The organism is Ruegeria sp. YKSD163, from assembly GCF_059612905.1.
Genome location: NZ_JBXWRM010000011.1, coordinates 110,415 through 166,906 on the forward strand (window position 1 = coordinate 110,415; position 56,492 = coordinate 166,906).

Here is a 56,492-nt window from a genome sequence, read left to right on the forward strand (position 1 = left end):
CACAGGCGGGGGTCTTGTTCGGCTCGGCGTCGCTGATCGGGGGGCACGGCACCGCCATCGCCTGGGCGCCCGAGGTCGCACGGGCGACGGGCTTGTCTGCGGCGACCGAGCTGGGGGTCGCGGTGGCGACGCTGGGTCTGGTGATTGCGGCGCTGATCGGCGGGCCGATCGCCACTTATCTGGTGGACAGTCGCAACCTGACCCCGAACCGTCCGGACGAGGAACTGACCGTTGGTCTGCCCAACGAGATGGACGAGGAACCGCCCCGGATCGACCACAAGTCGCTGATGCGGGTGCTGCTGACGCTGAACGTGGCGATCCTGTTGGGCTTTGCACTGCATGAAACCATCGACCAGATGGGGTTGAAACTGCCGCTTTTCGTGCCCTGCCTGCTGACCGCCATCGTGGTGGGCAACCTGCGCACGGCCTTGTTTCCGCGCGCCCCGCGCGTGTCACGCACGCCGACGCTGGCGTTGATCTCGGAATTTGCGCTGGGCGCGTTCCTGGCGATGTCCCTGATGAGCCTGCAACTCTGGACCATTGCCGAGACCGGCCTGGCGCTGGCGGTGATCATCGCGCTTCAGACGCTGTTTGCCTTGGTGTTCATCCTGCTGGTCCTGTTCCGCGCCATGGGCGGCGGGTACCGCGCGGCGGTGCTGGCGGCGGGGTTCGGTGGCTTTGCCCTGGGCGCGACGCCCACTGCGATTGCAAATATGACCGCCGTGACCAAGCGCTATGGCCCGTCACCTCTTGCCTTTATCGTGCTCCCCCTTGTATCCGCCTTCTTTGTGGATATCGCCAATGCGGTCGTCATCCAGATGATCGTCAATTTCTAAGGACCGACCATGCCCGACCTGCTGATCGAACTGTTTTCCGAGGAAATCCCCGCCCGCATGCAGGCGCGTGCCGGCGAGGACCTGAAAAAGCGGATCACCGACGGTCTGGTCGCGGCGGGCCTGACCTATGCCCATGCGGCTGCGCTGACGACGCCGCGACGTCTGACGCTGGCCGTTGAGGGGTTGCTGGACGCCAGCCCCACCATCCGCGAAGAGCGCAAGGGCCCCAAGGTCGGCGCCCCGGAACAGGCGGTCGAGGGATTTCTGCGCGGGGCCGGGATCACTAGTGAGCAGCTGGAAGAGCGGGAAACGCCCAAGGGTCCGATCTGGTTTGCCACCATCGAGAAGCCGGGCCGCTCGGCGTCGGCGATCGTGGCCGAGGTGCTGGAAGACACCATTCGCAATTTCCCCTGGCCCAAGTCGATGCGCTGGGGTGCGGGCTCCTTGCGCTGGGTGCGGCCGTTGCAATCGATCCTGTGCATCCTGACCACCGAGGCCGGGGCCGAGGTGGTGCCGCTCGACATCGACGGGATCAAGGCGGGTGACAGCACCGCAGGCCACCGTTTCATGGCACCGGCGCGGTTTTCCGTCACCTCTTTCGAGAACTATCAGGCCAAGCTGAAGCGCGCTTTTGTGGTACTGGACCCCACAGAGCGGGCGGACCACATATGGAACGACGCCCAGAACCTTGCATTTGCCGCAGGACTGGAACTGGTCCAGGACAAGGGGCTTTTGGCCGAGGTCGCGGGCCTGGTCGAATGGCCTGTGGTGCTGATGGGAGAGATCGGCGCCGAGTTCCTCGACCTGCCGGCGGAGGTACTGCAAACCTCCATGCGCGAACATCAGAAGTTCTTCTCGGTCCGCAATCCCAAGACCGGCCGGATCGAACGGTTTGTCACCGTCGCCAACCGCGAGACCGCCGACAATGGCGCCACTATCCTGGCGGGCAACCAAAAGGTGCTATCGGCGCGACTGGCCGATGCCAAGTTCTTCTGGGACAATGATTTGCGCGTGGCGCATGCGGGCATGACCGACTGGACGGACGCGCTGGAAAACGTGACCTTCCACAACAAGCTCGGGTCGCAGGGCGACCGCATCCGCCGCATCGCCGCGCTGGCGGGCGAACTGGCCCCGGTGGTGGGCGCGGATGCGGGGCAGGCAGCACAGGCGGCAACTCTGGCCAAGGCTGATCTGAGTTCCGAGATGGTCTTCGAATTCCCGGAACTTCAGGGGCTTATGGGGCGCTATTACGTTGCCGCTTCAGGTCAGGACGCTGCCATCGCCGCCGTGGCGCAGGACCATTACTCGCCGCTTGGTCCCTCCGATGACGTGCCGACCGCGCCGCTTTCTGTCACCGTGGCACTGGCCGACAAGCTGGATACGCTGACCGGCTTTTGGGCCATCGACGAAAAGCCCACCGGCTCGAAAGACCCCTTCGCCCTACGCCGCGCGGCGCTGGGGGTGATCCGGCTGGTGCTGGCCAACGACCTGCGCCTGCCGCTTGATCGGTCCATCGACGCGCAATTGCTGCGCCACAAGTACCACGCCAGCAACGGCGAGGCCGCCCTGCGCGACCTGATCGAAGAAATCGCCGATCACGGCGTCTTCGGCGCTGCCTTTGAAACGATCAAGGAGAAGCTGGGTGATGCGGACGCGCTCGAGGCGCTGGCCGGCGATGTGCCCGATCTTTCCGCCGACCTGCTCGCCTTCATCCACGACCGCCTCAAGGTCTTCCTGCGCGACGAGGGCATCCGCCACGACGTGATCGACGCCTGTATCGCGATGGCGGGCAACGATGACCTCAACCTGCTGGTCAAGCGTGCCCGCGCGCTCAACGCGGTGATCGCCACCGAGGATGGCGAGAACCTGGTGCAGGGCTTCAAGCGCGCCAACAACATCCTGACCCAGGCCGAGGAAAAGGACGGGGTCGAATACTCCTTTGGCGCCGATATCAAATTCGCAGAGGCCGACAGCGAAAAGGCGCTGTTTGCCGCGCTGGAGCAGGCTCAGGCAACCATCGACGCCGCGCTCAAGATCGAGGATTTCGCCGCCGCCATGACGGCCATGGCCGCCCTGCGTGCGCCGGTCGATGCCTTCTTCGAAGAGGTGCAGGTCAATTCCGACAATCAGGTGGTGCGCCGCAACCGTCTGAACCTGCTCAGCCATATCCGCAAGGTCTGTTCCAGCGTCGCCGATCTGACGCGGATCGACGGTTGAGGCACCCGACGCGCGCCATCCCTCTTTGGCGCGCATAGGGCTTCGCCAGGCGCTCGGTCTGCCGGGGTCCGACCCTGCTGCTTCTTTCTGGTCACAAATACTCATAGCCCCGGGAACCATGGGCGCTGCCTGTGCGCACATGGCGCTTGCGCCGCCTTCAAACGCCCTTATTCTGCACGCAAACGAGGGGTGCCGCAGTGCAGAATAATCCGAACACCACGCTGATCACCGCCACCGCACCGGTGGCAACAGGCACCCATGGCGGTCGCGCCAAATGCCTGCAACGTCTGGTTCGCCTCGACCTGCCGGTGCCGCGGACGGTGGCGCTTTCCTTTTCGGCGGTGCATGACATCGCGCAAGGCCAGTTGCCCGATATCGCGGCCATTGTCGGCCAGTTCGAACCCACCGCTTTGCTCTGTGTGCGGCCCAGTTCCGAGGACCCTGATTGGGGCGGGCCCGGCGCGGTGCTGAACATTGGCATGAACGATGCCCGTTTCGTCGAACTGAGCGACAGGATGGGGGCCGAGGCGGCGGCGGCGCTCTACCTGCGCTTCGTGCAGACCTTCGCAATTCACGTGGCCCGTCTGGACCCGGACGTGTTCGACGAGATCGAGGCCGACGGGCGCGAGGGGCTGCGCCAGTCGCTGCGCGCCTATGAAGACGAGACCGACGAGAACTTTCCGCAGGATCCGGGCGAACAGCTGGCGGCTGTGTTGCGCTCGATGGCGCGCGCGTGGGAGGGCACCTCGGCCCGGCTGTTGCGTCAGGCCAAGGGTGCGCCCGCCGATGCTGGGCTGGGCCTTGTGGTGCAGGAAATGATCCCCGGCCTTGGCCAGGGTGAATGCGGCTCGGGCGTGCTGCAACTGGTGGAACCGGCCACCGGCTTGCCGCAGATCACCGGCCGCTACCTGAGCCAGAGCCAGGGCCGCGACGCGCTGGGGGCGGGGGCCGAGGCGCTTTATCTCGAGAAGGATCCGCGCGGCGTCTCGCTTGAGGATGTGGCGCCCGAGGCCTTTGCCGCGCTCAAGCAACACGCGGCGCTGATGCGCGAGAAGTTGCGCGAGGAGATGCAGGTCGAATTCGTGATCGAGGCGGGACGCGTGCACATCCTCGACGGCGTCCGGGTGCCACGTAGCGCCCGTGCGGCGCTGCGCATCGCGGTGCGGCTGGCCGAGGATGGCATCATCCCGCAGCAAGAGGCGGTCATGCGGATCGACCCGCATTCAGTGAACGAATTGTTGCACCGGCAGGTGCACCCGCAGGCCCGGCGCGACGTGCTGACCACCGGTATCGCCGCCAGTCCGGGGGCGGCCACCGGCAAGATCGTGTTCACCGCCGCCGAGGCGCAGGCCAGCGCGGCGCGGGGCGAGCCTTGCGTGCTGGTGCGCCGCGAGACCTCGCCCGAGGATGTACGCGGCATGCATGCCGCCGTTGCGGTGCTGACCGAACGGGGTGGCATGACGAGCCATGCGGCGGTGATCGGGCGCGGCCTTGGCCTGCCCTGTATCGTGGGCGCGTCCGAGATGGAGTTCCAGACCAAGGCCCGCATGATCAAGGCGCCCGATGGGCGGGTGTTCCGCACCGGTGACATTCTTACCATCGACGGAAGTTCCGGACAGGTGCTGGCGGGTGAACCCGAGATGATCGACGCGGCGCTGGATGACAGTTTCCAGACCCTGATGGCCTGGGCTGATGCCGAACGCGATATCGGCATCCGCGCCAATGCCGACACACCCGCCGATGCCCAGGCGGCGCGCAATTTCGACGCGCAGGGGATCGGGCTCTGCCGGACCGAGCACATGTTTTTTGAACCCGGCCGCCTGACGGTGATGCGCGAGATGATCTTTGCCGCCACCCCGTCGGGGCGCAAGGCGGTTCTGGAACGGCTACTGCCGATGCAGCGCGAGGATTTCGTGCAACTCTTCCGCATCATGGAGGGCAAGCCGGTCTGCATCCGCCTATTTGACCCGCCACTGCATGAATTCCTGCCCACCACCCGCAGCGGCCAGCGTGAACTGGCCGAGGCGCTGGACCTGCCGGTCAGCGACGTGACCCGCCGGGTCGAGGCTATGAGCGAATACAACCCCATGTTGGGCCTGCGAGGTGTGCGGCTGGGCGTCACCGTGCCTGAAATCTATGACATGCAGGCCCGCGCCATCTTTGAGGCAACGCTGGAGGCCAGCCGCAAGGGCGAACCTGTCGTGCCCGAGGTGATGATCCCGCTTGTCTCTGCCAAGCGCGAGGTGGAGCTGGTCAAGGCCCGCATCGACGCGGTTGCCGCCGCCGTCGCCTCGGAGCGCGGGCAGGAGTTCGACTATCGCCTGGGCGTCATGGTGGAAACCCCGCGCGCGTGTTTGCGCGCCGACGAGATCGCCGCCTGCGCCTCGTTCCTCAGCTTCGGCACCAATGACCTGACCCAGATGACCTATGGCCTGTCGCGCGACGATGCCGGACGGTTCATGTCTGCCTATGTCCGCCAGGGCGTGTTCTCGGAGGATCCGTTCCACGTGCTCGATCGCGACGGGGTGGGGGAATTGCTGAAACTGGGTGTCGAGCGTGGTCGCAGGGCGCAGCCCGGAGTCACCGTTTCGGTCTGCGGCGAACATGGCGGAAACCCCGAATCAATCGCCTTTTGCCGGGCCGCCGGTTTCGACTATGTGTCCTGTTCGCCCTTCCGGGTGCCAGTGGCGCGACTGGCCGCCGCGCAACTGGCAATTTCGGATAAACTTGGTGTTTCAAACGACTTGAACGTCAAAATATAGCGGTTTTGGGGGCGCTCTCGTGGCTTGCGTTTTTGCGAAGCGACCCCAGAAATCCCTTGCAAATTTGCAAAAACTGGATCTTTGCGCCCGACTGGAGTATGGGCTTTCTGCGCCGAGTGGGGAGGAACCGGCGCGCGACGCTTGATGTGGGGTAGAAGATGAATAGATTTGTTCTGACAGTTTTACTGTCGGCCGCCGTGACGCTGCCGGATTTTGCCCTCGCGGATCGCGGGCCAGAGGCCGTCGGAGCCGTGCAGCAGACCGAAGCACCCCACAAGGGAAAAAGCTTTCGCGACTATCTCAAGACGCTGATGCCCAAGCCAGAGGAAGACACCCCGGTGACCGAGGTGACCTTCTCGCGCTCGTGGATCGACCAGCAACCGCGCGCCAAGGGTGGCGAGCAATGGCAGTGCCTGGCAGAGGCCCTGTATTTCGAGGCCCGCGGCGAAACCGTGAAGGGCCAGTTCGCGGTGGCCGAAGTGATCCTGAACCGTGTCGAAAGCGAGCGCTTTCCAAACACGCCCTGCGGTGTGATCCGGCAGGGAACCGGACGCAAGTATCAGTGCCAGTTCACCTATACCTGCGACGGGCGCAAGGAAGTCATCGCCGAGAAACAGGCCTATGAGCGGGTCGCCAAGGTTGCGCGCCTGGCCATGGACGGGGCCGCCGAAAGCCTGACGGATGGGGCCACCTATTACCACACCACCGCCGTGCGCCCCAGCTGGGCCCGCCGGTTCACCCAGACGGCCAAGATCGGGGTGCACCTGTTTTATCGGCATGGTCAGCGCACAGCGAGCAACTGATTGACGCACCCGCGCTGGAACCCTGCTGGAAGGGGCTTGGCGCAAGGCTATATTGCGGGCGATGAAGGAGGCCCGCAATGCTGTTGACTCGCCGACATGTTCTGAAAACCGTGGCAGCCAGCGCGCTGCTGCCGCGTATCGCCGTTGCCGGGCCGGTCACGCTGACAGCGCGAGAGGCTCGCCAGCAGATCGCGCCAGAGGGCTATCCCGATACCGCGATCTGGGGCTATGAGGGCGGCGCCCCCGGGCCTGAAATCCGGGTCGCACAGGGTGCGCGTCTCAGCCGCCGCCTGATGAATGAGTTGCCGCAACCGACCGCCGTGCATTGGCATGGCATCCGCATCGACAATGCGATGGACGGCGTGCCCGGCCTGACGCAACAGGCGGTGCCACAGGGTGGCAGTTTCGATTATGACTTCACCCTGCCTGACGCGGGCACCTATTGGTACCATTCGCACAACCGGTCGATGGAGCAGGTGGCGCGCGGTCTGCATGGCCCCCTGATCGTCGATGAACCCAACGCGCCCGATATCGACGGCGAATGGGTGCTGGTTCTGGACGACTGGCGGCTTGACCCCGAAACCGGCGCGCTGGCGGGCGATTTCGACAATGGCCATGACCTCAGCCATGCCGGTCGACTGGGCAACCTGCTGACGGTGAACGGCGGTTTCGACCCGGCCTATCCGGCAAGGCAGGGCGCGCGGCTGCGGCTGCGCCTGATCAACGCGGCCAATGCACGGGTATTCGAGCTGGGACTCGACGGCATGCAGGGCTGGATCGTGGCGCTGGACGGGATGCCGCTGGAGGAACCGCTGCCGGTCAGCGGTGCCTTTCCGCTGGCGCCGGCGCAGCGGGCCGACCTGATCGTGGACATCACCGCCGAAAGCGGCACCGCCGCCAGCCTTCTCAGTATCGAGCGCGACGGTGGTTTTGGCCTATGCCGGTTCGACGTCGCGGGGCAGGGCGCGCGTGCGACCCGCGAGGCGCCTGTGCCGTTGCCACCCAACCCGCTGCCGGTGATCGAGGGGCTGGCCGACAGCCCGCTGCACCAGATGCGGTTGCAGGGGGGCGCGATGCGCTGGCTCGACAGCGCGCGGCTGGGCGAGACCGAGTTAAGCGGGCGCGAACTGGCGCAGCTGGGCCGGTTCTGGGCGCTGAACGGTCAGGCCGACCGGCCCGAAACCCCGTTTCTGGACGCTGCGCGCGGCAGCCTGCACCGGATCGCATTCGTGAACGAAACCGCCTTTGACCACGGCATGCACCTGCACGGACATCATTTCCGGGTGATTGCCCCGAACGGAGAGCTTGGCCCCTGGCGCGACACGGTGCTGGTGGCGCCGGGCGAGACCCGGCAGATCGCGCTGGTCGCCGACAATCCGGGCGACTGGCTGTTGCATTGCCACATGCTGGGCCATGCGGCTGCGGGCATGACAAGCTGGTTTCGCGTCACCTGATGACGCATTCGATAACTGGTGCGGCGCATGTCGTCCTGCTATAGGCTGGATCTGCGCCTATTGAGGGCAGACTGACACGACCCCGGAAAGGCCCGCCAGATGAGTTCCGAAATCCGCCTCGCCTTTGCCCATCCCTCGGAGCGTTCCGAAGCGACGGCATCGCGCGGTCCGCTGGACCGAATCTCGCTGCGTGACCATGTGGTCGAGGTCGAGATCGGCGCATTCCAGGCCGAACGTGGCACCACGCAGCGGATCTGTTTCAACGTCGTGGTCGAGGTGATGCCGCTCACCGGCCCCATCGACGACGACGTCGACCGTATCCTGTCCTATGACCGGGTGACCGAGGCAATTGCCCGCGCGCTGGCTGAAGAGCGGCTGAACCTGCTTGAAACGCTGGCCGAACGCGTGGCCGAGCTCATCCTGCACGAGCCGCAGGCAGTGCGCGCCTTTGTCCGCATCGAGAAGCTGGATCGCGGCCCCGGTGCGCTGGGGGTCGAGATCGTGCGCGGTCGCGACAAGCTCCATGCGGACCAGACCGAGGATCTGCGGCCGCATCCGCGCCTTGTCTACCTGTCCAACGCGGCGATTGCGTCGGATAACCTCAAAGGCTGGATCGACCAGCTGGAACAACGCGACCGTCCTCTGATCATCTGTGTCGGGGCGTCGGACCTTGCTGTTCCACAGACCGGTCATGCGATGACCCAGCGCCGGATCGACCTGTTGGCGATCGAGCAGAACGCCTGGCAGCTGGCGGCGCGCGATCTGCGCTGCAAGGTGGTCTCGACCCGGACCGAACTGGACTGGGCGATGAAGAACGGCCAGATCTGCGTCTGGGCACCCTCCAAGATCGTGCTCGACGCGGTTGACGGCCCCTCGGCCAAACCGTCGAACGCCGTGGCGCTGGCCGCGTGGTTTGCCGCTACTTTCGAGGCGGGCGAGATGCTGGTGATCGGCGCGTCGCTGCCCGAGGGGGCCGATGTGCCGTTGCGTGCGGTACCGGTGGAGCAGCCTGACCTGTGACCGACTATTACCGCCCCCTGGTACAACAGGGCGCAGCCCGCCCGCAGGGCGCGATGCCGCTGGCCGGCAGCGACCTGTGGTTCACCCATGCCGAGCATCTGCACCGGGGGCAGTCGGGAAGGATAGTCCCCGCGACCGAAATCCCGGCCCCGTATCTGGAGCGTCTGACGGGCCCCCGCGCGGCGTTGGCGGGACTGGACATGGGACGCCCACACCTGATGGGTATCCTGAATGTCACGCCTGACAGTTTCTCGGACGGAGGGCGCCATTACGGGGTCGAGGCGGCCCGGCGCGCGGCGCTGGCGATGGTGGCGCAAGGCGTGAGCCTGCTGGATGTTGGCGGAGAATCCACCCGACCCGGCGCGGTCGAGGTCCCCGCCGAGGACGAGATACAGCGCACCGCGCCGGTGATCGAGGCGATCCGCGCCGAAACCGGGGCCGCGATTTCCATCGATACCCGCAAGGCGGCGGTGGCCGAGGCTGCGCTGGCTGCCGGTGCGAGCGTCGTGAACGACGTCTCGGGCTTTACCTTCGATGACGAACTGGCCCCGCTCTGCGCCGAGACCAGAACCCCGGTTTGCATCATGCATGCCCAGGGTGACCCGGCAACCATGCAGCAGGATCCGCAATACGATGATGTGCTGCTGGATGTGTATGACTTTCTGGCCGCGCAGGTGGCGCGGCTGGTCGCGGCCGGGCTGGACCGGGGGCAGATCATGATCGACCCGGGCATCGGGTTCGGCAAGACGCAAGAGCACAACCTGACCCTGCTACGTAACCTGTCGCTGTTCCACGGCATCGGCTGCCCGATCCTGCTGGGCGTTTCGCGCAAGCGTTTCATCGGAACGATCGGCAAGGAGCCGCGCGCCGAGGCGCGGGGGCCGGGCTCGATTGCCGTTGGTCTGGCCGGATTCGCGCAGGGTGCCCAGATTTTGCGGGTACACGACGTGGCTGAGACCGCGCAGGCCTTGCGCCTGTGGGCAGCGGTCCGGTAAAGCTTGCTCCGCTCGTGGTAAAAAGAAAGTGAGGCGGCATGCGTAAGCTGTTCGGAACCGACGGGGTGCGGGGCACTGCCAACACTCATCCGATGACCGCCGAAATGGCGCTCAGAATCGGGGCGGCCGTCGGGCGTTATTTCCGTCGCGAGGCAGGGGGGGTGCACCGTGTTGTCATCGGCAAGGACACCCGCCTGTCGGGCTACATGTTCGAAAACGCACTGACCGCCGGCCTCACCTCGACCGGTATGAACGTGCTGCTGCTGGGGCCGGTCCCCACCCCTGCCGTGGGCCTGATGACTCGTTCGATGCGGGCCGATCTGGGCGTGATGATCTCGGCCAGCCACAATTCGGCCGAGGACAATGGCATCAAGTTCTTTGGTCCCGACGGGTTCAAGCTTTCGGATCAGGCCGAGTTGGAGATCGAGGAGATGGTCGCAACGGGTGTGCGGCTGGCACAGGCGCACAATATCGGTCGTGCGCGCCGGGTGGACGATGCACGGTTCCGCTATGGTGAACGGGTCAAATCCTCGCTCACGCGCGGGCTGCGGCTTGACGGGCTCAAGGTGGTCGTGGACTGCGCCAATGGTGCAGCCCACCGTACCGCGCCCGAGATCCTGTGGGAACTCGGCGCCGATGTGGTGCCGATCGGCACTTCGCCTGACGGGCTCAACATCAATCGCGGCTGCGGCTCGACCTGCCCGCGTACCGCCGCCGAGGCGGTGGTGGCCCATGGTGCGGATGTGGGCATCTGCCTTGATGGCGACGCGGACCGGGTCATCGTGCTCGACGAGCATGGTACCGTCGCCGACGGGGACCAGATCATGGCCTTGCTGGCGGCGCGCTGGGCCGCCGAGGGCCAGTTGCAGGGCGGCGCCCTGGTGGCGACCGTGATGTCGAACCTGGGGCTGGAACGCTTTCTGAGCGATCGTGGCATCGGACTGGAGCGCACCGCAGTTGGCGACCGCTATGTGGTCGAGCGTATGCGCGAAGGCGGCTTCAACCTGGGCGGCGAGCAATCTGGGCATATCGTGATGAGCGATTTTTCGACCACCGGCGACGGGTTGATGGCGGGATTGCATTTCCTGGGCGAGATGATGCGCTCGGGCCAGCCCTCTTCGGAACTGGTGCGGCAATTCGTGCCGGTGCCGCAACTGCTCAAGAATGTGCGGTTTGCCAAGGGGCAGACCCCGCTTGATACAGCCTCGGTCCAGTCGGCCATTGCCGAGGCCGAGGGGGTGCTGAATGGCACGGGCCGTCTGCTGATCCGTAAGTCAGGAACCGAACCGCTGATCCGGGTGATGGCGGAATGCGAGGACGAGGCGCTGCTGGAGCGGACCGTCGACAGCGTGGTCGAGGCGGTGGCCGACGCGGTTCAAGCTTGAAACCGGAAAAGGCCTCGCGCATCCTCTCTACATTAGTCAGGGAGATTTCCGGATGCTTCGTTCCTTTTTGACCTGTACCTTTCTGCTTTCTGCCGGAATGGCCCATGCCGGAATGACGGTTGATCTGCTGCCGCCATGGGACGGCAAGAAGATCCCCCAGGGCCAGCATTGCCAGTTGCAGGGCGGCAAGGGCGCGACGCCGCCGATGCAGGTGGCGGGGATTCCCGCGGGCACGGTGATGCTGGTCGTTCAATACAACGACAAAAGCTACAAGCCGCTCTCCAGCAAGGGGGGTCATGGCACCATCGGCTATCCGGTCAAGGGCGCCAGCGCCAAGCTGCCGGCGGTGCCGGGCATGACCGCGAAACTGCCGGGCGGGGTTCGGGTTGTGGCCCCGGCGCGCAGCACCGGCGAATACGCCTCCAAGGGCTATCTGCCGCCCTGTTCGGGCGGACGTGGCAACACTTACGAGGCGGTGGTGCAGGCGGTGGGCGCCGACGGCAAGGTGCTGGACCGGGTGAAACTGAAGATCGGCCGTTACTGACGCGAGAACAGGCGCCTGAGCGCGCCATACTGGCTGAGCCCGACCCCTGTCAGGATCAGCAGCAGCGACCACAGCAAGACCGGCGGCAGCGGCTCTCCCAGCAGGGCCGCGCCCAGCAGAACCGACCAGACCGGCACCTGATAGTTGGTCAGGCTCATGAATACCGGCCCGGCGCTGCGGATCAGGGTGACGCGCAGCAGATTGGCCGCCGCCGTGGGCACCATGCCCAGAAACACGATCAGGCCCAGCGTGCGCAGATCGGTGGAGGGCGGCGGGCCTTCGGCGATCCAGGCCATCGGCAGCACCGCGACCACCCCGATCAGCAACAGCACGGTCGACAGGCCGACAGGATCGACCGCGGGCAGCCGCCGCAGCAGGATCGAGGCCACCGCGTAACAGGCGGTGGCCGCCAGACAGGCCAGCCGCCCGGGCAGTTCCAGCGCCGCGCCGCTGCTCTCGAACGCCTGCGCCCCCATCAGCAGCGCAACCCCGGCGAAGCCGATGGCAAACCCCAGCGCGCGGCGCCAGGTCATCCGCTCGCCGTGCACAAAGAAATGCGCCAGCGGCAGCACCATCAGCGCGACTGAGGCCATCGAAACACCGGTAAACCCGGCCGTCACATATTGCTGACCCCAGGCGATCAGCGAGAAGGGCACCGCCGAACTGAGCAGCGCGATGATCACGAGCGAATTGCGCTCTGACCGGCTGAGTGGTGCCGAGAACAACCGCCCGCCCATCGCGCGCCAGACCAGCGTGCTGAGCAGCGCCCCGAAACAGACCCGCCCGGCTGCCAGCCAGAACGGCGTGATCCCCTCAAGCGCGAGTTCATTGACCAGGAATGTCCCGCCCCAGACAAAGCCCAGCGTCGCCACCATGGCCCAGCTTTTCGCCGTTATGTCAGGGGATTGGGTCACGAATGGCCTTTCGCTGGGGTGCGCTCACTTGACCCCGCTCCGATACCGGGGTCAATCCGGAACGCTTCGTCCGGGAACGAAAACGGGCGCCGCAGGGGCGCCCGTCTCGATGGGTCTGAACCCGGATCAGTTCTTCGACTTGTCGACCATCTTGCCGGCCGAGATCCAGGGCATCATGTCGCGCAGCTTCTGGCCGACCTGTTCGATCTGGTGCTCGTCATTGGCACGGCGCGAGGCTTTGATGGTCGGCTGGCCAACCGCGTTTTCCAGCATGAAGTCGCGCACGAACTTGCCCTGCTGGATGTCGGTCAGAACCGCCTTCATCGACGCCTTGGTCTGCTCATAGGGCAGGATGCGCGGGCCGGTGACATACTGGCCGTATTCGGCGGTGTTCGAGATCGAGTAATCCATGTTGGCGATGCCGCCTTCATAGATCAGGTCGACGATCAGCTTCACCTCGTGCAGACATTCGAAATAGGCCATCTCGGGGGCATAGCCCGCCTCGACAAGGGTCTCGAACCCGCAGCGGATCAGTTCGACCAGACCACCGCACAGCACGGCCTGCTCGCCGAACAGGTCGGTTTCGCATTCTTCGCGGAAGTTGGTCTCGATGATGCCCGAGCGGCCGCCGCCGATGGCCGAGCAATAGGACAGGCCGGTTTCCAGCGCCTTGCCGGTGGCGTCGGTGTGAACGGCCACCAGGCAGGGCACGCCGCCGCCCTTGGTGTATTCGCCGCGCACGGTGTGGCCGGGGCCCTTGGGCGCCATCATGATGACGTCGACGCCTTCTTTCGGCTCGATCAGGCCGAAATGCACGTTCAGGCCGTGGGCAAAGGCAATTGCCGCGCCCGGACGGATGTTGTCATGCACGTATTTCTTGTAGGTCTCGGCCTGCAACTCATCGGGCATGGTGAACATGATCACGTCGCACCAGGCCGCCGCTTCGGCGATGCCCATGACGGTCAGGCCTTCGCCTTCGGCTTTCTTGGCCGAGGCCGAGCCTTCGCGCAGGGCGACGACCAGGTTCTTGGCGCCGCTGTCACGCAGGTTCAGCGCGTGGGCGTGGCCCTGGGAGCCGTAGCCCAGGATGGCCACTTTCTTGTCCTTGATCAGGTTGATGTCGCAGTCACGATCGTAATAGACGCGCATGATGCCGGTCCTTTCTGTTTCGATTGCCGCGTTTCTATCTGTTGAAACGCCGAGGTGCGAGAGGATTGAGGTTGAGATTCCGTCAACTTGATGAAAGATAATTCGTCAAATATCAAAAGTTCGGAAAAATCATGCTCGACGATATCGACCGCCGCATCCTGCGCCATTACCAGACTGACCCAAGTCTGAGCGCCGCCGAATTGGCCGAGCGCTGCCGGATCAGTTCGGGTGTGTGCTGGCGGCGGATCGAAAAGATGCAGGCCGCCGGCATAATCCAGGGGCAAGAGGCGGTGATCGACTGGGCGGCGTTGGGCTTTGCGGTCGAGGTCAGCCTGCGCGTCACGCTCGACAAGACCCAGCCGCGCGCCTTTGACGATTTCATCGAGGCCGCGCGCAAGGTGCCCGAGGTGATCGAGATCCAGACCTTTCTGGGCCGGGTCGATGTGCGCCTGTCGGTGATTGCGCGGGACATGGCCCATTACCAGCAGCTTTATCGCGACCGCATCCTGACCCTGCCGCATATCGCTGATATCGAGGCGCTGATGCACATCGCGCGGCTCAAGCGCAACGAGGTGCTGCCGGTATGACCGAACTGGACGAGATCGACCGCAAGCTGCTGCGCGCGCTGGCGCAGGACGCAACACAAAGCGCGGGCGCGCTGGGGCGCCGGTTCGGCCTGTCGCAACCCGCCACCTGGCGGCGCATCCGCAGGCTGGAAGACGCGGGCGTGATCAAGGGCCGCCGCCTGCGCCTGAACGCCGAGGCGCTGGGATTTGGCGTCACGGTGTTTCTGGGGGTCAAGCTGGCGCGCAAGGGGCGCGTCAGCCTCGAGGATTTCGAACGCGCCGTCAGCGCCATCCCCGAGGTGCAGACGGTCGAACATGTGCTTGGCCTTTACGACTATCGCCTGCGCGTGGTGGCGCGCGACCTCAGCGATTTCGAACGCGTCCTGCGCCGCCGCATCATGACCCTGCCCGGCGCGGGCGAGGTCGAGGCCAATGTGCTGCTCAGCGAAGAACGCCTGGCTGGCCCGATCGGTTAATATTCGGTCCGGATGCGAAAGCCGGGATGATGGGTCAGACGTGCAAAGGTCACGGGTTCGCCCTTGAGCCAGGTGGTGCGCTCCATCTGCATCACCGGCATGCCGATCGAGGTCGACAGGAACTCGGCCAGCCGCCCGTCGGCGCCGATGGCGCCAAAGGCGATCTCGGCATCGGTAAAGGGGATCGCGGTCAGCAACCACTCGGTCGGGCCGATCCGGCTCAGATCGGCCTGTTCAATCGCCGGGACGGCGGACAGGCTGACCCAGCGCTCTTCAAGCTGAAAGGGCTGGTTGTTGGCATAATGCATGCACAGCAGGTGCAGGACCTGCGTGCCGGCGTGCATCCCCAGTTGCGAGGCCAGCCAGGCGGGCGCGGTGATCACCGCCCGCTCGACCAGCGCATAGCGGTACTGGGCATTCTGTTCTTCGACCACGCGGCGGGCCAGCGAGATTTCGAAACGGGCCTGCCGGACCGGCGCTGTCTTGACCCGGGTGCCGCTCTTGCGTTTGCGCTCGACAAATCCCTGCTCGGCCAGCTCGCGCAAGGCCCTGTTGACCGTGGCGCGTGCACAGCCGAACTCGTCTGCGAGTTCCGATTCGGTTGGAAGCAATGTCCCTTGCGGCCAAATCCGGCTTTCGATCCGGCGTTTCACCTCGTCGCGGACGGCATGAAAGCTGGTTCGCTTCTTTTGTTTCAAGGGTAACTGGTCCTTTCCCTGTATTCCGTGCGTGTTTGTGCCCGCATTTTTCGGAAAGAGTAAAGGGGAGTTGACCCTAAGTAGCGTCATATCTCCGTCAACATCACGCATATGCGATGCAGGGAAAGAACAGCGTCTGTATTAAGGTTAACGTGTTGAGGTTAACGAGGCAAAGATGCCCGGCGCAGGCACGCCCCCAGCTTCACAACGAAGGGTTGATCTCTTTGCAGCCGCGCTACCCGGTCGTTCGAACGCCCTCAATGCGTCCGTCCTGCGCGCCATTCCCTGCCCGCAGCGATTCGCTTGGGAGGTCACGGCGCCGTGCTTGCCCGCAAGCATCCGAGCATGGCGGCCCCGGGCACAGTCAGCGCATCATCCGTTTTCTTCTGTTCAAAAATACCTTGGGGTCCGGGGCAAAGCCCCGGTTCCACCCGCGTGGTCAAGACGCCCGACCGCGCGCGCCCCCTTTACCCGGCGTCGTAGAGCGGCCATGAAAGAGCCCGGAACAAGGAGAGGAGCCCACCATGGCCGCACTACTGGATACTGTCGATCCCGATGGGCTCGAGGAATTCTCGGTCGTTTTCACCGACCGTTCGCTCAACCATATGTCCACGGCCTTTCAACAGGTGATGCGGGACATTTCCGACATGCTGGCTGCGGTCTACAATGCCGATGCCGTGGCCGTCATCCCCGGCGGTGGCACCTATGCGATGGAGGCGGTCGCACGCCAGTTCGCGCGTGGTGCGCGTGTGCTGGTGGTGCGCAACGGCTGGTTCTCGTATCGTTGGAGCCAGATCATCGAGACCGGCAGTCTGACTGCCGAGACAACGGTGATGAAGGCCCGCCGCAGCGGCAATGAAAGCACCGCACCCTTTGCCCCGGCCCCGATCGAAGATGTGGTGGCGGCCATCCGAGAGCAGAAACCCGATGTGGTCTTTGCCCCGCATGTGGAAACCGCCGCCGGGGTGATCCTGCCCGATGACTATATCACCGCCATGGCGGCCGCCGCGCACGAGGTGGGCGCGCTGATGGTGCTCGATTGTATCGCCTCGGGCTGCGTCTGGGTCGATATGAAGGCAACCGGCGTGGATGTGCTGATCTCGGCGCCGCAAAAGGGCTGGAGCGCGTCACCCTGCGCCGGTCTGGTGATGCTGTCCGAACGCGGAGAGGCACGGTTGGCCGAGACGCAGTCGGACAGTTTCGCCATCGACCTGAAGAAATGGCGCGACATCATGAAGGCCTATGAGGGCGGCGGCCATGCCTATCACGCCACCATGCCCACCGACGCGCTGCGCGCCTTCCGCGATACCATGGCCGAAACCCGCGACTACGGCTTCGACAAACTGCGCGAGGCGCAATGGGCGCTGGGCAACGGCGTGCGCGCGCTGCTCAAGCGCAAGGGCATCGTCTCTGTCGCCGCCGAAGGGTTCGGTGCTCCGGGTGTGGTGGTGAGCTATACCAGCGATCCCGAGATCCAGAACGGCAAGAAATTCGCCGCCCTGGGCATGCAGATCGCTGCTGGCGTGCCGCTGCAATGCGATGAACCGGCCGATTTCCGCACCTTCCGGCTGGGCCTCTTCGGTCTCGACAAGCTCTATGATGTCGAGGGCACCATCGATCGCTTGAAGCGGGTGCTCGACCAGGTGCTCTGACACCTGCTTCTTTCTGGTCCAAAATACTCCGGGGTCCGGGGCAGCGCCCCGGGGCTCACCGCACGCCCAGACCCATCTGCATCAGCGTGCGTCGGACCGGGGCAAGTGAATAAAGCGCGTTGAGCCCCATCGCGCGCGCGTCCCGCAAGGGGCGAGCCTCGACCATCGAGGCGCGATTGAGCAGGTCTATCCCTTTCACGCGCAGCTCGATCTCGGCATGACGCGCTTTGTGATAGGCGGCCAACATCTGCGCATCGCCCAAGTCCTCGGGCCGGGCCTGCGCCAGTTCCAGCAATGTGCGCAAGTCGCCCAGCGACATGTTCAGCCCCTGCGCGCCGATGGGCGGCACCACATGCGCGGCCTCGGCCATCAACGCGATCCGCTCGCCGGTCAGCCGCTCTGCCGATTGGCTGATGATCGGCCAGATCGTACGTCGCGAAGCCAGTTTCAACGGCCCGAAGAGGCCGCAGGAGCGTTCGGTCATGGCCGCCTCAAATGCCTCGGGCGCCATCTCCAGTAACTCCAGCGCCTTTGGCCCGCGCTCCATCCACACCACCGCCGACGATGGTTGCCCCTGCCAGTCGGGCAAGGGCACCAGCGTGAACGGCCCGCCGGACCGGTGGATCTCGGTCGAGACATTCTGATGCGCAATCGGGTGGGTGACGGCAAAGGCCAGCGCCTTTTGCCCATAGCGGGTGGTCTTGACCCCGATCCCCGCCGCCTCGCGCATGGGTGAGCTGCGCCCGTCGGCGGCCAGCACTAGCTTGCAGGTCAAGCGGCTGCCGTCGCTCAGCCCCACGCGGGCCTCGGCTGTGCGGGTGAACAGGCTGGTGGTGGCGGTGCCGGGGCGGAAATCCACATTGGGCAGTTCGGCCAGCCGCGCCACCATCTCGCGCCGAAGCAGCCAGTTGGGCAGGTTCCAGCCAAAGGGCTTGTCGCTCAGATCGGCGGCATTGAAATCGCGCACCACGCGCGGTTCGGGCACCGCGCCGCCCGCATCGACGATGCGCATGATCTGCAAGGGGGCTGCATGATCGGCCAGCCGGGCCCAGAGGCCGCAGTTTTCCAGAAGCACTTGCGCCGGTTGCAGAAATGCGGTGGTGCGCATGTCCGATCCGTCCACGTCGCGTTCGGTCACCGGCGGGGCCGGGTCGACGCAGATGACAGAGAATCCAGCGCTGCCAAAGGCGGCCGCCGCGGTCAGCCCGGCGATGCCACCGCCGGAAATCAGGATGTCACAGCTCTCGTGCATGGGCAGGCTCCGTCTGTTGCGCGGCACCCTATGCCGGAACGCGCCGGGGTGCCAAGCGACATCCTGTCCGGCGCACTCAGCCGCGGGTAATCAGGATCAGCACCGCCCAGATCACCGGGACCAGCGCCAGCGCCGGAATGTAGAGGCCCGGAATGCCGAACAACAGGATGGCGATGCCCCACAGGCTGAGCCCGGCGACAATGGCGTAATAGATATTGTCGCTGTCGCCATAGGACACTTCCTTCGCGATGCGGCCCAGCAGAGGCACGGAAAACAGCAGGCGCTGGCCCAAGGGCAGGTTGCGGGGCAGGTCGATGGCGCTCATGTCAGGTCCTTTCAACTATCTGTCAGGGGGCAGATAGGTTTTGGAACCTGAGTCTAAAGGTCACCTTTTGCCGCAGTGCAGCGCGATGCCGCATCCCCTGCGGCGCGGTGCCGCTGATCGCGCCGAGCGGAGCAGAGATGCGCGGCGACTCTGCTTTTGTGCTATCATCCGGGAATTGTATTGAGGGCGGAGATTTCCCATGACGCTGAAATATGCGCGCGGTCCGGTCAGCTACCTTTACCGTGACGTTGAAAAGAACGGCAAAACCAGCCGCCGCAAGGTCAAACAGGTGCTTTGGGGCGACTGGATCGACGTGCGCGATCCCGTCGACGCCACCTGGACCCATGTCCGCTATGGCAAGAAACCCTATCTGATGAAACGCGCCGAGTTGCAGGACGAGCGCGTGCTGGAGCTGATCTTTCTCGACATCGGGCAGGGCGATGCCTGTATCCTGACCGAGCCGGGCCACCATCACCCGCCCCGGGTGATGGTGATCGACGCCGGGATCGGGCGCAACACCAACGGGTTTCTGAACTGGCGGTTCCGCGATTTCGACAATTCGGGCCAGATCCATGCCGCCATCATCACCCATCCGGATGCCGACCACTATCGCGGTTTTCAGCCGATCTTCGAGAACCGCCGCCTGCGGATCGAGCATGTCTATCACAGCGGGTTGGTCGAACGGATGGGCGACGATCTGCTGGGGCCGGAACAGGGCGGATTCCTGACCGAGGTGGTGGCCAGCGACGCACAGCTGCGCGCGCTGCTAGCCAATCCTGCACGGCGCGGGCGCAAGCTTTATCCCAAGCTGATGCAGACCGCGCTGGAGGCGAACCGGATCGGCCCGGTCACCGCGCTGACCACCGCCCATGCGGTGCAGGAAGACGGGCGCGCCTGGCTGCCGGGCTTTGCTCCCGCTGACGGCGGGCTGATCACCATCGAGGTTCTGGGGCCGGTCGTCGAACCCGATGCCACTGGCCAGCCGCGTCTGCGCGCCTTTGGTGACAAACCCACCTCGCGGTCAATGGATGACGGCAAGACCAAGAACGGCCATTCGGTCCTTTTGCGGCTGGATTTCAACGGGTTCCGGGTGTTGTTCGGTGGCGATCTCAACACCTCGGCCGAGTGCTTTCTGATGCAGCACTATGGCGGGGTGCCGGTCTCGACGCCGTTGGCAGCGACCGAGGCCGAGCTTGAGGCCATCGCCCGACCCGAGATCATCGCCGCTGCCGCTGAGCGTTTCGGCGTCGATCTGATGAAAACCTGCCATCACGGGTCCTCGGACGTGACCGAGGAGTTTTTGCAAGCCGCCCATCCGGCCGCCTATGTGGTGTCCTCGGGCGATGAAGAGGGGCACGTTCATCCGCGCCCCGACCTGTTGGGCCTGTTGGGCAAGACGGGCGCCGGGGCGCGGCCGTTGATCCTGTCCACCGAACTCCTCCGCTCCACCCGAGAGCGCGAGCGGGACGACCTGCGCCCGGCGCTCGACCGGCTGAACGGGCGGATCGAGGAGGAACTGGCCAAGGGCGCGGCAGCGGATGCGGCGGCGCTGACCGAGATGCGGGCGGCCAAACGCAAGTTGCTGGACGAGGTGTTCCGCCGCAATGTGGGCGTGTACGGCGCCATCAACCTGCGCACCGACGGGCGCGATGCGGTGATCGCCTTTCGCAAGGAAAAGGCGCCCGCGCACAGGCGCTGGTTCTATTACGAGATGCGGCGCGATCCCGACAGCGGCGGCTTTCTGCCCGTGCTGGGCGATGGGCACTGAGCACCCTCAGGTCAGCCGGGACAGAAACGCGGTCAGATCGTCGGTATGGTGGTGGATATGCTCCGCCGGGTGCGGATCGGGGGCCACATGTACCGTGCGCATCCCCATCTCGTGCGGGGCGGTCAGGTTGCGGGGGTCGTCCTCGAACATGGCGGCGCGTTCGGGGATCACCCCGTCGCGGGTGAACACCTCTTCAAACGCGGCGCGCTCGGGCTTGGGCCGGTAGCCCGCGTGTTCCACACCATAGATGGCATCGAATAACCCGCTCAACCCGCGCGCGGCCAGCACCCTCTCGGCATAAGGCGCCGAGCCGTTGGTATAGACGATGCGGCGCCCGGGCAGGGCGCGGATATGGCTGGCCAGCGCGGCGTCGGGGGTCATGTGGCTCATGTCCACCTCATGCACCGCCACCAGATAGGGATCGGGGTCGAGCCCGTGTTCGCGCATCAGCCCGGCCAGGGTGGTGCCGTATTGCCGCCAATAGTGCGCGCGCAGGCGGTCGGCCTCGGCCCGGGTGACGCCGAGCGTCTCCATCACATAAGCTGTCATCCGCACTTCGATCTGGTCGAAGAGCCGCATTGCGGGCGGATAAAGGGTGTTGTCCAGATCGAACACCCAGGTCGTCACATGAGAGAAGGCTTCGCGCACCATGGACCGGATTTAGGGCAGATGGGGCGCGTGCGCAATGGCAGGGTTGATCCGGGCGGGTCCCGGCGGATACACAAGTCCGAACAGGGAGAAGAGAACAGCAATGACCCAGGGCCGCCCGGCGCAGAAAGACGCCTATCACCTGATCCTCGAAGCCATTGACAGCGGCATCTACAAGCCTGGCGACCGGCTGGTGGAAAGCGAACTGGCCGAACGGTTCGGGGTGTCGCGCACACCGATCCGCGAGGCGCTGCAGCGACTTGAGACCCAGTCGCTGCTGGAACGCGACGGGCGCTCGATGATCGTGGCCTCGCTGGATCACAACCAGATGGCAGAGCTTTATCAGGTCCGGCGCGAGCTGGAGGGGCTGGCGGCGCGGCTGGCCGCGCGCCATGCCACAGCCGAAGAGATCGCGGTGCTGCGCGAGATGGTGGTGGCCGATGACAAGCTGGTGGGCAATCCCAAGGCGTTGAGTCGGGCCAACCGGCGGTTTCACGAACAGATCCACCTGGCCTCGCACAACCGTTACCTGGTGCAGCAGCTTGACCTGGTGCACCGTACCATGGCGTTGATGGCGACCACCTCGCTGGCCGCCGAAGGGCGCGGCGAGATCGCGCAGAGCGAGCACAAGGGGATCGTCGAGGCCATCGCCGCGCGCAACGAGGATGGGGCCGAAAAGGCGCTCAAGGACCATATCTCGATCGCGTTCATGACCCGATTGAAGCTGGACGCCGACAGCCGCGAACGGCGCTGAGAACGAGGCCACGGCAGGATTTCGAAGAAATCCTGTGAACAGGGTTTTAATGAAAACCCTGTTCCCGCACCTGTTCATCGGTCGCGACGGGTAGCTGGGCCGGTTTTTCCTCGCTGGCCTGACCGTGCTCGGTCTTGTCCCAGAAATAGGGATTCACCACCAATTCATAAAGCGCCTTGTAGGCGGCCAGCACGCCCAGAGGAAAATAAACTGGCATGGTCAGCGTCCAGGGGATCAGGAATCGGCGCTCTGCCGCCGAGACCGCGACCAATCCGATCGCCAGTCCCAGAAGCTCGGTCGCCCCGAAGATGGCGGTACACAGGATCAGGACCGGGGCCGACAGAACATCGTCCAGCGGATGGGGCAGGCCGAACAGGATCAGCCAGAAGGACCACAGCACGGGCGCCAGCAGGAACTGGCCCAATGTCCCTAGAAAGAAGGCCTGTACGCCCAGAAAGCGCCGCGTGCCCAGCTCGGCCCACAACCGCAGCGGTGCCCGCATATGCACCAGATATGTAACCATGAAGCCCTTGAGCCAGCGCGAGCGCTGCTTGACCCAGGGCCAGGAGCGGTAATTCGCCTCTTCATAGGTCACCGTGTCGATCAGCTCGGTCCGGTACCCGGCCCGGCAGAGGCGCACACCCAGATCGGCATCCTCGGTCACGTTATGCGCGTCCCACCCGCCCAGTTCCTCCAGCACGCGTCGGCGAAAGAACAGCGTCGTGCCACCCAGCGGCACCACCAGGCCCAGGCGGGCGATACCCGGCAGCACGATGCGGAACCAGCTGGCATATTCGATGGTGAAACATCGTGCCCGCCAGCTGCTGCGCGGGTTGTAGTAATCCAGGATGCCTTGAAGGCAGACCACCTCTTCGGGCGCCTGGGCGAACCGGGCCGCGACCTGTTCGAGTTGGTCAGCGACCGGCGCATCTTCGGCATCCCAGACGCCGATGATCTCGCCCCGGCAGAAATCGAGCGCATAGTTCATCGCGCGGGGCTTGGTTGTCAGCCCCTTGTGGCCGGGCACCTCGATCACCCGCATCCAGGCGGGCAGGGTGCATTGGGCCAGGGTCTGACGGGTGACGTCGTCTTTCTCCTCCAACACCAGGATGACGTCCAGCAGCGCTTTTGGGTAGGTCAGGCGGCCGAGGCGGGCCACCAGTGCGGTGGCAATCTCGCGCTCTTTGTAGAGCGGTACCAGCATCGAGATCTTGGGCAGGCGCACCCCCTTTATATCGGTGCCGGGCGAGGGCGGATGCGGTGCGGTCAGATGCGACTGGCTCATGAGATGGGCCACCAGGGCAACCGCCTTGAGCCCCGCAAACAGCGCTAGGGTCAGAACGGCGGTCAGGAACAGCAGCGTCAATCCCTGTACCGGCGCCAGTACAAGCAATCCCAGCAGAACCAGCAGCGCCAGGCTGCCCGGTATCCGGCTGCGCCAGTTCCAGGTCCGGCAGCTATAGCGCGGCGCGACCCGGGTTTCGGCCAGCTGCGCAAGGGTGACGGCATAGCGTCGCGCCAATGCCGCGTCGATCTGATCGCGGCTGGCAAGCGCCGGCATCAGCAGGATACCCGTTTGCGCCATCTCGGCGCGCAGCCGGTCGAACAGGTCGGGGCGTGCGGTGGCGACGATGACCATGGGCCCCAGGCGCATCCAGGGAATTGCACCATGACGCAGCCAGAAATCATGTGGCATCAGCCCGCATAACTCGTCCCTAGGCGGATCAGCGGCCAGATCGACCCATTGCACCCCGTTCTGAAGCGCCAGCGCGCGCAGGATGTCATTGGGTTCGGCCCAGCCCTCGGCGATCAGGATCTCACCGATCGGCGCATCAAGCCAGAGTTGCATTTGCAGGGCCTGCACCAGCTGGGCCTGGCTGATCACCCCGCTGCGCACCAGGTATCGGCCAAGAGGCAGGTGCGGTTCCGGCGCCGGATGCGCAAGGCTGGCAGAGCTTAGCCTGAGATGTAGGTCGCTCATGATGCGCAGCCCCGACAACCGTTCCGGGAGTCAGGGTTGCGCAGTTCAGGTTAATAGAGCGTTAATGGCAGACAAAACCGGCTGAGATTGCAGGTTTTTTGTCAGGCATCGGCCTTTTGTGCGTCCATCGCTTCGGCAAAGCGTTCGAACAGATAGAAACTGTCCTGCGGGCCGGGGCTGGCCTCGGGGTGGTATTGCACCGAGAAGACGGGTCGTTCGGTCATGCGGATGCCGCAGTTGGAGCCATCGAACAGCGAGCGATGGGTTTCCACCACGCCCTCGGGCAGGCTCTGCGCATCGACGGCAAAGCCGTGGTTCATCGAGGTGATCTCGACCTTGCCGGTTTCCAGATCCTTGACCGGGTGGTTGGCTCCGTGATGGCCGTGGTTCATCTTGACGGTGCGGCCGCCAAGCGCCAGCGCCAGCATCTGGTGGCCGAGGCAGATGCCAAAGACGGGCAGGGCGGTGGTATCGAGGATCTCGCGGATCATCGGCACCGCATATTCACCTGTCGCCGCCGGGTCGCCGGGTCCGTTCGACAGGAACACGCCGTCGGGCGCATGTGCCAGCACCTCGGCCGCGGTGGCGGTGGCGGGCAGCACGGTCACGTCACAACCTGCCGAGGCGAGGCAGCGCAGGATGTTGCGCTTGGCGCCATAGTCGATGGCGACGACCTTGTGCTTGGGCGCCTCCTGCCGGGCATAACCCTCGGGCCAGGCCCAGCGCATCTCGTCCCAGCGATAGGATTGGGCACAGGTCACGTCCTTGGCCAGGTCCATGCCTTCGAGCCCGGCAAAGCCGCGCGCCGCAGCGACCAGCGCGGCAAGGTCGAATTTTCCATCGGGGTCATGGGCCAAGGCCACATGCGGCGCGCCCTGCTGGCGAATGGCGCGGGTCAGGCGGCGGGTATCGACACCGCCAATAGCGATCCTGCCGCGCCGGGCCAGCCAGCCCTTGAGCTCTTCGGCAGCGCGCCAGTTGGACGGTTGCGTCGGGTCCCATTTCACCACCATCCCGGCGGCCACCGGGTTGGCCGTCTCGTCATCCTCGGGGGTGACGCCCACATTGCCGATATGGGGGAAGGTGAAGGTCACGATCTGGCCGGCATAGGACGGGTCGGTCATGATTTCCTGATAACCGGTCATCGCGGTGTTGAAACACAACTCGGCCACGGTCTGGCCGGTGGCGCCGAAGCCGGTGCCGTAAAACACTGTTCCATCGGCCAGAACCAGGCATGCGGTGGGCTTGGACAGGGGGTTCTGGGCCATGGCGCGACTCTCTATCTCTGGGTAAATCGGCGCATACCTAAGGGTCTTGTGGCCCTGGGTCAACCCTGATCAATTTTTACGCTTTTATTGTTTTTCAATGACTTAACGATATATCACCCCGGTTGTGTCGTGCTTTTTCTTTCGCTATGTTCGGGAACTTGAACAATGTCAGGGGATGGGCAGTTCTGATGGATATGCGGGCACGTGTGAATACCGCGCTGAAACAGGCGATGAAGGACAAGGCCGCCGAACGGCTGTCGACCCTGCGTCTGATCAATGCGGCGATCAAGGATCGCGATATCGCGGTGCGTGGCAGCGGCGATGAAGAGGCCGCCTGTTGCGGCGATGCCGAGGTTCTGGCCATTCTGGGCAAGATGACCAAGCAGCGCCAGGAAAGCGCGCGCGCCTATGAAGAGGGCGGGCGGCTGGACCTGGCCGAGCGTGAGCGTCAGGAAATCGCGGTGATCGAGGAGTTCCTGCCCAAGCAGCTGGACGAGGACGAGGTCGAGAACGCCGTGCGCGCGGCGATCACGGCCACCGGTGCCGGGTCGATCCGCGATATGGGCAAGGTGATGGGCGAGTTGAAGGCGCGCTATACCGGCCAGATGGATTTCGGCAAGGTCGGCCCGATGGTCAAGGATCAGCTCTGCGCCGCCGGAAATTGCTGATCCGACCTTGTGAGGACCAATCGAAAGGCCCGCCCGCGCGGGCCTTTTCTATTGTCGCCGCGCATAGCTGCGGTCCAGTCCCGCGATAAGGCTCAGGAACTCTTCACGCACGCGCGGGGCAAAGGGATTGGCGCTTTCGATGGCGGTCAAGACGCCGGGCGGGTCGTGGCGTACCATCTCGACCGCCTGTTTCAGCAAATCGAAGCTGGCGGTGGTCATGCGGTCGGGCAACGGCCCCATCCGGTTCAACGCCTGGGCGATCAGATGGGTCAGCCCCTGTACCGTGGCGGCCTCGCGGTCATGTGCCTCGGGCGTGGTCAGGATCACCCGCAGCCCCAGCCGCGCCCGCAGAAAGGCAGCCACCGGCAGATGCGCCTGCCCCCGCAAGGGGCAAAGCGCGATCTTGTGACCGGCGATGCCGTGCCGCGCGCTTTGCGGACCGAACAGGGGATGGGTGCCGATCAGCGCCACATGGCCGGGCAGGTTCGCCTGCATGATCGCAGCCGGGGTCATCTTGACCGAGCCGACATCGGCCACCACCGCACCGGGGCGCAGATGCGGGGCGATGGTGCGGCAGGCCTCGGCCATGCCCGCGACGGGCATCGCCAGGATCACCAGGTCGCAGCCCGCCGCCTCGATCAGCGGGACAGCCCGTGCGCCGGCGGGGAGGTTGATGCCATCGGGCAGGGCGGGGTCATGGATCAGGCAGGGCAGATGCGGCGTCAGATGCGTCGCGATCAAGCGGCCAAAAGCGCCAAAACCTAAGAGGCCGACCGAGGTAAAGGTAAGGTGACAGGACATGACAGGCTCCGAAGGGGCCGCGATGCCGGGTCATGTGGTCAAGTGAGAAACTGTTCGGACCGCCGGATCGCGGCGGGTGAACAGGAAATGCAGCCGCCGTTATGTGAACGGCGGATAATAGACGGTGCTGACAAAGGCGCGTGTCCGTTGCATGTCGTTTGCCTAGCTTGCTGCGGCGGACCTGTCAATCACCGCGCCAGCATGTCCCGCAGATCGTCGTAGAGCGCGATGCGTTCATCCTCGGACAGAAACGCCCCGATCTCGACCTCGCGCCCGCCACCCTGCAGGGTCACGTAATGGGGCACCGGCCCGCCATGGGCATGCATGGTGGCGCGCGCCCAATAGCGGTTGCAGTCCCATTCCTGCACCGCCCCGCGCGGGTTGTGGCGCACCAAATGCGCGCGTTCGGGGTCGAGCGTCAGTATTTCGAGGATGCGGCGCTGGCGATAGTTCATCTCGATGGCCAGCCACAGCCCGGCGACCGCCAGCAAAAGAAACGGCAACAACCCCCACAACAGTGGCGACCCCAGAACCGCGATCAGCGGGAGTGCCCCAAGCGCAAAGATCGACAGCACCAAGGCGGCCGCTCCGCGCGGCGGCAACGAGTTGTGCGGCCACAGATGCAGCTCTTGCAGGGTATCGGTGCGTTTCCAGTCATAGGGCATGGCGTTTAGGTATCACGACCGCGGCCGCCGTCCATAGCCCGCGTTGCCGCAGCAACGGTTCAATCGAGGAGTTCGACCTGATGATATTGCAGCAGGTCCAATGCCTCCATACGCGCACGCAGGTCCTCGGACAGCACGCTGACCCGGTCGTAGAAGCCCGATAGCAGTTCCAGAAGGTCCTGTTCGCTGGGGTTCTCCAGTTTTGCCTCGGGGGCTACCTGGCGCAGGATTTCGTAGTTTCCGGTGCGCAGGTTATAGGTGCCGTCGCTCATTTTCCTCAGCGTCCGGTTCACCCACAGATCGCGGTTTTCGCAATGCATATGCGCGATCCAGGCATTGTCCATCTTGAAGACCGCATTCTTGGTCTCACGCGACGGGGGGCGTGGAAAGTGAATGCCGTGGCCCCACCCCTCAAGCCCCGCGCGCAGGATTGACTTCCCTTGGTAATGCCCAAACAGCCCGTTGCGAAAGATCTGAAGGTCATCGCCATAGACACGCCGCCGGGCGCGGAATTTCAGATGCCGGACAGAGCGGCGAAAGGGAGTTGGCCCCTCATGTTCCTCGGGCGGGATCATCGGCTCCAGCGTGCCCAGATGGGCGGTCTGGTAGCTTTCGGGGACAGTGGCCAGTTGCGCGCCAAGGGGCGCCCCATCGGTCACCATCAGCTCGTCGGCATCGAAATGGGCCTGCCAGTCGGTCAGACAGCGATCATAGGCGACACGGCCGTTGAGCAGCTGGCGTCGTTCGACAAAGGGGGGACGCCGTCGGTTCATGCTCTGCCAGTAATCGTCACCACAGCGTTGGGCGATCACCCCGGGCTGGTTTGCGAAAGTGTCAATGGCTGGATCGTCGGGGTCGTCGAAAAAGAGGTGCACATAGCTGGCACCGGCGCCCAGGTTGTGATCAACAAACCGGCGCAGGATGTGAACGGGCTCCCTGACCATGGAAAAGATGCTCCAGGTCGCTTTCATGAACTGCCTCGAAACTTGTTCTATTTTTTGACAAATTCTCCACAAATCCTGGGGTATGTACAGCCTGCGGTTTTGGACCGGCGTCGGTGCCGTGCCCGGCGTTGAGATTTTGCAACGCCTGCCGGTAAGGGCGATGGTAGGGCGAGAGAAAAGGAAAAGGCCCCCGCGCGGATGCGCCGGGGGCCTTTCTGGATTTTCTGGCTCAGGCGCTTAGTGCGCGTGGCCTTTGTCCCAGTCTTCCTGCTTGGGCAGGGTCTCGAACGTATGTTCCGGCGGCGGGGTGGGCAGGGTCCACTCCAGCGTATCGGCATATTCGTTCCAGTAGTTGTTGCGGCTTTCGCGGGCGCCGCGGAACAGCGCATAGAACACGATGCCGAAGAACAGCAGGAACGAGGCGAACGAGATGAACGCGCCATAGGACGAGATCTTGTTCCAATAGGCGAAGGCTTCCGGATAGTCGATGTAGCGACGCGGCATGCCTTGACGGCCCAGGAAGTGCTGGGGGAAGAAGGTCAGGTTGGCGCCGATGAAGAACATCCAGAAGTGGATTTTGCCCCAGAACTCGGAATACTGGCGGCCCGTCATCTTGGCAAAGTAGAAATACATGCCGGCAAAGATGGCGAACACGGCACCCAGGCTCATCACATAGTGGAAGTGGGCAACCACGTAATAGGTGTCATGATAGGCCCGGTCGACCGAGGCCTGGCTGAGCACCACGCCGGTCACACCGCCGACGGTGAACAGGAACAGGAAGCCGAAGGCGAACAGCATCGGCGTCTTGAACTCGATCGAGCCGCCCCACATGGTGGCGATCCAGCTGAACACCTTCACCCCGGTCGGCACCGCGATGACCATGGTGGCCAGCATGAAATAGGCCTGCTGGTTGAGGCTCATGCCTACGGTGTACATGTGGTGCGCCCAGACGACAAAGCCCAGAACACCGATCGCGATGATCGCCCAGACCATCGGCAGATAGCCGAAGACGGGCTTGCGCGCGAAGGTGGCGATCACGTGGCTGATGATGCCGAAACCGGGCAGGATCACGATGTACACTTCCGGGTGGCCGAAGAACCACAGGATGTGCTGATACAGGATCGGGTCGCCGCCACCGGCCGGGTCAAAGAAGGTGAAGCCGAAGTTACGGTCCATCAGCAGCATGGTGATGGCGCCGGCCAGAACCGGCAGCGACAGCAGGATCAGCCACGAGGTCACGAAGATCGACCACGAGAACAGCGGCACCTTGAACAGGGTCATGCCGGGGGCACGCATGTTCAGGAAGGTGGTGATCATGTTGATCGCACCCAGGATCGAGGAGGCGCCCGACAGGTGCACGGCGAAAATCGCCAGGTCCATCGACATACCGCCTTCGGTGGTCGACAGCGGCGGGTACAGAACCCAGCCCACGCCCGAACCCAGCTGGTCGTTGCCACCCGGCGTCAGCATCGAGGCCACACCCAGCGAGGTACCGGCGACATAGAGCCAGAAGCTGAGGTTGTTCATGCGCGGGAACGCCATGTCCGGCGCACCGATCTGAAGCGGCATGAAGAAGTTGCCGAAACCGCCGAACAGGGCCGGAATGACGACAAAGAACATCATCAGGACGCCGTGATAGGTAATCATCACGTTCCACAGATGGCCGTTCGGCGTGCAGGGATCGGCCATGAAGCCTTCCAGACACATGTACTGAACACCCGGCTCCATCAGTTCGAGCCGCATGTAGACGGTCATCAGCACCGAGATCAGACCGGCCAGCGCCGAAAAGATCAGGTACAGGATCCCGATATCCTTGTGGTTGGTCGACATGAACCAGCGGGTGAAGAAGCCGCGATTGTCCTCATGCCCGTGACCATGAATGGCTGCGTCTGCCATTTAGGTGCCTCCTTGCAGATTTCTACGCACAGCCGAAACGCTCCGGGCCGCGCGGATTCCTTGCGGTTTTAGAATGTGAGGCAGGGCGCATCAATGGCGGAGTTTGATCTGGATCAAGATAAATGGCCGCACCCCTCTTGAATGACGACCGCTCTTGCCGCCTTGGGCCGCCTTTCGGGCGCGAAACGGACCGGCACGACAACATGCGACCGAGAGGTGCCGCCATTGGCAGACAGGATCAGCGGTTTTTGTCGAGATGGCGGCGGATACTGCTCAGATCCTCGCGGATGCGCAGCATCGCCTCGACATGTTCGGGCTTGAACAGATGCCCAAAGCGCGCGGTGACGCGCTGGATAGACTCCTCGCGAAAGCGCCGCCCCTCGGGCGTCAGAAACACCAGCTTGCCACGCGCGTCACCGGGGTTGGGAACCACGGTGACAAGGCCATGGTCCACCAGTACCCTGAGCGAATGGGTCATGGTGTTCTTCGAGACCTGCATCGCGGATGCGATGCTGATCGGTGTCTTGCCGTCTCCCAGCCGGTACAGGTGGTTGACGATCCCAAAATGCGACGGGTGGACCCCCTGCGGCAGTGTCCGCGCCAGCAATGTCGAGGACAGCTGGTTGATGATCCCGATCTCGTTGAAAAAGGCGAAGATATCGCTTGCCGAAACTTCGCCGCTTTTGTCGTTCTTGCTCAATCCGTTACCATCTTTGCCTCGATCGGCCAGCGGGGGCTGACCGGAATATCCGGACCATAGCCAATGCGCGCGAGCATTTGAACCGTGCCGCCATCCGGCGCCAGCCGGTTGTGAACCCGGTGATACAGCTCCGCCATCTCCGGGTATTCCTGTAAGGCCTGGCTGAGCGGTTGCACGCCCAGACCGGCCCGGGTCACGGCCAGGTTGGCCCGCAACCAGTCACGACCGGCGGCGATCTGATCCATACGGGTGTTGGCGGCGGTGGTCATCCAGATATGTCCCATGGCACTGAGGCAATTGTCCATGACAGCCTCGATCCCCTGCGAATAGGCCACCGAGCCGGTGTCCAGCGCGACGTTGCGGTCGAAAAGACCCGCCAGCCGGAGGGATTCGAACATCGGGCCGGAAAAGTCGATCCCGTCCGGGTTCTCGTTGATTTCCGCCTTGCCGATGCGGAACAACTCGACGCTTTCCTTGTAGGTCCGCGGGGTTTCGATTTCGATCCGCAGGGCCTGCGCCGACAACTCGCGCCAAAAGCCGATCTCGTCCGGGGCGACCGACCCGCCGAGGCGGGTGCCATGTTTCGTGCTGGCAAGGAGCGCGTCGAGGTCGGTCGCGGACACCGCGCGCTCGGTGTCGAAGGGTTCCTTGTTCGAGCGCCGCGCCAGCACATAAGGCCAGAGCGGGTCAGGTGCCAGCGACGAATCCTCCCTGAACCGGGCCCGGGCCACGATCCGGTCGTCAAGGCCGGTTTCGGAACTGCCATCGGGGAACAGGTCGAGCGTGACGGCATACCCGTTTGCCTGTGCCGCCATCACCATCAGTTCGAGGAAGCAGCCCAGGCCGATCGTCAATTGCCGGTCAAACGGGTCCGTATGGGGCAGCTGACTTTCGGTATCAAAGCGCAGAACAGCGGTCTTCTCGCCCTCCAGCGAGACCAGCCAGGGCTGCCGGTTATGCGGGTTTGGGGCGAGAATAGCATAAGACAACGCGTTCATCCGCGGGTCGGCATAGGCGGCTCCACCTGCAATCGCCCAAGGTGCGAGCGCCTTGCCCGGGCTGCGGGTTGCCGCGAACAACGCCGCTCCGCCTGCCGCGAGTATGACGCCGCCACCTGCAAGTTTCAGAAAACCTCTACGTTTCATGGGAAAGCTCCTTAGGTTCGATGTGGAACTATATATAGTTCGATATCGAACCTAATCAAGAGCGGACCCGCTCATGCCCTCTGCCTTCCTTTCGGTTCCCCTGAGATGCCGCACGACCCGGGGTCCGTTGGGGCGGCAAAAACCCATGGCGGCGGCTTGACCCGATCGGATGCCTCGCCCACTACTCGGGCGACGTACAGAACAGGACGGATGACCATGGCCTATGATCCCGACAATATCTTTGCCAAGATCCTCAGGGGCGAGATCCCCTCGACCCGGGTCTATGAGGATGGCGACACGCTTGCCTTCATGGATATCATGCCGCGGGCCGACGGGCATCTTCTGGTGATCCCCAAGACGCCCTGCCGCAACCTGCTGGATGCCAGCCCCGCGCAGCTGGCCGCCGTGATGGCGACGGTGCAAAAGCTGAGCCATGCGGTGATGGCCGCCTTCGGTGCCGAGGGCGTGACCATCCAGCAGTTCAACGAAGCGGCGGGCGGGCAAGAGGTGTTCCACCTACATTTCCATGTCCTGCCACGCCACGAAGGCGAGCGCCTGCGCCCGCCGGGGCAGATGGGTGACATGGCGGTGATTGCCGAACAGGCTGAAAAGATTCGCGCCGCCCTGGGGTAAAAAGTCAGATCGCCTCTTGAACCTACAGCCCCTGTAGCAATTAGGTGAGAAAGCGAACCGGAATCAGGAACGCTTTCTCATGCCACATGACCATGAGGCCGCATCGGCCCATACTCATACCCACGGGCACCACCACCATCACATCGACCCATCAGCAGGCGATGCGCGCATTGCTTGGGCCATCGCGGTCAACATGGTGCTCACCCTTGCCCAGGTGGTGGGTGGGCTCTTGTCGGGCTCGCTGGCGCTGATCGCCGATGCGCTGCACAACTTCTCGGACGCGGTGGCGCTGATCATCGCCTTTGGCGCCCGGCGCATCGCCCGGCGCCCCGCAGATTCGCGGATGAGCTATGGCTATGGTCGTGCCGAGGTGATCGCGGCACTGATCAACTATACCACCCTGATCGTGCTGGCGCTCTACCTTGTTTACGAGGGGATCATGCGCTTTCTCGATCCGCAGCCCATCGACGGCTGGCTGGTGGTCTGGATCGCCGCGCTGGCGCTCGTCATCGATCTGGTGACGGCGGCGCTGACCTGGTCGATGGCCAAGACCTCGATGAATATCCGGGCCGCCTTTTTGCACAATCTGGCCGATGCGCTGGGCTCGGTTGCGGTGATCGTGGCAGGCAGCGCGGTGATCTGGTTTGGCTGGACCTGGGTCGATCCGCTGGTGACGCTGATGATTGCGGCCTATATCCTGTGGCATGTCAGGGTCGAGATCGGCGCCGCGATCGCGGTGCTGATGCTGGGCACGCCGCCGGGCTACGACCCCGAGGGCGTGGCGCAGGAAATCGAAGCTGTTGAGGGCGTGCAATCGTTGCATCACCTGCATCTGTGGAGCCTGCAAGAGAATACCGCCGCGCTCAGCGCGCATCTGGTGATTGCACCCGGCGCCTGGGATCAGGCCGATGCAATCAAGACGCGGGTCAAGGCCTTGCTGGAGGAACGGCACGACATCGCCCATGTCACGCTCGAGATGGAATGCGCCGCTCATGCCTGTTCGTGCCCGCAGCGGATCGGCAGCGCCTGACGCAGCCTGCAAAAGAAATTGCCGTCCCGCTTGGGGCGGGACGGCAGAACCGGAAGAATGAGCGCAGATACCGTCATGGGGACAGGCGACCGCGCCGGACTTGATCAAAACACCACTCACTCACTGAACGGTAAGACCTGTCTGCCACGAAGATTTTTTCGTCACATGACCCATTTGGGTCATTTTTCGCGGTTGCAGAAGAATTTCGTTTTTTCTCCCTGACCCGTTCGGGTGATTGTCAGCTGTCAAGGTTGAACTAGCTGTATAGTAGGCCAAGGGAGAAGCGCGATCCGGGACGAGTCCATATACCACACGCCGCCAAGCCGCGAGCAGGTCATTACGGCGATTTACGAGACGGTGTTGCGGCCCGATCTCTACGAAGACGTCATGGAGATCTGGGAATCGCATATCGGCATGATGACCCGCGATGCCGAGCTGGCCGCCGATAGTTTCACAGCGGCGACGGCAGGGGTCGCGGTAGATTCCGAGCTGCAACAGCATTTCCAGCGCGCGCATGTCATTCTGGAGCAACTGGGCCGAAAGGCGCCGCAATCCGAGATGGAGCGTCGGGTCGAGGGGGCGCCGGGACATGTGATTCTGGCCGGCCCCGATCGCAAGATACGCGCGGCCAGCGCTCAGGCGCGCGAGTTGCTGGGCGGGGCTTCGGACCTGACGCAGCTCGCCGCGCATCTTGCCTCGAGTGGCGAACAGATGCTGGATCGTATGGTCGGGGCCGCGCGGTCGGGCGACATCAGGATCCCGCAGGTTGTGCTGACCACCGATCTGCGTCCGCGCCACCTGATCGCGCGGGTGATCAGCAGCCCCGAGGGGAACGGCCAGGTGATGATCGAGGGGCTCGATTACCAATGGACGCCGGCCGCCGAACGGGTGCTGGTGGGTTCGTTCGGACTTTCACCTGCCGAGATCGAGATCGTGCGCAACCTGATGGAAGGGCGCAGCCTTCGCGAGATTGCACAGATATCCGGTCGATCGGAACATACGGTCCGCAACCAGGCGAAATCGGTTCTGGCCAAGACGGGCGCGCCGGGACAGGTGGATCTGATCCGGCTGGTCGCCTTCCTGATTGATCGCGGTAACCAGTCACGGCTGGGTGGGCATCCCGGCGCAGTCGATCTGAACGACGATGTGCTCGACATGGGCACCGGCTACAGGATGCAACTCTATCAATGCGGCGATCCGGGCGGGCGGCCGGTCCTCTACCTGCATGGCATGCTCGACGGGATGGCACCGCTGGAATATCTCAAGCACGACTTTGCCCGGCGCGGATTGCGGGTTCTGGCTCCGGTGCGGCCGGGCTATGGCTTGTCCGATCCGGTCAAGGGAGTCGAGACCGGGCTGCGCGTGATGTCCTCCCATGCGCTGGAGTTGATGGACCGCTTCGCGCTGGGACGGGTTGCGATCCTGGGGCATATGGCCGGGGCCGTGACGGGATATGTTCTGCGCGCGGGCGGCGATCCGCGCCTGGCGGGCATGGTCGCGGTTGCCGCCAGCGGCCCGCTGTTGCGGCGTGCACAGCTCAGCGGTATGGCGCGCCGGCAGCGGATGATGGCGATGACCGCAAGGTGGACGCCCGCCCTGTTGCCGTTTTTCGTGCGGGCCGGGATTGCCCTGATCGACAGTGAAGAGGTGGGGCGTTTCATGGACGCGCTCTATCCCCCCGGCAGCCACGAGCGTCAGGTGGTCGACCGGCTCGACCTTGCGGCGCTGATGCATGCGGGATACCGGTTCGCGGCCCAATCCGGCACGGCCGGGTTCGAGGCCGACGCGCTGACCATGGTGTCCCCTTGGCAGCGCCTGAGCAATGGCGGCACCTGTCCGGTGATGCATCTGCACGGGGCGCTTGATCCCGTGGTGCCGGTGGACGAGACGGCCCGTTTCGCCGCCAGCATTCCGGGCGCCAGTTTCCACCGGTTCGAAGAGGTGGGGCAGTTCCTGATCTATGAACGCCCCGATGCGGTCCTGGATGCGATCGAGGCGATACTGCCCCCGCGCTGAACCGCTCAATCGTTACCGAACACCTGTTCGAAGCTTTGACGCAGGGCCACATCCACATCGCCCATGGTCACCGGCAAGCCCAGATCGACCAGCGACGTCACGCCATATTCGGTGATGCCACAGGGCACGATGCCCGAGAAATGGCTCAGATCAGGCTCCACGTTGATCGAGATGCCGTGAAAGCTGACCCATTTTCGCAGGCGGATGCCGATGGCGGCGATCTTGTCCTCGGCGGGCTGGCCACTGAGCGTTAGCGGCTTGTCCTCGCGCTTGACCCAGACGCCGACCCGGCCCACGCGGATTTCGCCGCGAATGTTGAACTCGGCCAGGGCCGCAATCACCCATTCCTCGAGTTGCTGGACAAAGCGGCGCACGTCATGGCCGCGCTTACCCACGTCGAGCATGACATAGACCACCCTTTGTCCGGGGCCGTGATAGGTATATTGCCCACCCCGCTTGCTGTCATAGACCGGGAACCGGTCCGGATCGGTCAGATCGGCGGGCCGGGCCGAAGTGCCCGCGGTGTAAAGCGGCGGGTGTTCCAGCAGCCAGACGCATTCCTCGGCCTCGCCCGCCGCAATCGCGGCGGCGCGCGCCTCCATAAAGGCCACGGCCTCGTCGTAATCGGTCAGCCCGTCGGTGATCTTCCATTCCATGGCGCTGTCATATCGCGCGGACCCGGACAGGGGAAGGGGCGCTGTCAGGCGGCCTCGGCCAGGCACCGCTGGATCACCTGCGCATAGGTTTCGGCACCCTGGGCGCCGGTCAGCAGGTATTTACCGCCGAACACCATCGAGGGGACGCCGGAAATGCCGTGTTGGGTCCAGAACCTCTGTTTTTCGCGGACCGGTGCCTGATGCGCGCCCGAGGTCAGCGCCGTTTGCGCGGCCTCCCTGTCCAGCCCAGCCGCCTCTACCGCGTCGAGCAGAACCGCCTGGTCCGACACATCGCGCCCATCGGTGAAATAGGACGCGAACAGCGCCTGTTTCAGCGGATGCTGGCGGCCCTGACCCTCGGCCCAGTCCAGCAGTTGATGCGCCGCAAAGGTATTCACGATGCGGCTGTCATCGGTGAAATTGAAAGTGAACCCCAGCTCGGCCCCGATTGCCGTCAACCGGGCGCGCGCCTCGGCGCTCTGCTCTGGCGTCGAGCCGTATTTCTCCATGATATGCTCGCGCAGGTTCTGGCCCTCGGGTCCCATCTGCGGGTTCAGCTCGAACGGATGCCACCGCAGCCGAGCCAGCACGCCGGTCGCCGCAAGCGCTTGATCCAGCTGGCGAAACCCGACGATGCACCATGGGCAGACCACGTCCGAGACGATGTCGATCTGAAGTTCGGGGCGAGGGGATTGACCGGTCAACTGCGGACTCCTGAGACTGGGGCGTGTCGTGCCATCCGCTAGCAGATAGGGCGTCGTTCAAGAAATCAAAGTCATGTGTTTTTGTCTCTTCACATCCCGACAACCCTCGTCTATACGCCGCTCTACCAAGTCACTGGCAGTGCGGTCGTGGCGGAATTGGTAGACGCGCAGCGTTGAGGTCGCTGTGGGGTAACACCCGTGGAAGTTCGAGTCTTCTCGACCGCACCATTATCAATCTCAGAACCTGTGTTTCATGTGGCGGCGCACGCATCTTGTGCGAACGCCGCCTGTCGCGCCTCAGACCGGCATGTGGGCGCCGACGCCCATGCGGTTCCACAGATTGATCATCCCGATCGAAGCAGTCAGCGCGGCCACTTCCTGTTCAGACAGCTCTGCGCGCACGTCGTCATAATCCGCATCCGAAACCTCGGAGCCTTCGAGCCGGGTCAGTGTCTCGGCCCAGGCCAGCGCGGCCCGATCTCGGGCGGTGAAGACGCTTGTTTCAGGCCAAACCGCGATCAGATGCAGCAGCATATCGGGCAGTCCGTCCTGCTGCGCTTCTTTCACATGCATGTTGACGCAATAGGCGCAGCCATTGATCTGCGACACCCTGATCTTGGTCAGATGGACCAGGCGCCTGTCGGAATTGGCCTGAGAGATAGCGTCGTTGAGCGCCAGCATCGCGCCAAAGACCTGAGGTGTTTGTCTGGTGAAGTTGAAGCGCATTGTTAAGTGTCCTTTCATGCGGGTGTTGCAGTCGAATCATCGATAGTTTATATCCATGAATGACCGGCGCAAGCGGGATAGGCGGAACCAAAGAGAGGGAAGGCATGCGGCGATTGGGGGATGGGGTCGAAGCGGCGCTGCACTGTGCTGCGGTTCTGGCAGAGCTTCCAGAGGGCAAGGTTCTGTCCGGGCGTGATCTCGCCACCCTGCACGGCCTGTCGGAAAGCTATCTGCTCAAACATATGCGCGCGCTGACAGCCGCCGGTGTGGCCGAGGCGGTGCCGGGACCGCGTGGCGGCTTTCGCCTTGCACGCGCGCCGGAGCAGGTCTCGCTGCTCGATGTGGTCGAGGCGGTGGATGGTCCTGGTCCGTCTTTTGTCTGCCGCGAGATTCGGCGCAAGGGCGAGGTGACCAGCAATGACCCCTGCGCCTATCGCAAGGATTGTTTCATAAAGCGGCGGATGTTGGTCGCTGAACAGGCGTGGCGCGCCTCGTTGCGGGGCCAGTCGCTGGCGGATCTGATGGCGGATGCCCGCGCCGAGATCGGGCCCGAGAACATGCGCGCGGTCGGTGGGTTTATCGAGGAAAAACAGCGCTGAGGGCGGCGGGCCAATCGGATTTCGGGCGTGATCCGGGCGCGCATTCTCCTGGACCCCGCAAATCTGACTGTCATGCCTGCGGTTGGGGCGGGACGGCGGGGGACCAGAGACGGGCCGCAGACAGACATCCCGCGGCGCCGATCAGTGCAAGAACAGTCAGGGCAATCTGAGGTGTCGTGACCGTTGCCAGCCAGCCTGCCAGTGGATAGGCCAGCAGCCAGCAAGCATGGGACAGCGAGAACTGCGCCGCAAAAAGTGCGGGCAGATCCTCGGGCCCTGCCGAGCGGCGCAACAACCGACCCGAGGGTGTCAGCGCGCTGGCAAAGCCAATACCGTTGACGAACCAGGCCAGCAGCAGCGGGCCAGAGCCCAAATCAAAAAGTGCTACCCAGAGCGCCAGACTCAGCCCGGTCACCGCCATGGCAACGCCTCCGGCAAGCATGACGGGCCGGTCGTTGAAACGGTCCAGCAGCCGAGGCAGGGCCAGCGCCGCCAGCATAGAGCCGCCGCCAAAGGCCCCCAGCGCCAGCGCCACCATCCGGTCCGATCCGTCCAACTCGCTTTTGACCAGAACCACCGTGTTGACCAGCACCATGGCGCCGGGCATCGCCACGGCAAGGTTCAGCGCCAGCAGCGCGCGCAGCCGAGGGGTGGCGAGGTAGAGACGCAGACCCCGCAGGCTGCGCGAGGCCAGCCCTCCGGTGCGGCTGGCGCCGGGTCGTGGCAGGGCGACCGAAACCACCAGCAGTGCGGAGCCGACAAAGCCCAGTGCAGTGCCCAGAAACAGCGCGTTGAAACTCACCATCCCCAGCAACAGCGCCGCCAGTGCAGGGCTGACCAGGCTTTCCAGATCATAGGTCAGACGGCTCAGCGACAGCGCCTTGGTATAGTCTTCCTCTTCGGGCAGCAGGGCGGGGATGGTGGCCTGAAAGGCCGGGGTGAACCCGGCCGAGGCCGCCTGGAGCACAAAGATCAGCAGGTAAACCTGCCAGATCTCGGTGACCATCGGCAGGCAGGCCGCCGCCGCCGCCCGCACCAGATCCAGCGTCACCAGCACCCGGCGCCGGTCCATGGCTTCGGTCAACGCGGCGGCGAGCGGCGACAGAAAGACATAGGCCAGCATCTTGATGGTGAGCGCGATGCCCAGCACCATACCCGCGCGCGGTCCGGCCAGATCATAGGCCAAGAGCCCCAGCGCCACCGTGGCCAGACCGGTCCCGGTCAGCGCCACCAACTGCGCCGCAAAGAGCTGCCGATAGGCGCGGTGGCGCAGCACGTCGAACATGAACTGCGCCCCTCTCTCAGCCCGTGGTGGTCATTCCGCAGGGGTCGGGGCGTCGGGGCTGCCCTTGATCCGCTCGCGCGCGCCCTGCATCACCGCATAGAGCACCGGAACCAGCACTACGCCGATCACCGTGGCCGCCAGCATGCCGCCGAACACCGCCACGCCGATCGCCTTCTGGCTGGCGGCACCGGCGCCATTGGCTGTCAATAGCGGCACCACGCCCAGCAGGAAGGACAGCGCCGTCATCATCACCGCGCGAAAGCGTTGATGCGCGGCCTCGGCTGCGGCCTCGCGGATGCTCAGCCCCTTGGCGCGCTGCTCCATCGCGAATTCGACGATCAGGATACCGTTCTTGGACGCCATGCCCACCAGCATGATCATGCCGATCTGTGTGTAGAGGTTGATGTCCGAGCCGACCACGGCCACCGCCGCCACCGCCCCGAACAGCGCCACGATTACCGAAAGCAGGATCGAAACCGGCATCGACCAGCTTTCATATTGACCCACCAGGAACAGATAGGCGAACAGCACCGCCAGCCCCAGGATTACCGCGACCAGCCCGCCCGAGCTCAGCTGTTGCTGGGCGCTGCCGGTCCATTCGAAGGCATAGCCGGGTGGTAGCGCACTCGCGGTCTCTTCGGTCATCACCGAAATTGCGTCACCGGTGGACAGGCCCGGTGCGGGCACCGCCGTTACCGTGGCCGAGCGGAACAGGTTGTGCCGCTTCAGCAGCACCGGCCCCAGCACGTTCTCGACATCGATCAGCGTGCCAAGCGGCACCATCTGGCCCTGTTGCGAGCGCACATAGAGGTTGCCGATATCCTCGACCTTGTCGCGATAGCTGCCCTCGGCCTGGATCATCACCCGGTAGACGCGGCCAAACAGGTTGAAGTCGTTGATGTAATACGAGCCGAGATGCGCCTGCATGGTCTGGAACACCTCGGCCACCGACACTTGCAGCGTCTTGGCCTTTTCCCGGTCCAGATCAACGAACAGCTGCGGCACGTTTGCCCGGAAGGTGGTATAGCTCTGCGCGATCTCGGGCCGCTGGTTGGCGGCATAGACCAGCGAGCCGACCGCCGCGGCCAGATCCTGGGCCGAGCCGCCACCGGTCTGCTGCACCTCCATCTCGACACCCGCCGACATGCCCAGACCCTGGATCGGGGGCGGGTTGAAGGCCACGATCGAGGCCGCGCTTTCACCCCAGGCGATGTTGAGGATCTTTTTCAGGATGGCATCGGCGCTCAGCTCCGGCTCTTGCCGTTCCTCCCAGTTGGTCAGGTTGACGATGATCATCGCGCCGTTGGGCGTCAGCCCGTTGAGCATCGAGAACCCGTTCACCAGAACCGTGTTGGCCACGCCGTCAAGCTGTTGCAAATTGTCGTTCAGCCGCGCGGTGACCGTCTCGGTCCGGCCCAGCGTGGCCGCGTCGGGCAATTGCACGTCGACGAACAGGTATCCGTTATCCTCCAGCGGCAGGAACCCTTTGGAGGTGTTCGAGAAGATGCCGCCTGCCCCGGCGCCGATCGCGGCCACGATGGCCAGCGAGATCACAGGCAGGATCAGCAGCTTGCGCACCAGCGCCACATAACCGTCGCGCACCCCGCCAATGCCGCGCTCGAACAGGGCAAGGGCCCCCTTGGGCGGGCCCGAGCGTGCGCGCAGCACCAGACCGCACAGCGCCGGCGACAGGGTCAGCGCGTTGATCGAGGAAATCGCGACGGCGACCGAGATGGTGACGGCAAATTGCGAATAGAGCCGCCCGGTGATGCCTGGCATGAAGGTGACCGGCACGAACACCGCCAGCAGCACCAGCGTGGTCGCGATCACCGGTCCGGTGATCTGGCCCATCGCCTTGCGGGTGGCCTCGGGCGGGCTCAGCCCCTCTTCGGCAATGATGCGTTCGACGTTTTCCACCACGACGATGGCGTCGTCCACCACGATGCCGATCGCCAGTACCAGCGCAAACAGCGAGATGGTGTTCAGCGACATGCCAAAGGCCAGCAGAAAGGCGAAAGTGCCGATCAGCGAAACCGGGATCGCCACCGCCGGGATCAGCGTGGCCCGCCAGTTGCCCAGAAAGACAAAGACCACCGAGACCACCAGAACAAAGGTCAGCATCAGGGTAGAAACCACGTCACTCAGCGACTGTTCCACAAAATCGGTGGTGTTGAAGGGGATCTCATAGTCCACATCCTCGGGAAAGCCGCGCGAGAGCCTTTCCAGCTCGGCGGTTACCCGCTCGGACACCGCCAGCGCATTGGCGCCCGGTGCCTGGTAGATGCCGAGCACGGTGGCGGGCTTGCCCTGGTAAAAGCCCGAGGCGCTGTAAAACTGCGCCCCCAGCTCGACCCGGGCGATATCGCGCACCCGGACCACGGCGCCGGCCTCGCCGGTGCGGATCACGATATTCTCGAACTCGTCAACCGTGCTCAGCCGCCCCTTGGACTTGATCGTGTACTGGAATGTCTGTCCCTCTGGCGCGGGCGGTGCACCGATCTGGCCGGCGGAAACCTCAAGGTTCTGCTCGCGCACCGCCGCGATCAGGTCGCCCGGCGTGATCGACAGGGCCGCCATCTTGTCGGGGTCCATCCACATCCGCATGGCATATTGCAGGTCGGTCAGCACATCGGCCTTGCCCACCCCCTGTACCCGCGCCAGCGCGTCCTTGAGGTTGATCGAGGCATAATTGGAAAGAAACACGCTGTCATAGGTGTTGTTGGGCGAGGTGAGCGTGACCACCATCAGCATGTTGGTCGAGGATTTCTGTGTCACCACGCCGGAATTGGTCACCTCGGTCGGCAACGAGGACAGCGCTTGTGCCACCCGGTTCTGCACGTTGACCGAGGCGATGTCGGGATCGGTGCCCACCTCGAAGGTAACACTCAGCGAATAGGCACCGTTATCGGCCGAGGTAGACGTCATGTAGAGCATGTCGTCGACGCCGTTCACCTGCGCCTCGATCGGGGCAGCCACGGCGTTTTCCACCGTCTCGGCATTGGCGCCGGTATAGTTGGCCGAAACGCTGACCACCGGCGGGGTGATATCGGGGAACTGCGCCACCGGCAGCACCAGGTAACCGATGCCGCCAAGGATGGTCAGGACCAGCGAGATGACAAAGGCCAGCTTTGGCCGGCTAATGAAAAGAGCCGAGAACATGGGTTACTCTCCCGGCTGTTCTGCGGCGACGACCGCGTCGACGGCAACGCCGGGGCGCACCCGTTGCAGGCCCTCCACGATCACGCTTTCGCCCTCGCGCAGGCCATCGAGCACGATGGCCGCAGTGCCTTCCGTGTCGCCAAGCGTCACGTAACGCTGTTCGACCATCTGCTTGTCATTGACCACCAGTACGAAATCGCCGCGTTGATCGCGTTGCAGTGCCGCCTGCGGGACCAGCACCCGAAGCGTCGGCTCCAGTGCCGAGATGCGCACATGCACAAAGGCCCCGTCCACGATCAGCCGCCCGGCATTGGCGAACTCGGCCCGCATCACGACCGAGCCGGTCAACGGATCAACCCGGTTATCGACAAAGACCAGCCGCCCGACCTCGTCCAGCGGTGCGCCGTTGGGCAGGGTGACGTGAACGTCGGGGCTGCGCTTGCTCTCGGCCAGCGTCTCGGCTGTTTCACCAAGCTGTTGCAGCACGTCGATCATCCGCTTTTCGTTGAGCGCAAAGGTGACATGGATCGGTGTCTCGCGCACCAGCGTGACGAGCGGCGGGTTGGCCGGACCCACCACATCGCCGACCGACGTCGCGACCCGCCCCAGCCGGCCGGCAAACGGTGCTTCGATCTGGGTATAGCTCAGATCAAGCTCGGCCTGACGGATCGCCGCCTGTGCCGATTTCACAGCTGCCTCAGCCACCAGTTCGTTGGCGCGGGCAATGTCCACTTCCGAGGCCGGAGTGGCCTCACGACGCAGCAACTCTTCCTTGCGGGCGAGTTCCACGCCCGCCAGTTCCAGATTGGCCGCGGCCTTGTCCAGATCGGCGCGCCGCGCCTCGAGCACCGCCTGATAGAGGTCGGGCTCGATGCGGAACAGCAGATCGCCCTCGGCCACGGTGCTGCCATCCTCGACCAGTTGTTCGTCAAGGAACCCGCTGACACGGGCCACGATATCGACCTTGTCGATCGCCTCGCCGCGACCGATGAACACCGCCTCTTCGGTAATCTCCTGGGTGTAGGCAGCAGCAACTGACACCTTGGGCGCCTCTTGCGCGTCCATCGGCAGGGCGGTCAGTCCGACCGCAAGGCCGGTGAGGGTGGCGAGCACCCAGCGCATACGCATCAGGAGTGAAGGGGAGCGGGTCTGCATGGAAAACCTCTTTCGTCTGGTACGGTGCGCTCTCGTAATCGGAACGGCGAGGGCCGAGTCGGAATGATATACCGTCGACAATGCAGGCTTCGTCCATTTTTCTCAAGCAATCCCTCAACTTCCGGTAAGTGTCACGGTGTTGCGCTTGCCCCGGAGGCACGCGTTTCTATGCTGACAGGGCAACAGGGGAACGGCGGTGCGCATGGGTCAGTACACGGCAGGGCGCCATTTCGTTTTTGTCCTCGACGAGGGGTTCACGATGCAGGCGTTCTCGTCGGCGGTCGAGGTGTTGCGCCTGCTCGACCGGGTGCGGCCCGGCACCGGCTATCGCTACAATGCCGTCAGCCTGTCTGGAGGGCCGGTGGCGGCCTCGAACGGGTTTCGGCTGATACCTGATCTGGAGGTCGACGCGGTTCCACCGCGCGCGGTAATCGTGGTCGTTGCCGGGGTCCGGGCGGGACACAGCGCGGAACCGGCGCTGGCTGGGCGGCTGCGCGGCTGGGCGCGGCGGGGGCATCCGGTTTGGGGTATCTCCTCGGGCGTGGTGCGACTGGCGCAGGCGGGGCTGCTCGACGGGCGCCGGGTGGCCGCGCATTGGGAGGATGTCGCCTATCTGCGCGACAGCCACCCCCGGATTCAGGTCGGCGCCTCGCTTTTCGTAAGCGATGGTGACGTGATGACCTGCGCGGGTGGCGGGGCGGCGAGCGACATGATGCTGAGCGTTCTGCGCCGCGACCTGGGTGGCGAGATTGCCGACGAGATCGCCGCCCGGTTGGTGATCGACGCGGTGCGCGGTGGCGGCACCCATCAGCGTCGGGCATTGGACATGCGGTTCGAGACCCGCAACCGGGTCGCCTTTGCCGCGCTGCGCATGATGCGTGCCAACCTGCTGCCGCCCCTGCCGATCGCCGCCATCGCCCGCGCGCAGGGCGTGTCCGCGCGTCAGCTGGAGCGCGTCTTTGCCCGCGAATTCGGCAAGACCCCCAGCGCGCTCTATCTGGAATTACGGTTTCAGGATGCCCGCGCCGAGGTGCGCGACAGTCGCCGCAGCCTGACCGAGATCGCGCTGGATCACGGCTATAGCCCGGCGGGGTTTGCTCGCAGCTACCGGCGGCTGTTTGGCCTGTTGCCCTCCGAGGACCGGCAGAACGCCATGTCGGATTAGGTCACTTAGTATGTCGAATCAGGTCAGCATGAGCTGTGGAAACCGGTCTATTCTGGCACACATATGTGAAGGAGATCCGATGACCGCCCCCCTGATCATGGTTGCGCCCAATGGCGCCCGGCGCGGCAAGGCCGATCATGCTCGCCTGCCGATCACGCTGGACGAGATGCTGACCGAGGCGCGCGCCTGCCACGCTGCCGGTGCCGATGCGCTGCACCTGCATGTGCGCGACGCCGACGGGACCCATTCGCTGGATGCGGGCCGGTACCGAGAGGAGTTGGACGAACTGGCGCGCATGCTGCCCGATTTGCAGGTACAGATCACGACCGAGGCGGCGGGTATCTACAGCCCGACCGAGCAATATGCCTGCCTTGATGAGCTGCGTCCGGCCTGGGCCAGCGTCTCGCTGCGCGAGATCGCCCGCGACGCCGACCTGGCGCCGCGCCTCTATGCGATGGCCGCCGATCACGGAATCCGCTTGCAGCATATCGCCTATGATCGCGCCGATTTGGAGCTGTTGGCGCAAGGGCTCGCGGCAGGGATCATCCGCCCCGAGCAGGACGAGGTGATCTGTGTGCTGGGCGCCTATGCGCCACCGCGCGCGGGTCACCCCGAGGAACTGGCCACGCTTGCCCCGGCGCTTGTCGGCCTGCGGTTGGGCTTGTGTGCCTTTGGTCCGAAGGAACAGGCCTGCCTTCTGGTGGGCGCGCGCGCGGGCGCCGAGATCCTGCGCGTTGGTTTCGAGAACAACTTGCTGTCGCCCGATGGCACCCCCTGGCCCGACAATGCCGCCGCGGTGGCATCCCTGCGGCATCATCTGGAAAGGAAAGCGGCATGAGCCATGTCTTCCCCCGTCACTGCCACGCGCAACTGCCCACTGCCGTGGGCGGAGAGGGCTGTTACCTCATAGACAGCACCGGCAAGCGCTATTTCGATGCCTCGGGTGGGGCGGCGGTGTCCTGCCTGGGCCATTCCAACGACCGCGTGAAACAGGCGATCAAGGATCAGGTGGACCGACTGGCCTTTGCCCATACCGGGTTCTTCACCTCGGACCCGGCCGAGGACCTGGCCGATCTCTTGATCGCCAACGCGCCCGAGGGGATCGAGCGGGTCTATTTCGTCTCGGGCGGGTCCGAGGCGGTCGAGGCCGCGATCAAGCTGGCCCGGCAGTACTATCTGGAAGTGGGCCAGCCCGAACGGCGTCACCTGATCGCCCGGCGGCAGAGCTATCACGGTAACACGCTGGGGGCGCTGGCGGCAGGCGGCAATGCCTGGCGGCGGGCGCAATTCGACCCGCTGCTGATTGGCGTCAGCCATATCGCGCCCTGTTATGAATATGCCGAACGGGCCGCGGGCGAGAGCCTCGTCGACTATGGCCGCCGCGCGGCGGACGAACTTGAGGCCGAGATCCTGCGGCTTGGCCCCGAAACGGTGATGGCGTTCATCGCCGAGCCGGTGGTGGGGGCCACTCTGGGGGCGGTGCCGGCGGTCGAGGGTTATTTCGCCCGCATCCGAGAGATCTGCGACAAGTACGGTGTGCTTCTGATCCTGGACGAGGTGATGTGCGGCATGGGGCGCACCGGCCATCTCTTTGCCTGCATGGGCGAGGGAGTGCGGCCCGACATCGTCACCATCGCCAAGGGGCTGGGCGCTGGCTATCAGCCGGTGGGCGCGATGTTGTGTTCGGGGGCGATCTACGAGGCCATCGCAGGCGGTTCGGGCTTCTTCCAGCACGGACATACCTATATCGGCCACCCGGTCGCCACCGCCGCCGGGCTGGCGGTGGTGCGGGAGATGCTGGAACACGACCTGCCCGCGCGGGTGCAGGCGCTGGGCGGGGTGATGGAGGCGGCGTTGCGCGCCCGGTTCGACCAGCATCCGCATGTTGGGGATATTCGTGGACGGGGCCTGTTCTGGGGTGTGGAACTGGTGTCGGATCGGGGAGAAAAGACTCCATTCGATCCGGCCCTGGGTCTGGCCGGCAAGATTAAAAAGACCGCCGTTGCCCATGGCCTCATCTGCTATCCGATGCCGGGTACCCGCGACGGGCGCCATGGTGACCACGTTCTGCTGGCGCCGCCGTTCGTCATGGAAGCGACGGATGCCGAATTGATTGCCGAGCGGTTGGCGGCGGCGATCGAACAGGTGTTGCCGTAGCCAATGCCAGAGGTAACAAAACATTGTCGCCGGTTCGGCGACAATTGCTGTGAGGAATGACAGCCAGTGGCAAGTAATCTTTGGCTTTTGTCGCAAATTGCGCAAGACTGGACAAAAGCTGTGGGGAATTCGTGATGATCAAAGTCGTTGCCAGCCTTGTTGTCCTTGGGTTTCTGACCGCCTGTAACAACCCGATCCGACCGCTACCGGCAGAGTTGGCGGATCGGAAACCGGCTTGCGCGTCGGGCGACTATTCAACTTGTTCGGACATCGGCCATGCGGTTCGGGATCAGAGCGTTGGGTCCGAGGTCTACCCGATCGCCCAGCCGCCCAAAACCTATGTGATCTCGCAACCTATCATCGATTGAGCGGGCGCAGGAATTTAAGGAAATTCCTGCATCCAGCGCCTTGAAAAGGCGCTGGAACACGATTTGGGACAAATCGTGGAAACAAGGTTTCCATGAAACCTTGTCCGGTGGTCAGCTCCGCACGCCCGCGAAACGCTGTTGCCAGCTCTCGCGATCCTCGTCGCTGATTTTGGCGAAGAGGACCTCGGGTACCGTGAAGGCGTGACTTGGCGCCAGCGCGTTCAGCGCGGTTGCGATATCCTCGGGCCAGCTGTCGTCGTCGGTCTGCATCGCCTCGAGCATCCGCGCCGAGGCGGCGGGGATGAAGGGCGCGCTGAGCACCGCATAGAGCCGGATCAGGTTGAGACCCAGCCGCACCTGTGCGGCCGCCTGCACCGGATCGGTCTTGAACAGGGTCCAGGGCGCCGCACTTTGCAGGTATTCGTTACCTGCGGCCCAGATCGCCCGCAGCTCCTGCGCCGATTTGCGGACCTCCATCGCCTCCATATGCCCCTCATAGGCGCGCACCCGCGTCGTCAGTTCCGCGATCAGCGCCTCTTCCTGCGGGCCGTATGCGCCACCCACGGGCACCTCCTCGCCGAATTTCGAGCGGCAGAACTTGGTGATGCGGCTGACAAAATTGCCCAGCACATCCGCCAAATCCTTGTTCACACTGGCCTGGAAATTCTCCCAGGTGAATTCGCTGTCGCTGTTTTCCGGCGCATGGGACAAAAGCCACCAGCGCCAATAATCCGCCGGCAGGATTTCCAGCGCCTGATCCATGAACACGCCGCGGCCCTGCGAGGTCGAGAATTGGCCGCCATCGTAGTTCAGGTAGTTGAAGGATTTCAGGTGATCGACCATCTTCCATGGCTCGCCCGAGCCGATCAGCGTGGCCGGAAAGCTCAGCGTATGGAAGGGTACGTTGTCCTTGCCCATGAACTGCACATAGCGCACGTCATCCGCGCCCTTGTCGGTGCGCCACCAGCGTTCCCATTCCGCGTCGCTCTTGCCATGCGCCTCGGCCCATTCGCCGGCGCAGGCGATGTATTCGATGGGCGCGTCGAACCAGACATAGAAGACCTTGCCCTCCATCCCCGGCCAGTCCTGCTCGCCCTTCTTGACCGGGATGCCCCAGTCCAGATCGCGGGTGATGCCGCGATCCTGCAAGCCGTCGCCGTCATGCAGCCATTTCTTGGCGATCGAGGTGGTCAGCACCGGCCAGTCGGTTTTCGAGTCGATCCAGGCGTCGAGCTGGTCCTTGAGCGCCGATTGGCGCAGATAGAGGTGCTTGGTCTCGCGCACCTCCAGATCGGTGGAGCCTGAAATGGCCGAGCGCGGCTCGATCAGGTCGGTCGGGTCAAGCTGCTTGGTGCAGTTCTCGCACTGGTCGCCGCGCGCCTTGTCATAACCGCAATTGGGGCAGGTGCCCTCGATATAGCGGTCGGGCAGGAAGCGGCCATCGGCATTGGAATAGACCTGCCGCTCGCTCACTTCGCGGATCAGGTCATTCTCGGCCAGTTTGCCCGCGAAATGCTGGGTCAGCTTGTGGTTCTGCGGGCTGGACGAGCGCCCGAAATGGTCGAAGCTCAGGCCAAAGCGGCGGGCGATATCGGCCTGCACCTGGTGCATCTCGGCGCAATATTCGGCCACCGGCTTGCCCGCCTTGGCGGCGGCCAGTTCGGCGGGCGTGCCGTGCTCGTCGGTGGCGCAGAGGAACATCACCTCGTTGCCCCGGCCACGCTGATAGCGCGCATAGAGATCGGCGGGCAGCTGCGAGCCCACCAGATTGCCGAGGTGCTTGATCCCGTTGATATAAGGGATCGCCGAGGTGATCAGAATACGTGCCATTGTCCCACTTCCGCGAAAATCGTCTGCGGTTCCTTTAACCCAGCCGCGCAGGCTGAGAAATCCCTCTTTTCGCCCTTACCGCTCCTCGCGCTCCTCACGCGAACGTTTCTGGAGCCGACCGATCGTGAACGAGGTGCGCGGCGCAAACACGTAATTGGTGCGCGCTTCGGGCGTCGGACGGGCCCGCATCCGGGTCAGGCCAAAGCCGATCAGGAACAGATGCGCGAGGGCGATCAGGGCGAACAGGGCGGGCGGGCCAAAGCCTTCGATCAGGGTCGAGGCCAGATAGGGCGCGGCGATGGCCCCCAGCGCGTACCAGAACATCAACGCCGCCGACAGCTCGACCCGTTGCTCGGAGGTGGCGAAGTCGTTGGCATGCGCCGCCGAGATCGAGAAGATCGGGAAAGAGGTAAAGCCGAACAGTCCCGCCGCCAGCATAACGCCCAATGTGCCGGTGCCGCCCGCCGCCGCGATCACGCCACAGGATCCCATTGCCGCGACAGAGATCCAGATCAGCACCCAGCGGCGGTCGTATTTGTCGGCCAGCCAGCCGACTGGATACTGCGCCGCAACCCCGCCCAGCACGAAGGCGGCCAGGAAAAACGCGATCTGGTTCACCGCCAGACCCACTTCTTGCCCATAGAGCGGCCCCACCATGCGGAACGAGGCCGAGCTGACCGCCGACACGATCACACCAGCCACCGCCAGCGGCGAGCAGAGCCAGGCCAGACCGGGGCGCAGGCGCGGGGCGCCCGGGGTCTCGGGCTGGCTGGCCTTGGACAGGGTCAGCGGCAACAGCGCGGCACAGCACAGCACCGCCAGCAGGTTGTACGAGACGTAATGGGCCGGTGGCAGCACCGCGATGATCAGCTGCGCACAGAGCGAGGCGCCGGAATCGGCAATCCGGTAGGTGCCCATGGCGCGGCCCCGGATCTCGTTGGTCAGTTTGGCGTTCAGCCAGGCCTCGATCACCGTATAGCAGCCCGCGACACAGATACCTGACGCGATCCGCATCATCGCCCAGGCATAGGGGTTCTCGGTCAGGGTATGGCCGATCAGGCCCATCGCTCCCAATGCGGTGCAGGCGGCAAAGGCGCGCGAATGCCCGACCGACCCCATCAGGCGCGGCGCCCACCAGCAGCCGATGAAGAAGCCAAAGAAATGCGCCGAACCCAGCATACCGATCTGGGCCTTGGAAAACCCCAGCGTGATGCCCGAAATCGCATCCAGCGGGCCAACGCCACCCGTCGACAGCTGCAAGAGGATGACCGAGAGAAACAGGGCGGCAAAGGAAATGACTGTTCGCATGGGATCGGGTGATATCCGGGCAGGGGACCTTGGTCCGTCGATTTACCGACGATTCGCCGTCGGATACGAGTGCAAATGCCCCTTGTGTTCCGGTTTCAGGCCGGAACCGCCTGACCGCGGGGCCGCGAGCGGAGCATGAGCCACAGGATAATCGCGATGTTCAGCCCGTTCCAGATGATGCCGTTGACGAAGGCGAGTGTATAACTGCTGGTGACGTCGTAGATCCAGCCCGACATCCATCCGCCCAGGGCCATGCCGAGGATGGTCATCATCATCACGAAACCCACGCGTGCGCCAGCCTCGCGCGGGGGCAGATATTCGCGCACCACCAGCGCATAGCTGGGCACGATGCCCCCCTGGGCCAGTCCGAACAGGGTGCTGACCACGTAGAGCGGCACCAGGCCGTCATAGGGCAAGAACAGGAACAGCGCCGCGCATTGCAGGACCGAGCCCGCAAGCAGCGTCATCACCCCGCCCAACCGGTCGGCGACCAGGCCCGAGATCACCCGGCTAACCACCCCGCCAAGCAGCATCAGCGACAGCATCTCAGCCCCCACCGCCGGGCCATATCCCAGGCCGACGCAATAGGCGACGATATGGACCTGCGGCATCGACATCGCCACGCAACAGCCGATGCCGGCGATGCCCAGCAGGTATTGCAGCGCGCGCGGGCTCAGCCCGGCACTGCGCGCGTTCAACTGGGCGGTGGCGGCGGCGGTGCCATGCGCCTCTTCGGGCAGGCGGCGGCGCAGGACCAGCGACAGCGGGATCACAGCGGCCAGGGTGACCAGCGCCAGAGTCAGATAGACCGCCTGCCAACCCCGTTCGGCCAGCATGTCTGCCAGAAGCGTCGGCCAGACTGCGCCCGACAGGTAGTTGCCGCTGGCCACCAGCGCCACGGCAATGCCGCGCCGGCGCAGGAACCAATGCGAGATATCGGCGATAAGCGGCCCGAAGCCGACTGCCGTGCCCAGCCCCAGCAACAGATGCGCCGCCGAGAGCCAGAGGATCGTGGACGCCAGCGTGGCCAGCAGATAGCTGAACGCGCTCAAGAGCGCCGCCCCGATCAGTGCCCAGGTCACCCCCAACCGGTCCACCAGCCGGCCCAGCCAGAGATTGCCCAGCGCAAAGCCGATCATCGTCAGCGTATAGGGCATCGACGCCTCGGCACGCCCGGCGCCGAATTCCGTCTCGACAGCGGGCATCACCACGATCACCGCCCACATGCCCACATTGGCCACCGTGGCGATGGCCAGGGTGATCAGCAGACGGAACCAGGAATAGGCGCTGTCGTGAACCGGGTGAGTCATACCGGCACGCTAGGGGCGGTTGCGCGCCAAGACCAGTGACAAATTCGGGATCGGTGCGGTCGCAACCGGGCGAAAAGCAACAGGTGAGAATCTCGGCAACCTTTGGTAGCATTTCACCATTGAAATCATCCCTGGCCCAATCTCGCCGGGGAGCCGCAGTTTGAACACGCACTTTTCAGCAGACGGAGGCACAGATATGGCCGGAACTCGCAAGGATATCGCCAAACTGAACGGACCCTGGTCCGACGAAATGCTCTGGTACGCCCGCGCGGTGCGCGCGCTGCAGGCCCGCGCGCCCGCCGATCGCACCAGTTGGTGGTATCTGGCCGCCATTCACGGCATAGACATTCCCGGCTGGGTGCAACAGGGCATCGTGCCCTCGGCTGGCGCCCTGCCGCCGCAGGGCGAGCAGGACCTCGTCTTCAACCAGTGCCAGCATGCCGGCTGGTTCTTTCTACCCTGGCACAGGGGCTATCTTGCTGCTTTCGAGGCCATTCTCGACGCTTGGATTTCGGCTCAGCCCGGGGGTCCGCAGGACTGGGCGCTGCCCTATTGGAACTATCTCTCGGACAGCAATCCGAACGGCCGGGCGATCCCACCTGAGTTCCTCGACCCGACCCTGCCCGATGGCAGCGCCAACCCGCTGTCGCAGGTGCGCCGAAACGGCATGCAGGTGCTGGGGCCGCAGCCCTGGTTTCCGGGCGATATCAGCCTGGCGGCGCAGACCCGCAGCTTGCCTTTTACCGCCGCGCCGGGGACCGAGGGTTATGGCGGCGCGATCAGCGGTTTTGCCCAGCAGGGCAGCCTGACCGGCGCGGTCGAAGGCGATCCGCATAACCGTGTCCACGTGATGGTGGGCGGGGTGCAGCCGGTGGCGGGCTGGATGAGCGACCCGGACTATGCCGCGCTCGACCCGATCTTCTGGATGCATCACTGCAATATCGACCGGTTCTGGGCGGCATGGATGAGCGACCCGGCCAATGTGCAAGAGGCGAGTGGCGCCTGGTCGAATGGGCCGTTTCCGCGCCAGTTCCTGATGCCGAACCCGGCTGGCGGCGGCGATGTGTTCCTGCCCGGCCAGACCCTGCCCGGTGGTTCGCTGGCTCCCGATTATGATAGCCTGCATGATGGCACCGGTATTGCCCAAGTGGTGGCCGGTGGCCCGGTGACGGAGGGAGTGATGATCACGTCCGGAGGGGCGGGCAGCTCGGCGCTGCTTGGCTCGAACACTGCGCCGCTTCGTGTCGCGGCAACACCCGCCACAACCGAGATCGCGATCCCCGCCAGCGCCGCGACCGAGTTTGCCGCGCCGCCGGGCCTGGGCCCGGAACCGCGGCTCTACCTGAACCTCGAAGGCGTGCGCGGAGCGGCGGCGGCCGGTGTGCTGCAAGTGCATCTGCGATTGCCGGGCGAGGGGGGCGGGCTGCGGCTGGCCGATACCGTGGCGCTGTTCGGGCTGGGCAAGGCCAGTTCCACCGAGGGCGTGCATGCGGGCAACGGCCTGTCGCTGGCGATCGACATCACCGACCTCGCGCGCGAGATACAAATGGCGGCCCCCGGCGCGCTGGAGCGTCTAACGGTCGAGTTGAGTCAGCCCGGAGCACCCGAAACAGAGATCACGGTCGAGCGGGTCAGCCTTTATAGGCAGGAAATGGGATGATTCCCGTGCCATTGCGTGCTGTCGCGGCGCATCTGCGGTTGGGACCGATGCCCTGGCTGCTGGCTCTGGCTGTAACGGCGCTGGGCATGTCGCTCTTGCTGCCCGCCGGGCATGGGCTGGTCGAGCTCTGTGGTCGGCTGTCGCTGGCCCAGCTCGCCGATCCTGCGGCGCGGGCGTTGCTGCTGCCCGCGCCGGGGCTGTTGGTCGGGGGCTGGGTGCTGATGGTGCTGGCCATGATGCCGCCACTGATCTCGGCGCCATTGGCGCATCTTTGGCAGAGCACGGCGCGCGCCGAACACGGCGTGGCAGTGGCGCTGTTCGCGCTGGCCTATCTCGTGGTCTGGAGCTTGGCGGGGCTGGTGCTGGTGCCGCTGGCGCTGCTGCTGGCCAGCGGCCCGGCGGCCTTGCCACTCTTGCTGGGCGCGGCGCTGATCTGGAGTGCTTCACCCCTCGCGCAGGCAGCACGCAACCGTTGTCACCGGATGCGTTGGCTGCCCGCGGGGCGAGTCCGTGCGGCCCGCGCCGCGCTGGATCACGGGCTGGCGCATGGCGGCGCCTGCCTGGGCGCGTGCTGGCCATGGATGCTGGTGCCCCTTGCGGTGCAGGGCGGACATGGCGCGGCAATGGTGCTGGTGGCAGTCTTTCTGCTGGTCGAGCGGGCCATGCCAGCGGCACCCGCGCTGTGGAGGGTGCCGCCCGGCATTGTCGCGTTGTACGGGCTTGCGCCGTCTCAATCGCGCCTTCTCACCGGTCTGCGCCGGTTTTGACCTGGCCTTTGTGTCGGGCGGGTTCGAAGAGATACCCCCTACGCCTCGAACCCGTCCGTGAGTGAGTGGTGGTTGTCACCTGAGGTTTACACTAGCATAGGCCGCGGCACGTGTCGGCGTGCAGGGGTATAGGCTTTTATACAAAAGTATAGGTATTTCAGGTGACCTGACGTCAGTTCGTCGTGACCGTCTGGCGCAGCTTGCCGGTGGTCTTGTCAAAGATCAGTATACGCTCGTCCTCGGTCACCACGGCGAACCAGTTGCTGCCGATGGTGACCGCCACGGCGCGGGCGCCGTCGGGAAGCTCGACCTGATCGGGCAAGGTGGGGGTGCGGTCGCTCAGACGGATGACAATCAACGCGAATGTCACTAGAACCCCGCCAATCATCACCGCGGTCAATGCCATGACCATGCGCCGCAGCAGTTTCAGTTGCGGGGTTTCCTGCGGTATCGAGGGATCGGAAGGGGCGGTCATGGATAAGGCCAGGCTGGAATTTGTCATCTCGGCGGCACCGCCGCCCCGCCTTGATAAGGCGCTTTCGCGGGATGTGCCAGAGGAGGCGGCGCTGTCGCGCACCCGGTTGGCGCGGCTGATTGCCGAGGGCGCGGTCAGTATCGACGGGCAGGTGGTCACCGACCCCAAGGCGCGCGTCGCCGAGGGCGCGCAGGTGGCCATTGCCCTGACCGAGGCCGAGGAGAGCCATATCGCACCCGAGGCGATCCCGCTGGTGGTCGTCTACGAGGATGACGACCTGATCGTGATCGACAAGCCCGCCGGCATGGTGGTGCACCCGGCGCCGGGCACGCCTTCGGGCACGCTGGTCAATGCGCTGCTGGCCCATTGCGGCGACAATCTGTCGGGGGTGGGTGGGGTCAAACGGCCCGGTATCGTGCACCGGATCGACAAGGACACGAGCGGCCTTCTGGTAGTGGCCAAGAGCGATGCCGCCCATCACGGTCTGGCCGCGCAATTTGCCGCCCACAGTGCCGAACGGCATTACACCGCTCTGTGCTACGGGGTTCCCGACGGCAGCGATCCGCGCCTGCGCGGCGTCAAGGGCGCCAGTTTCGAACCGGGCAACATCCTGCGCCTGACCACGCAGCTGACCCGCCACCCGACCGACCGCCAGAGGCAGGCGGTCGTGTTCCATGGGGGGCGGCACGCTGTGACGCGGGCGCGGGTGGTCGAGAGCTTTGGCCAGCCCGCTGCCGTGTCGCTGATCGACTGCTGGCTGGAAACCGGACGGACCCATCAGATTCGGGTCCATATGGCCCATGCGGGCCACGGGCTGCTGGGCGATCCGGTCTATGGCGGGCGGCGCAAACTGTCCCCACGCGCGCTGTCACCCGAAGCGGTCGAGGCCATCGGCGCCTTTCCGCGCCAGGCGCTGCATGCCGCTTTGCTGGGGTTCGAGCATCCGATAAGCGGTGAAAAATTGAGCTTTTCCGCGCCTTTGCCGGAGGATCTAGAAACGCTGATCGAGGTGCTGCGCCGAGCCTGAAACACTTCGCACGGCAAGGTGATGGGCGAGGTCTCACATTTTCTTAATCGAAGCTTAATTTCGGTATCGTAGCCCTTGACCCTTGAATGGGCAAAAAAGGCGACCCATATCCTATGTTAAGTCCTTAAACATTTGGGAGGGACATTGATCATGGCGAATTACACCACCCTGCCGGC

Annotated in this window: 51 protein-coding genes and 1 tRNA gene (2 of these 52 cut by a window edge); 28 read left to right on the forward strand and 24 right to left on the reverse strand. The window is 64.5% G+C overall.

The window, feature by feature from the left end:
• The 9 genes from gltS to AC2FNA_RS15510 form a co-directional block, all read left to right on the forward strand.
• On the forward strand, positions 1-836 hold the 3' portion of the coding sequence (gltS, locus tag AC2FNA_RS15470; protein WP_496828001.1) for a sodium/glutamate symporter. It extends 376 nt beyond the left edge of the window; only the last 836 of its 1,212 coding nucleotides appear in the window; its start codon lies off the left edge, out of view; its stop codon occupies positions 834-836.
• Between the two features lie 9 nt (positions 837-845).
• Positions 846-3,053: a glycine--tRNA ligase subunit beta gene (gene glyS / locus AC2FNA_RS15475; RefSeq protein WP_496828003.1), complete on the forward strand. Its 2,208-nt coding sequence runs from the start codon at positions 846-848 to the stop codon at positions 3,051-3,053.
• A 197-nt stretch (positions 3,054-3,250) separates the two neighbouring features.
• Positions 3,251-5,815 carry a pyruvate, phosphate dikinase gene (gene ppdK, locus AC2FNA_RS15480; protein ID WP_496828005.1) on the forward strand — a complete coding sequence of 855 codons (2,565 nt, stop codon included), beginning with the start codon at positions 3,251-3,253 and terminating at the stop codon, positions 5,813-5,815.
• 158 nt (positions 5,816-5,973) lie between these two features.
• A complete protein-coding gene (locus AC2FNA_RS15485; protein WP_234184065.1) occupies positions 5,974-6,618 on the forward strand; it encodes a cell wall hydrolase in 645 nt (214 codons plus the stop codon).
• A 77-nt stretch (positions 6,619-6,695) separates the two neighbouring features.
• Complete coding sequence (locus tag AC2FNA_RS15490; protein ID WP_496828007.1) at positions 6,696-8,072, forward strand: multicopper oxidase family protein; 1,377 nt, start codon at positions 6,696-6,698, stop codon at positions 8,070-8,072.
• Between the two features lie 99 nt (positions 8,073-8,171).
• A complete protein-coding gene (locus AC2FNA_RS15495; RefSeq protein WP_496828009.1) occupies positions 8,172-9,092 on the forward strand; it encodes a dihydroneopterin aldolase in 921 nt (306 codons plus the stop codon).
• Complete coding sequence (gene folP / locus AC2FNA_RS15500; protein ID WP_496828011.1) at positions 9,089-10,087, forward strand: dihydropteroate synthase; 999 nt, start codon at positions 9,089-9,091, stop codon at positions 10,085-10,087. The genes AC2FNA_RS15495 and folP overlap by 4 nt, the downstream gene beginning before the upstream one ends.
• 38 nt (positions 10,088-10,125) lie before the next feature.
• Positions 10,126-11,472 carry a phosphoglucosamine mutase gene (gene glmM, locus AC2FNA_RS15505; protein ID WP_496828013.1) on the forward strand — a complete coding sequence of 449 codons (1,347 nt, stop codon included), beginning with the start codon at positions 10,126-10,128 and terminating at the stop codon, positions 11,470-11,472.
• Positions 11,473-11,524: 52 nt separating this feature from the next.
• On the forward strand, positions 11,525-12,016 hold the full coding sequence (locus tag AC2FNA_RS15510) for a hypothetical protein (RefSeq protein ID WP_496828015.1): 492 nt from the start codon (positions 11,525-11,527) through the stop codon (positions 12,014-12,016).
• On the opposite strand, the gene AC2FNA_RS15515 is transcribed toward AC2FNA_RS15510, so the two are convergent.
• Together AC2FNA_RS15515 and ilvC are read right to left on the reverse strand one after the other, a co-directional pair.
• Positions 12,010-12,930 (reverse strand): DMT family transporter, encoded by a 921-nt coding sequence (locus AC2FNA_RS15515; protein ID WP_496828017.1) that lies wholly within the window; start codon positions 12,928-12,930, stop codon positions 12,010-12,012. The two genes, AC2FNA_RS15510 and AC2FNA_RS15515, sit on opposite strands and share 7 nt — an antisense overlap.
• 126 nt (positions 12,931-13,056) lie before the next feature.
• Entirely contained in the window at positions 13,057-14,079 is a 1,023-nt protein-coding gene (gene ilvC, locus AC2FNA_RS15520) for a ketol-acid reductoisomerase (protein ID WP_496828019.1), read from the reverse strand.
• A 131-nt stretch (positions 14,080-14,210) separates the two neighbouring features.
• On the opposite strand from ilvC, the gene AC2FNA_RS15525 reads away from it, so the two are divergent.
• On the forward strand, positions 14,211-14,666 hold the full coding sequence (locus AC2FNA_RS15525; protein WP_496828021.1) for an Lrp/AsnC family transcriptional regulator: 456 nt from the start codon (positions 14,211-14,213) through the stop codon (positions 14,664-14,666).
• Positions 14,663-15,121 (forward strand): Lrp/AsnC family transcriptional regulator, encoded by a 459-nt coding sequence (locus AC2FNA_RS15530; protein WP_496828023.1) that lies wholly within the window; start codon positions 14,663-14,665, stop codon positions 15,119-15,121. The genes AC2FNA_RS15525 and AC2FNA_RS15530 overlap by 4 nt, the downstream gene beginning before the upstream one ends.
• Here AC2FNA_RS15530 and hutC read toward each other — a convergent pair.
• Positions 15,118-15,819 carry a histidine utilization transcriptional repressor HutC gene (gene hutC / locus AC2FNA_RS15535; RefSeq protein WP_496828025.1) on the reverse strand — a complete coding sequence of 234 codons (702 nt, stop codon included), beginning with the start codon at positions 15,817-15,819 and terminating at the stop codon, positions 15,118-15,120. The genes AC2FNA_RS15530 and hutC overlap by 4 nt on opposite strands.
• Before the next feature lie 524 nt (positions 15,820-16,343).
• Between hutC and AC2FNA_RS15540 the strand changes: the two genes are divergently transcribed.
• Positions 16,344-17,471 carry an aminotransferase class V-fold PLP-dependent enzyme gene (locus AC2FNA_RS15540; protein WP_496828027.1) on the forward strand — a complete coding sequence of 376 codons (1,128 nt, stop codon included), beginning with the start codon at positions 16,344-16,346 and terminating at the stop codon, positions 17,469-17,471.
• Between the two features lie 55 nt (positions 17,472-17,526).
• On the opposite strand, the gene AC2FNA_RS15545 is transcribed toward AC2FNA_RS15540, so the two are convergent.
• Positions 17,527-18,723: a UbiH/UbiF family hydroxylase gene (locus AC2FNA_RS15545; protein ID WP_496828029.1), complete on the reverse strand. Its 1,197-nt coding sequence runs from the start codon at positions 18,721-18,723 to the stop codon at positions 17,527-17,529.
• A gap of 76 nt (positions 18,724-18,799) precedes the next feature.
• Positions 18,800-19,048: a hypothetical protein gene (locus AC2FNA_RS15550; RefSeq protein ID WP_496828031.1), complete on the reverse strand. Its 249-nt coding sequence runs from the start codon at positions 19,046-19,048 to the stop codon at positions 18,800-18,802.
• 199 nt (positions 19,049-19,247) lie between these two features.
• On the opposite strand from AC2FNA_RS15550, the gene AC2FNA_RS15555 reads away from it, so the two are divergent.
• Positions 19,248-20,816, forward strand: a complete 1,569-nt coding sequence (locus tag AC2FNA_RS15555) for a ComEC/Rec2 family competence protein (protein ID WP_496828033.1) — start codon at positions 19,248-19,250, stop codon at positions 20,814-20,816.
• A 6-nt stretch (positions 20,817-20,822) separates the two neighbouring features.
• Here the strand turns inward: AC2FNA_RS15555 and AC2FNA_RS15560 are convergent, their stop codons facing one another.
• A complete protein-coding gene (locus tag AC2FNA_RS15560; RefSeq protein ID WP_496828035.1) occupies positions 20,823-21,467 on the reverse strand; it encodes a pyrimidine 5'-nucleotidase in 645 nt (214 codons plus the stop codon).
• Positions 21,468-21,567: 100 nt separating this feature from the next.
• Here AC2FNA_RS15560 and AC2FNA_RS15565 point away from each other — a divergent pair, with 100 nt between their 5' ends.
• Positions 21,568-22,218, forward strand: a complete 651-nt coding sequence (locus AC2FNA_RS15565) for a GntR family transcriptional regulator (RefSeq protein WP_496828036.1) — start codon at positions 21,568-21,570, stop codon at positions 22,216-22,218.
• A gap of 46 nt (positions 22,219-22,264) precedes the next feature.
• Here AC2FNA_RS15565 and AC2FNA_RS15570 read toward each other — a convergent pair whose 3' ends face one another.
• The gene (locus AC2FNA_RS15570) at positions 22,265-24,199 is read right to left on the reverse strand and encodes a glycosyltransferase family 2 protein (RefSeq protein WP_496828038.1); all 1,935 of its coding nucleotides are present in this window, start codon (positions 24,197-24,199) and stop codon (positions 22,265-22,267) included.
• A gap of 101 nt (positions 24,200-24,300) precedes the next feature.
• Positions 24,301-25,467 (reverse strand): glutamine-hydrolyzing carbamoyl-phosphate synthase small subunit, encoded by a 1,167-nt coding sequence (gene carA, locus AC2FNA_RS15575; protein WP_496828040.1) that lies wholly within the window; start codon positions 25,465-25,467, stop codon positions 24,301-24,303.
• A 188-nt stretch (positions 25,468-25,655) separates the two neighbouring features.
• Between carA and AC2FNA_RS15580 the strand changes: the two genes are divergently transcribed.
• The gene (locus tag AC2FNA_RS15580; RefSeq protein WP_234137856.1) at positions 25,656-26,135 is read left to right on the forward strand and encodes a GatB/YqeY domain-containing protein; all 480 of its coding nucleotides are present in this window, start codon (positions 25,656-25,658) and stop codon (positions 26,133-26,135) included.
• Positions 26,136-26,183: 48 nt separating this feature from the next.
• Here the strand turns inward: AC2FNA_RS15580 and AC2FNA_RS15585 are convergent, their stop codons facing one another.
• From AC2FNA_RS15585 to AC2FNA_RS15610, 6 genes are all read right to left on the reverse strand, one after another.
• A complete protein-coding gene (locus AC2FNA_RS15585; protein WP_496828042.1) occupies positions 26,184-26,936 on the reverse strand; it encodes a prephenate dehydrogenase/arogenate dehydrogenase family protein in 753 nt (250 codons plus the stop codon).
• A 188-nt stretch (positions 26,937-27,124) separates the two neighbouring features.
• Positions 27,125-27,601 carry a DUF2244 domain-containing protein gene (locus AC2FNA_RS15590; protein WP_234184042.1) on the reverse strand — a complete coding sequence of 159 codons (477 nt, stop codon included), beginning with the start codon at positions 27,599-27,601 and terminating at the stop codon, positions 27,125-27,127.
• 59 nt (positions 27,602-27,660) lie between these two features.
• Entirely contained in the window at positions 27,661-28,572 is a 912-nt protein-coding gene (locus AC2FNA_RS15595; protein ID WP_496828044.1) for a glycosyltransferase family 2 protein, read from the reverse strand.
• A gap of 210 nt (positions 28,573-28,782) precedes the next feature.
• On the reverse strand, positions 28,783-30,441 hold the full coding sequence (gene ctaD / locus AC2FNA_RS15600) for a cytochrome c oxidase subunit I (protein ID WP_234137860.1): 1,659 nt from the start codon (positions 30,439-30,441) through the stop codon (positions 28,783-28,785).
• Between the two features lie 238 nt (positions 30,442-30,679).
• A complete protein-coding gene (locus tag AC2FNA_RS15605) occupies positions 30,680-31,141 on the reverse strand; it encodes a MarR family winged helix-turn-helix transcriptional regulator (protein WP_496828047.1) in 462 nt (153 codons plus the stop codon).
• Positions 31,138-32,286 (reverse strand): Acg family FMN-binding oxidoreductase, encoded by a 1,149-nt coding sequence (locus AC2FNA_RS15610; RefSeq protein WP_496828048.1) that lies wholly within the window; start codon positions 32,284-32,286, stop codon positions 31,138-31,140. The genes AC2FNA_RS15605 and AC2FNA_RS15610 overlap by 4 nt, the downstream gene beginning before the upstream one ends.
• A 210-nt stretch (positions 32,287-32,496) precedes the next feature.
• On the opposite strand from AC2FNA_RS15610, the gene AC2FNA_RS15615 reads away from it, so the two are divergent.
• From AC2FNA_RS15615 to AC2FNA_RS15625, 3 genes are all read left to right on the forward strand, one after another.
• Entirely contained in the window at positions 32,497-32,919 is a 423-nt protein-coding gene (locus AC2FNA_RS15615; RefSeq protein ID WP_496828050.1) for an HIT family protein, read from the forward strand.
• A gap of 79 nt (positions 32,920-32,998) precedes the next feature.
• A complete protein-coding gene (locus AC2FNA_RS15620; protein WP_496828052.1) occupies positions 32,999-33,949 on the forward strand; it encodes a cation diffusion facilitator family transporter in 951 nt (316 codons plus the stop codon).
• A 387-nt stretch (positions 33,950-34,336) separates the two neighbouring features.
• Entirely contained in the window at positions 34,337-35,965 is a 1,629-nt protein-coding gene (locus tag AC2FNA_RS15625) for a bifunctional helix-turn-helix transcriptional regulator/alpha/beta hydrolase (protein ID WP_496828054.1), read from the forward strand.
• A gap of 5 nt (positions 35,966-35,970) precedes the next feature.
• On the opposite strand, the gene lipB is transcribed toward AC2FNA_RS15625, so the two are convergent.
• Positions 35,971-36,621 (reverse strand): lipoyl(octanoyl) transferase LipB, encoded by a 651-nt coding sequence (gene lipB / locus AC2FNA_RS15630; RefSeq protein WP_496828056.1) that lies wholly within the window; start codon positions 36,619-36,621, stop codon positions 35,971-35,973.
• 44 nt (positions 36,622-36,665) lie between these two features.
• Complete coding sequence (locus AC2FNA_RS15635; RefSeq protein ID WP_496828058.1) at positions 36,666-37,325, reverse strand: DsbA family oxidoreductase; 660 nt, start codon at positions 37,323-37,325, stop codon at positions 36,666-36,668.
• 141 nt (positions 37,326-37,466) lie between these two features.
• Here AC2FNA_RS15635 and AC2FNA_RS15640 point away from each other — a divergent pair.
• Positions 37,467-37,553: transfer RNA gene (locus AC2FNA_RS15640), tRNA-Leu, on the forward strand.
• 69 nt (positions 37,554-37,622) lie between these two features.
• On the opposite strand, the gene AC2FNA_RS15645 is transcribed toward AC2FNA_RS15640, so the two are convergent.
• Positions 37,623-38,051, reverse strand: coding sequence for a carboxymuconolactone decarboxylase family protein (locus tag AC2FNA_RS15645; RefSeq protein ID WP_496828060.1), 429 nt, complete (start codon positions 38,049-38,051; stop codon positions 37,623-37,625).
• A 104-nt stretch (positions 38,052-38,155) separates the two neighbouring features.
• Here AC2FNA_RS15645 and AC2FNA_RS15650 point away from each other — a divergent pair, with 104 nt between their 5' ends.
• Positions 38,156-38,650, forward strand: coding sequence for an RrF2 family transcriptional regulator (locus AC2FNA_RS15650; protein WP_496828062.1), 495 nt, complete (start codon positions 38,156-38,158; stop codon positions 38,648-38,650).
• 70 nt (positions 38,651-38,720) lie between these two features.
• Here AC2FNA_RS15650 and AC2FNA_RS15655 read toward each other — a convergent pair whose 3' ends face one another.
• From AC2FNA_RS15655 to AC2FNA_RS15665, 3 genes are read right to left on the reverse strand one after another with little or no spacing between them, the layout of a single operon-like run.
• On the reverse strand, positions 38,721-39,935 hold the full coding sequence (locus AC2FNA_RS15655) for an MFS transporter (RefSeq protein ID WP_496828064.1): 1,215 nt from the start codon (positions 39,933-39,935) through the stop codon (positions 38,721-38,723).
• Between the two features lie 30 nt (positions 39,936-39,965).
• A complete protein-coding gene (locus AC2FNA_RS15660; protein WP_496828066.1) occupies positions 39,966-43,094 on the reverse strand; it encodes an efflux RND transporter permease subunit in 3,129 nt (1,042 codons plus the stop codon).
• A gap of 3 nt (positions 43,095-43,097) precedes the next feature.
• Positions 43,098-44,249 carry an efflux RND transporter periplasmic adaptor subunit gene (locus tag AC2FNA_RS15665; RefSeq protein ID WP_496828068.1) on the reverse strand — a complete coding sequence of 384 codons (1,152 nt, stop codon included), beginning with the start codon at positions 44,247-44,249 and terminating at the stop codon, positions 43,098-43,100.
• 202 nt (positions 44,250-44,451) lie between these two features.
• On the opposite strand from AC2FNA_RS15665, the gene AC2FNA_RS15670 reads away from it, so the two are divergent.
• From AC2FNA_RS15670 to AC2FNA_RS15685, 4 genes are all read left to right on the forward strand, one after another.
• Positions 44,452-45,414 carry a GlxA family transcriptional regulator gene (locus tag AC2FNA_RS15670; protein ID WP_496828070.1) on the forward strand — a complete coding sequence of 321 codons (963 nt, stop codon included), beginning with the start codon at positions 44,452-44,454 and terminating at the stop codon, positions 45,412-45,414.
• Positions 45,415-45,493: 79 nt separating this feature from the next.
• Positions 45,494-46,252 (forward strand): beta-keto acid cleavage family enzyme, encoded by a 759-nt coding sequence (locus tag AC2FNA_RS15675; protein WP_496828072.1) that lies wholly within the window; start codon positions 45,494-45,496, stop codon positions 46,250-46,252.
• Positions 46,249-47,571, forward strand: a complete 1,323-nt coding sequence (locus AC2FNA_RS15680) for an aspartate aminotransferase family protein (protein ID WP_496828074.1) — start codon at positions 46,249-46,251, stop codon at positions 47,569-47,571. The genes AC2FNA_RS15675 and AC2FNA_RS15680 overlap by 4 nt, the downstream gene beginning before the upstream one ends.
• 134 nt (positions 47,572-47,705) lie before the next feature.
• The gene (locus AC2FNA_RS15685) at positions 47,706-47,939 is read left to right on the forward strand and encodes a hypothetical protein (RefSeq protein ID WP_496828076.1); all 234 of its coding nucleotides are present in this window, start codon (positions 47,706-47,708) and stop codon (positions 47,937-47,939) included.
• 111 nt (positions 47,940-48,050) lie between these two features.
• Here the strand turns inward: AC2FNA_RS15685 and metG are convergent, their stop codons facing one another.
• From metG to AC2FNA_RS15700, 3 genes are all read right to left on the reverse strand, one after another.
• Positions 48,051-49,769, reverse strand: coding sequence for a methionine--tRNA ligase (gene metG, locus AC2FNA_RS15690; RefSeq protein ID WP_496828078.1), 1,719 nt, complete (start codon positions 49,767-49,769; stop codon positions 48,051-48,053).
• 75 nt (positions 49,770-49,844) lie between these two features.
• Positions 49,845-51,077, reverse strand: a complete 1,233-nt coding sequence (locus AC2FNA_RS15695; RefSeq protein WP_496828080.1) for an MFS transporter — start codon at positions 51,075-51,077, stop codon at positions 49,845-49,847.
• Positions 51,078-51,172: 95 nt separating this feature from the next.
• Complete coding sequence (locus tag AC2FNA_RS15700; RefSeq protein ID WP_496828081.1) at positions 51,173-52,387, reverse strand: MFS transporter; 1,215 nt, start codon at positions 52,385-52,387, stop codon at positions 51,173-51,175.
• 196 nt (positions 52,388-52,583) lie between these two features.
• Here AC2FNA_RS15700 and AC2FNA_RS15705 point away from each other — a divergent pair, with 196 nt between their 5' ends.
• Together AC2FNA_RS15705 and AC2FNA_RS15710 are read left to right on the forward strand one after the other, a co-directional pair.
• Complete coding sequence (locus AC2FNA_RS15705; RefSeq protein ID WP_496828083.1) at positions 52,584-54,047, forward strand: tyrosinase family protein; 1,464 nt, start codon at positions 52,584-52,586, stop codon at positions 54,045-54,047.
• A gap of 5 nt (positions 54,048-54,052) precedes the next feature.
• Positions 54,053-54,814 carry a copper chaperone gene (locus AC2FNA_RS15710; RefSeq protein ID WP_496828085.1) on the forward strand — a complete coding sequence of 254 codons (762 nt, stop codon included), beginning with the start codon at positions 54,053-54,055 and terminating at the stop codon, positions 54,812-54,814.
• 172 nt (positions 54,815-54,986) lie between these two features.
• On the opposite strand, the gene AC2FNA_RS15715 is transcribed toward AC2FNA_RS15710, so the two are convergent.
• Positions 54,987-55,289, reverse strand: coding sequence for a DUF6476 family protein (locus tag AC2FNA_RS15715; RefSeq protein ID WP_496828087.1), 303 nt, complete (start codon positions 55,287-55,289; stop codon positions 54,987-54,989).
• On the opposite strand from AC2FNA_RS15715, the gene AC2FNA_RS15720 reads away from it, so the two are divergent.
• Together AC2FNA_RS15720 and rpoH are read left to right on the forward strand one after the other, a co-directional pair.
• On the forward strand, positions 55,288-56,316 hold the full coding sequence (locus tag AC2FNA_RS15720) for an RluA family pseudouridine synthase (RefSeq protein ID WP_496828089.1): 1,029 nt from the start codon (positions 55,288-55,290) through the stop codon (positions 56,314-56,316). The genes AC2FNA_RS15715 and AC2FNA_RS15720 overlap by 2 nt on opposite strands.
• A gap of 150 nt (positions 56,317-56,466) precedes the next feature.
• Positions 56,467-56,492 carry the beginning of an RNA polymerase sigma factor RpoH gene (rpoH, locus tag AC2FNA_RS15725; protein WP_234137885.1) on the forward strand. Its footprint extends 871 nt past the window's final position, so 26 of the gene's 897 nt are visible here — the first part of the coding sequence; its start codon is at positions 56,467-56,469; its stop codon lies off the right edge, out of view.

What these genes read in the sequence shown, in the direction of transcription:
- AC2FNA_RS15550 (WP_496828031.1), bottom strand. Translation starts at nt 19,048, where the DNA reads ATGAGCGCCATCGACCTGCCCCGCAACCTGCCCTTGGGCCAGCGCCTG.
- AC2FNA_RS15705 (WP_496828083.1), top strand. Translation starts at nt 52,584, where the DNA reads ATGGCCGGAACTCGCAAGGATATCGCCAAACTGAACGGACCCTGGTCC.
- AC2FNA_RS15565 (WP_496828036.1), top strand. Translation starts at nt 21,568, where the DNA reads ATGACCCAGGGCCGCCCGGCGCAGAAAGACGCCTATCACCTGATCCTC.
- AC2FNA_RS15560 (WP_496828035.1), bottom strand. Translation starts at nt 21,467, where the DNA reads ATGGTGCGCGAAGCCTTCTCTCATGTGACGACCTGGGTGTTCGATCTG.
- AC2FNA_RS15700 (WP_496828081.1), bottom strand. Translation starts at nt 52,387, where the DNA reads ATGACTCACCCGGTTCACGACAGCGCCTATTCCTGGTTCCGTCTGCTG.
- AC2FNA_RS15510 (WP_496828015.1), top strand. Translation starts at nt 11,525, where the DNA reads ATGCTTCGTTCCTTTTTGACCTGTACCTTTCTGCTTTCTGCCGGAATG.
- AC2FNA_RS15695 (WP_496828080.1), bottom strand. Translation starts at nt 51,077, where the DNA reads ATGCGAACAGTCATTTCCTTTGCCGCCCTGTTTCTCTCGGTCATCCTC.
- AC2FNA_RS15720 (WP_496828089.1), top strand. Translation starts at nt 55,288, where the DNA reads ATGGATAAGGCCAGGCTGGAATTTGTCATCTCGGCGGCACCGCCGCCC.
- AC2FNA_RS15685 (WP_496828076.1), top strand. Translation starts at nt 47,706, where the DNA reads ATGATCAAAGTCGTTGCCAGCCTTGTTGTCCTTGGGTTTCTGACCGCC.
- AC2FNA_RS15610 (WP_496828048.1), bottom strand. Translation starts at nt 32,286, where the DNA reads ATGAAACGTAGAGGTTTTCTGAAACTTGCAGGTGGCGGCGTCATACTC.
- AC2FNA_RS15570 (WP_496828038.1), bottom strand. Translation starts at nt 24,199, where the DNA reads ATGAGCGACCTACATCTCAGGCTAAGCTCTGCCAGCCTTGCGCATCCG.
- AC2FNA_RS15545 (WP_496828029.1), bottom strand. Translation starts at nt 18,723, where the DNA reads ATGCACGAGAGCTGTGACATCCTGATTTCCGGCGGTGGCATCGCCGGG.
- AC2FNA_RS15660 (WP_496828066.1), bottom strand. Translation starts at nt 43,094, where the DNA reads ATGTTCTCGGCTCTTTTCATTAGCCGGCCAAAGCTGGCCTTTGTCATC.
- AC2FNA_RS15585 (WP_496828042.1), bottom strand. Translation starts at nt 26,936, where the DNA reads ATGTCCTGTCACCTTACCTTTACCTCGGTCGGCCTCTTAGGTTTTGGC.
- AC2FNA_RS15525 (WP_496828021.1), top strand. Translation starts at nt 14,211, where the DNA reads ATGCTCGACGATATCGACCGCCGCATCCTGCGCCATTACCAGACTGAC.
- AC2FNA_RS15485 (WP_234184065.1), top strand. Translation starts at nt 5,974, where the DNA reads ATGAATAGATTTGTTCTGACAGTTTTACTGTCGGCCGCCGTGACGCTG.
- AC2FNA_RS15555 (WP_496828033.1), top strand. Translation starts at nt 19,248, where the DNA reads ATGACGCTGAAATATGCGCGCGGTCCGGTCAGCTACCTTTACCGTGAC.
- AC2FNA_RS15680 (WP_496828074.1), top strand. Translation starts at nt 46,249, where the DNA reads ATGAGCCATGTCTTCCCCCGTCACTGCCACGCGCAACTGCCCACTGCC.
- ilvC (WP_496828019.1), bottom strand. Translation starts at nt 14,079, where the DNA reads ATGCGCGTCTATTACGATCGTGACTGCGACATCAACCTGATCAAGGAC.
- lipB (WP_496828056.1), bottom strand. Translation starts at nt 36,621, where the DNA reads ATGGAATGGAAGATCACCGACGGGCTGACCGATTACGACGAGGCCGTG.
- glyS (WP_496828003.1), top strand. Translation starts at nt 846, where the DNA reads ATGCCCGACCTGCTGATCGAACTGTTTTCCGAGGAAATCCCCGCCCGC.
- AC2FNA_RS15675 (WP_496828072.1), top strand. Translation starts at nt 45,494, where the DNA reads ATGACCGCCCCCCTGATCATGGTTGCGCCCAATGGCGCCCGGCGCGGC.
- ctaD (WP_234137860.1), bottom strand. Translation starts at nt 30,441, where the DNA reads ATGGCAGACGCAGCCATTCATGGTCACGGGCATGAGGACAATCGCGGC.
- AC2FNA_RS15655 (WP_496828064.1), bottom strand. Translation starts at nt 39,935, where the DNA reads ATGTTCGACGTGCTGCGCCACCGCGCCTATCGGCAGCTCTTTGCGGCG.
- AC2FNA_RS15540 (WP_496828027.1), top strand. Translation starts at nt 16,344, where the DNA reads ATGGCCGCACTACTGGATACTGTCGATCCCGATGGGCTCGAGGAATTC.
- AC2FNA_RS15530 (WP_496828023.1), top strand. Translation starts at nt 14,663, where the DNA reads ATGACCGAACTGGACGAGATCGACCGCAAGCTGCTGCGCGCGCTGGCG.
- metG (WP_496828078.1), bottom strand. Translation starts at nt 49,769, where the DNA reads ATGGCACGTATTCTGATCACCTCGGCGATCCCTTATATCAACGGGATC.
- AC2FNA_RS15670 (WP_496828070.1), top strand. Translation starts at nt 44,452, where the DNA reads ATGGGTCAGTACACGGCAGGGCGCCATTTCGTTTTTGTCCTCGACGAG.
- AC2FNA_RS15490 (WP_496828007.1), top strand. Translation starts at nt 6,696, where the DNA reads ATGCTGTTGACTCGCCGACATGTTCTGAAAACCGTGGCAGCCAGCGCG.
- AC2FNA_RS15645 (WP_496828060.1), bottom strand. Translation starts at nt 38,051, where the DNA reads ATGCGCTTCAACTTCACCAGACAAACACCTCAGGTCTTTGGCGCGATG.
- AC2FNA_RS15665 (WP_496828068.1), bottom strand. Translation starts at nt 44,249, where the DNA reads ATGCAGACCCGCTCCCCTTCACTCCTGATGCGTATGCGCTGGGTGCTC.
- AC2FNA_RS15580 (WP_234137856.1), top strand. Translation starts at nt 25,656, where the DNA reads ATGGATATGCGGGCACGTGTGAATACCGCGCTGAAACAGGCGATGAAG.
- AC2FNA_RS15620 (WP_496828052.1), top strand. Translation starts at nt 32,999, where the DNA reads ATGCCACATGACCATGAGGCCGCATCGGCCCATACTCATACCCACGGG.
- AC2FNA_RS15590 (WP_234184042.1), bottom strand. Translation starts at nt 27,601, where the DNA reads ATGCCCTATGACTGGAAACGCACCGATACCCTGCAAGAGCTGCATCTG.
- AC2FNA_RS15595 (WP_496828044.1), bottom strand. Translation starts at nt 28,572, where the DNA reads ATGAAAGCGACCTGGAGCATCTTTTCCATGGTCAGGGAGCCCGTTCAC.
- carA (WP_496828040.1), bottom strand. Translation starts at nt 25,467, where the DNA reads ATGGCCCAGAACCCCCTGTCCAAGCCCACCGCATGCCTGGTTCTGGCC.
- AC2FNA_RS15715 (WP_496828087.1), bottom strand. Translation starts at nt 55,289, where the DNA reads ATGACCGCCCCTTCCGATCCCTCGATACCGCAGGAAACCCCGCAACTG.
- AC2FNA_RS15625 (WP_496828054.1), top strand. Translation starts at nt 34,337, where the DNA reads ATGGAGATCTGGGAATCGCATATCGGCATGATGACCCGCGATGCCGAG.
- AC2FNA_RS15495 (WP_496828009.1), top strand. Translation starts at nt 8,172, where the DNA reads ATGAGTTCCGAAATCCGCCTCGCCTTTGCCCATCCCTCGGAGCGTTCC.
- AC2FNA_RS15650 (WP_496828062.1), top strand. Translation starts at nt 38,156, where the DNA reads ATGCGGCGATTGGGGGATGGGGTCGAAGCGGCGCTGCACTGTGCTGCG.
- AC2FNA_RS15615 (WP_496828050.1), top strand. Translation starts at nt 32,497, where the DNA reads ATGACCATGGCCTATGATCCCGACAATATCTTTGCCAAGATCCTCAGG.
- glmM (WP_496828013.1), top strand. Translation starts at nt 10,126, where the DNA reads ATGCGTAAGCTGTTCGGAACCGACGGGGTGCGGGGCACTGCCAACACT.